50 protein-coding genes and 4 pseudogenes (2 of these 54 running past the window's edge) are annotated in these 56,184 nt (G+C 72.3%); 28 read left to right on the top strand and 26 right to left on the bottom strand.

Annotation, left to right across the window (positions count from 1 at the left end; translation table 11 throughout):
• From ACIQGV_RS09760 to ACIQGV_RS09715, 10 genes are all read right to left on the bottom strand, one after another.
• Positions 1-902: the 5' portion of a TrpB-like pyridoxal phosphate-dependent enzyme gene (locus ACIQGV_RS09760; protein WP_402492779.1), read on the bottom strand. The gene continues 403 nt to the left of window position 1, outside the view; the window shows 902 of its 1,305 coding nt (coding positions 1-902); the start codon lies at positions 900-902; its stop codon lies beyond the left edge, outside the window.
• 41 nt (positions 903-943) lie between these two features.
• The gene (locus tag ACIQGV_RS09755) at positions 944-2,167 is read right to left on the bottom strand and encodes an MFS transporter (protein WP_402492778.1); all 1,224 of its coding nucleotides are present in this window, start codon (positions 2,165-2,167) and stop codon (positions 944-946) included.
• A 2-nt stretch (positions 2,168-2,169) separates the two neighbouring features.
• The gene (locus ACIQGV_RS09750) at positions 2,170-3,429 is read right to left on the bottom strand and encodes an ATP-grasp domain-containing protein (protein WP_402492777.1); all 1,260 of its coding nucleotides are present in this window, start codon (positions 3,427-3,429) and stop codon (positions 2,170-2,172) included.
• Between the two features lie 34 nt (positions 3,430-3,463).
• On the bottom strand, positions 3,464-4,249 hold the full coding sequence (locus ACIQGV_RS09745; protein WP_402492776.1) for a B3/4 domain-containing protein: 786 nt from the start codon (positions 4,247-4,249) through the stop codon (positions 3,464-3,466).
• A 349-nt stretch (positions 4,250-4,598) separates the two neighbouring features.
• Positions 4,599-5,822, bottom strand: coding sequence for an MFS transporter (locus tag ACIQGV_RS09740; protein ID WP_402492774.1), 1,224 nt, complete (start codon positions 5,820-5,822; stop codon positions 4,599-4,601).
• The gene (locus ACIQGV_RS09735; protein WP_402492772.1) at positions 5,822-7,135 is read right to left on the bottom strand and encodes an amidohydrolase family protein; all 1,314 of its coding nucleotides are present in this window, start codon (positions 7,133-7,135) and stop codon (positions 5,822-5,824) included. The genes ACIQGV_RS09740 and ACIQGV_RS09735 overlap by 1 nt, the downstream gene beginning before the upstream one ends.
• Positions 7,136-7,153: 18 nt before the next feature.
• Entirely contained in the window at positions 7,154-7,837 is a 684-nt protein-coding gene (locus ACIQGV_RS09730) for a hypothetical protein (protein WP_402492770.1), read from the bottom strand.
• A complete protein-coding gene (locus ACIQGV_RS09725; protein ID WP_402492768.1) occupies positions 7,821-9,242 on the bottom strand; it encodes a phenylacetate--CoA ligase family protein in 1,422 nt (473 codons plus the stop codon). Before ACIQGV_RS09725 ends, ACIQGV_RS09730 begins: the two co-directional genes overlap by 17 nt.
• 151 nt (positions 9,243-9,393) lie before the next feature.
• Positions 9,394-9,969: an anthranilate synthase component II gene (locus tag ACIQGV_RS09720; RefSeq protein WP_402492766.1), complete on the bottom strand. Its 576-nt coding sequence runs from the start codon at positions 9,967-9,969 to the stop codon at positions 9,394-9,396.
• Complete coding sequence (locus ACIQGV_RS09715) at positions 9,966-11,441, bottom strand: anthranilate synthase component I family protein (RefSeq protein ID WP_402492764.1); 1,476 nt, start codon at positions 11,439-11,441, stop codon at positions 9,966-9,968. Before ACIQGV_RS09715 ends, ACIQGV_RS09720 begins: the two co-directional genes overlap by 4 nt.
• A gap of 426 nt (positions 11,442-11,867) precedes the next feature.
• Between ACIQGV_RS09715 and ACIQGV_RS09710 the strand changes: the two genes are divergently transcribed.
• A complete protein-coding gene (locus ACIQGV_RS09710) occupies positions 11,868-13,235 on the top strand; it encodes a PLP-dependent aminotransferase family protein (RefSeq protein ID WP_402492763.1) in 1,368 nt (455 codons plus the stop codon).
• A 121-nt stretch (positions 13,236-13,356) separates the two neighbouring features.
• On the opposite strand, the gene ACIQGV_RS09705 is transcribed toward ACIQGV_RS09710, so the two are convergent.
• On the bottom strand, positions 13,357-16,014 hold the full coding sequence (locus ACIQGV_RS09705) for a tyrosinase family protein (protein WP_402492761.1): 2,658 nt from the start codon (positions 16,012-16,014) through the stop codon (positions 13,357-13,359).
• 2 nt (positions 16,015-16,016) lie between these two features.
• Between ACIQGV_RS09705 and ACIQGV_RS09700 the strand changes: the two genes are divergently transcribed.
• From ACIQGV_RS09700 to ACIQGV_RS09690, 3 genes are all read left to right on the top strand, one after another.
• Positions 16,017-16,271 (top strand): hypothetical protein, encoded by a 255-nt coding sequence (locus ACIQGV_RS09700; RefSeq protein WP_402492759.1) that lies wholly within the window; start codon positions 16,017-16,019, stop codon positions 16,269-16,271.
• Between the two features lie 579 nt (positions 16,272-16,850).
• Complete coding sequence (locus tag ACIQGV_RS09695) at positions 16,851-17,189, top strand: hypothetical protein (RefSeq protein ID WP_402492758.1); 339 nt, start codon at positions 16,851-16,853, stop codon at positions 17,187-17,189.
• On the top strand, positions 17,186-18,766 hold the full coding sequence (locus ACIQGV_RS09690) for a transporter (protein WP_402492757.1): 1,581 nt from the start codon (positions 17,186-17,188) through the stop codon (positions 18,764-18,766). Before ACIQGV_RS09695 ends, ACIQGV_RS09690 begins: the two co-directional genes overlap by 4 nt.
• Before the next feature lie 309 nt (positions 18,767-19,075).
• Here ACIQGV_RS09690 and ACIQGV_RS09685 read toward each other — a convergent pair whose 3' ends face one another.
• Positions 19,076-20,122 (bottom strand): M4 family metallopeptidase, encoded by a 1,047-nt coding sequence (locus tag ACIQGV_RS09685; RefSeq protein ID WP_402492755.1) that lies wholly within the window; start codon positions 20,120-20,122, stop codon positions 19,076-19,078.
• A 200-nt stretch (positions 20,123-20,322) separates the two neighbouring features.
• On the opposite strand from ACIQGV_RS09685, the gene ACIQGV_RS09680 reads away from it, so the two are divergent.
• From ACIQGV_RS09680 to ACIQGV_RS09665, 4 genes and pseudogenes are all read left to right on the top strand, one after another.
• Entirely contained in the window at positions 20,323-20,898 is a 576-nt protein-coding gene (locus ACIQGV_RS09680; protein WP_402492753.1) for a hypothetical protein, read from the top strand.
• Positions 20,899-21,110: 212 nt separating this feature from the next.
• Positions 21,111-21,677, top strand: coding sequence for a hypothetical protein (locus ACIQGV_RS09675; protein WP_402492751.1), 567 nt, complete (start codon positions 21,111-21,113; stop codon positions 21,675-21,677).
• 67 nt (positions 21,678-21,744) lie between these two features.
• Positions 21,745-22,308 (top strand): CGNR zinc finger domain-containing protein, encoded by a 564-nt coding sequence (locus ACIQGV_RS09670; protein WP_402492750.1) that lies wholly within the window; start codon positions 21,745-21,747, stop codon positions 22,306-22,308.
• 713 nt (positions 22,309-23,021) lie between these two features.
• Positions 23,022-23,448, top strand: a pseudogene (locus ACIQGV_RS09665) (hypothetical protein).
• 16 nt (positions 23,449-23,464) lie between these two features.
• On the opposite strand, the pseudogene ACIQGV_RS09660 reads toward ACIQGV_RS09665, so the two are convergent.
• The 3 genes and pseudogenes from ACIQGV_RS09660 to ACIQGV_RS09650 all read right to left on the bottom strand — a co-directional run.
• Positions 23,465-23,632: pseudogene (locus tag ACIQGV_RS09660) on the bottom strand (phospholipid carrier-dependent glycosyltransferase); the annotation flags it as partial.
• 401 nt (positions 23,633-24,033) lie between these two features.
• A complete protein-coding gene (locus tag ACIQGV_RS09655) occupies positions 24,034-24,228 on the bottom strand; it encodes a hypothetical protein (RefSeq protein WP_402492748.1) in 195 nt (64 codons plus the stop codon).
• A 143-nt stretch (positions 24,229-24,371) separates the two neighbouring features.
• A pseudogene (locus ACIQGV_RS09650) lies at positions 24,372-24,700 on the bottom strand (aldehyde dehydrogenase family protein); the annotation flags it as partial.
• A gap of 143 nt (positions 24,701-24,843) precedes the next feature.
• On the opposite strand from ACIQGV_RS09650, the gene ACIQGV_RS09645 reads away from it, so the two are divergent.
• Entirely contained in the window at positions 24,844-25,332 is a 489-nt protein-coding gene (locus ACIQGV_RS09645) for a TetR/AcrR family transcriptional regulator (protein WP_402493187.1), read from the top strand.
• A 271-nt stretch (positions 25,333-25,603) separates the two neighbouring features.
• Here the strand turns inward: ACIQGV_RS09645 and ACIQGV_RS09640 are convergent, their stop codons facing one another.
• From ACIQGV_RS09640 to ACIQGV_RS09630, 3 genes are all read right to left on the bottom strand, one after another.
• Positions 25,604-26,350, bottom strand: coding sequence for an anti-sigma factor (locus ACIQGV_RS09640; protein WP_402492747.1), 747 nt, complete (start codon positions 26,348-26,350; stop codon positions 25,604-25,606).
• Between the two features lie 183 nt (positions 26,351-26,533).
• Positions 26,534-27,211, bottom strand: a complete 678-nt coding sequence (locus ACIQGV_RS09635; protein ID WP_402492745.1) for a class F sortase — start codon at positions 27,209-27,211, stop codon at positions 26,534-26,536.
• Positions 27,204-28,019, bottom strand: coding sequence for a DUF4397 domain-containing protein (locus ACIQGV_RS09630; RefSeq protein ID WP_402492743.1), 816 nt, complete (start codon positions 28,017-28,019; stop codon positions 27,204-27,206). The genes ACIQGV_RS09635 and ACIQGV_RS09630 overlap by 8 nt, the downstream gene beginning before the upstream one ends.
• A 282-nt stretch (positions 28,020-28,301) precedes the next feature.
• On the opposite strand from ACIQGV_RS09630, the gene ACIQGV_RS09625 reads away from it, so the two are divergent.
• From ACIQGV_RS09625 to ACIQGV_RS09610, 4 genes are all read left to right on the top strand, one after another.
• Complete coding sequence (locus tag ACIQGV_RS09625; RefSeq protein WP_402492741.1) at positions 28,302-28,886, top strand: RNA polymerase sigma factor; 585 nt, start codon at positions 28,302-28,304, stop codon at positions 28,884-28,886.
• 24 nt (positions 28,887-28,910) lie between these two features.
• The gene (locus ACIQGV_RS09620) at positions 28,911-29,318 is read left to right on the top strand and encodes a VOC family protein (RefSeq protein WP_402492739.1); all 408 of its coding nucleotides are present in this window, start codon (positions 28,911-28,913) and stop codon (positions 29,316-29,318) included.
• Between the two features lie 456 nt (positions 29,319-29,774).
• A complete protein-coding gene (locus tag ACIQGV_RS09615) occupies positions 29,775-30,035 on the top strand; it encodes a hypothetical protein (protein ID WP_402492737.1) in 261 nt (86 codons plus the stop codon).
• Complete coding sequence (locus tag ACIQGV_RS09610; protein ID WP_402492735.1) at positions 30,032-30,211, top strand: DUF6480 family protein; 180 nt, start codon at positions 30,032-30,034, stop codon at positions 30,209-30,211. The genes ACIQGV_RS09615 and ACIQGV_RS09610 overlap by 4 nt, the downstream gene beginning before the upstream one ends.
• A gap of 546 nt (positions 30,212-30,757) precedes the next feature.
• Here ACIQGV_RS09610 and ACIQGV_RS09605 read toward each other — a convergent pair.
• Both ACIQGV_RS09605 and ACIQGV_RS09600 read right to left on the bottom strand, forming a co-directional pair.
• A complete protein-coding gene (locus ACIQGV_RS09605; protein WP_402492734.1) occupies positions 30,758-32,191 on the bottom strand; it encodes a family 43 glycosylhydrolase in 1,434 nt (477 codons plus the stop codon).
• Positions 32,192-32,351: 160 nt separating this feature from the next.
• Positions 32,352-34,652 (bottom strand): SpoIIE family protein phosphatase, encoded by a 2,301-nt coding sequence (locus ACIQGV_RS09600; RefSeq protein WP_402492733.1) that lies wholly within the window; start codon positions 34,650-34,652, stop codon positions 32,352-32,354.
• A gap of 512 nt (positions 34,653-35,164) precedes the next feature.
• Between ACIQGV_RS09600 and ACIQGV_RS09595 the strand changes: the two genes are divergently transcribed.
• From ACIQGV_RS09595 to ACIQGV_RS09580, 4 genes are all read left to right on the top strand, one after another.
• Positions 35,165-35,734 (top strand): DUF6328 family protein, encoded by a 570-nt coding sequence (locus ACIQGV_RS09595; protein WP_402492731.1) that lies wholly within the window; start codon positions 35,165-35,167, stop codon positions 35,732-35,734.
• A 495-nt stretch (positions 35,735-36,229) separates the two neighbouring features.
• The gene (locus tag ACIQGV_RS09590) at positions 36,230-37,780 is read left to right on the top strand and encodes a M28 family metallopeptidase (protein ID WP_402492729.1); all 1,551 of its coding nucleotides are present in this window, start codon (positions 36,230-36,232) and stop codon (positions 37,778-37,780) included.
• Between the two features lie 398 nt (positions 37,781-38,178).
• Positions 38,179-39,102 carry an SGNH/GDSL hydrolase family protein gene (locus ACIQGV_RS09585; protein WP_402493185.1) on the top strand — a complete coding sequence of 308 codons (924 nt, stop codon included), beginning with the start codon at positions 38,179-38,181 and terminating at the stop codon, positions 39,100-39,102.
• Between the two features lie 133 nt (positions 39,103-39,235).
• Positions 39,236-39,982: a sortase domain-bontaining protein gene (locus ACIQGV_RS09580; RefSeq protein ID WP_402492728.1), complete on the top strand. Its 747-nt coding sequence runs from the start codon at positions 39,236-39,238 to the stop codon at positions 39,980-39,982.
• 31 nt (positions 39,983-40,013) lie between these two features.
• On the opposite strand, the pseudogene ACIQGV_RS09575 reads toward ACIQGV_RS09580, so the two are convergent.
• Together ACIQGV_RS09575 and ACIQGV_RS09570 are read right to left on the bottom strand one after the other, a co-directional pair.
• A pseudogene (locus tag ACIQGV_RS09575) lies at positions 40,014-40,193 on the bottom strand (GNAT family N-acetyltransferase); the annotation flags it as partial.
• 36 nt (positions 40,194-40,229) lie between these two features.
• A complete protein-coding gene (locus tag ACIQGV_RS09570) occupies positions 40,230-41,057 on the bottom strand; it encodes an oxidoreductase (RefSeq protein ID WP_402492727.1) in 828 nt (275 codons plus the stop codon).
• Positions 41,058-41,151: 94 nt separating this feature from the next.
• Between ACIQGV_RS09570 and ACIQGV_RS09565 the strand changes: the two genes are divergently transcribed.
• Both ACIQGV_RS09565 and ACIQGV_RS09560 read left to right on the top strand, forming a co-directional pair.
• Positions 41,152-41,604, top strand: a complete 453-nt coding sequence (locus ACIQGV_RS09565) for a MerR family transcriptional regulator (RefSeq protein ID WP_402492726.1) — start codon at positions 41,152-41,154, stop codon at positions 41,602-41,604.
• A gap of 296 nt (positions 41,605-41,900) precedes the next feature.
• Positions 41,901-42,308 (top strand): hypothetical protein, encoded by a 408-nt coding sequence (locus ACIQGV_RS09560; RefSeq protein ID WP_402492724.1) that lies wholly within the window; start codon positions 41,901-41,903, stop codon positions 42,306-42,308.
• A 45-nt stretch (positions 42,309-42,353) separates the two neighbouring features.
• Here the strand turns inward: ACIQGV_RS09560 and ACIQGV_RS09555 are convergent, their stop codons facing one another.
• Complete coding sequence (locus ACIQGV_RS09555) at positions 42,354-43,130, bottom strand: aminotransferase class IV family protein (RefSeq protein ID WP_402492722.1); 777 nt, start codon at positions 43,128-43,130, stop codon at positions 42,354-42,356.
• Between the two features lie 150 nt (positions 43,131-43,280).
• On the opposite strand from ACIQGV_RS09555, the gene ACIQGV_RS09550 reads away from it, so the two are divergent.
• The 6 genes from ACIQGV_RS09550 (at position 43,281) to ACIQGV_RS09525 (ending at position 50,484) form a co-directional block, all read left to right on the top strand.
• Positions 43,281-43,559: a GlsB/YeaQ/YmgE family stress response membrane protein gene (locus tag ACIQGV_RS09550; RefSeq protein ID WP_402492721.1), complete on the top strand. Its 279-nt coding sequence runs from the start codon at positions 43,281-43,283 to the stop codon at positions 43,557-43,559.
• Between the two features lie 325 nt (positions 43,560-43,884).
• A complete protein-coding gene (locus ACIQGV_RS09545; protein WP_402492720.1) occupies positions 43,885-45,261 on the top strand; it encodes a hypothetical protein in 1,377 nt (458 codons plus the stop codon).
• Positions 45,258-46,673 (top strand): radical SAM protein, encoded by a 1,416-nt coding sequence (locus ACIQGV_RS09540; protein WP_402492719.1) that lies wholly within the window; start codon positions 45,258-45,260, stop codon positions 46,671-46,673. Before ACIQGV_RS09545 ends, ACIQGV_RS09540 begins: the two co-directional genes overlap by 4 nt.
• Positions 46,674-46,683: 10 nt before the next feature.
• Positions 46,684-48,561: a LodA/GoxA family CTQ-dependent oxidase gene (locus ACIQGV_RS09535; RefSeq protein WP_402492718.1), complete on the top strand. Its 1,878-nt coding sequence runs from the start codon at positions 46,684-46,686 to the stop codon at positions 48,559-48,561.
• Positions 48,558-49,604 (top strand): hypothetical protein, encoded by a 1,047-nt coding sequence (locus ACIQGV_RS09530; protein WP_402492716.1) that lies wholly within the window; start codon positions 48,558-48,560, stop codon positions 49,602-49,604. Before ACIQGV_RS09535 ends, ACIQGV_RS09530 begins: the two co-directional genes overlap by 4 nt.
• A 49-nt stretch (positions 49,605-49,653) precedes the next feature.
• Entirely contained in the window at positions 49,654-50,484 is an 831-nt protein-coding gene (locus tag ACIQGV_RS09525) for a glycoside hydrolase domain-containing protein (protein ID WP_402492715.1), read from the top strand.
• Positions 50,485-50,628: 144 nt separating this feature from the next.
• Here ACIQGV_RS09525 and ACIQGV_RS09520 read toward each other — a convergent pair whose 3' ends face one another.
• Together ACIQGV_RS09520 and ACIQGV_RS09515 are read right to left on the bottom strand one after the other, a co-directional pair.
• The gene (locus ACIQGV_RS09520) at positions 50,629-50,850 is read right to left on the bottom strand and encodes a helix-turn-helix domain-containing protein (RefSeq protein ID WP_402483933.1); all 222 of its coding nucleotides are present in this window, start codon (positions 50,848-50,850) and stop codon (positions 50,629-50,631) included.
• Complete coding sequence (locus ACIQGV_RS09515) at positions 50,850-51,341, bottom strand: DUF2975 domain-containing protein (protein WP_402492713.1); 492 nt, start codon at positions 51,339-51,341, stop codon at positions 50,850-50,852. Before ACIQGV_RS09515 ends, ACIQGV_RS09520 begins: the two co-directional genes overlap by 1 nt.
• Before the next feature lie 234 nt (positions 51,342-51,575).
• Here ACIQGV_RS09515 and ACIQGV_RS09510 point away from each other — a divergent pair, with 234 nt between their 5' ends.
• Both ACIQGV_RS09510 and ACIQGV_RS09505 read left to right on the top strand, forming a co-directional pair.
• Positions 51,576-53,732, top strand: coding sequence for a nitrate- and nitrite sensing domain-containing protein (locus ACIQGV_RS09510; protein ID WP_402492712.1), 2,157 nt, complete (start codon positions 51,576-51,578; stop codon positions 53,730-53,732).
• Entirely contained in the window at positions 53,729-54,148 is a 420-nt protein-coding gene (locus ACIQGV_RS09505; protein ID WP_402492710.1) for a roadblock/LC7 domain-containing protein, read from the top strand. Before ACIQGV_RS09510 ends, ACIQGV_RS09505 begins: the two co-directional genes overlap by 4 nt.
• 366 nt (positions 54,149-54,514) lie before the next feature.
• On the opposite strand, the gene ACIQGV_RS09500 is transcribed toward ACIQGV_RS09505, so the two are convergent.
• Positions 54,515-55,252 (bottom strand): nuclear transport factor 2 family protein, encoded by a 738-nt coding sequence (locus tag ACIQGV_RS09500; RefSeq protein ID WP_402492708.1) that lies wholly within the window; start codon positions 55,250-55,252, stop codon positions 54,515-54,517.
• 388 nt (positions 55,253-55,640) lie between these two features.
• Here ACIQGV_RS09500 and ACIQGV_RS09495 point away from each other — a divergent pair, with 388 nt between their 5' ends.
• Positions 55,641-56,184, top strand: the 5' portion of a protein-coding gene (locus ACIQGV_RS09495; RefSeq protein WP_402492707.1) for a maleylacetate reductase. 527 nt of this gene lie beyond the right edge of the window; 544 of the gene's 1,071 nt are visible here — the first part of the coding sequence; it begins with the start codon at positions 55,641-55,643; its stop codon lies beyond the right edge, outside the window.

Genomic DNA, 56,184 nt, shown 5'->3' with positions numbered 1-56,184 from the left:
ATGGTCGGGCACGAGGCCGGCTCGACGGCGACGGCGCGCACCGAGCGCCCGCCGCGCAGCTGCTCGCCCAGGAAGGGCAGCGCCAGGCCGCCGAAGTTGGAGCCGCCGCCCGCGGCGCCGATCACGATGTCCGGGTAGTCCTCGGCCAGCTCCATCTGGAGCTGCGCCTCCTTGCCGATGATCGTCTGGTGCATCAGCACGTGGTTGAGCACCGAGCCGAGCGCGTACTTCGCGGTGCCGCCGCTGTTCACCGCGGCCTCCACCGCCTCGGAGATGGCGAGACCGAGGCTGCCCGGCGAGTCGGGGTCGGCGGCGAGGGCGGCGCGGCCGGCCTCGGTGAGCTCGCTCGGGCTGGCGGTGACGGTGGCGCCGTAGGTCTCCATCAGGCCACGGCGGTAGGGCTTCTGCTGGTAGCTCACCTTGACCATGTAGACCTCGCAGACGAGGCCGAAGTACCGGCAGGCGAGCGACAGGGAGCTGCCCCACTGTCCGGCGCCGGTCTCCGTGGTGAGGCGCTCCACGCCGGCCTGCTTGTTGTAGTACGCCTGCGGGATGGCCGTGTTGGGCTTGTGGCTGCCGGCCGGGCTGACGCCCTCGTTCTTGAAGTAGATGCGGGCCGGGGTGTCCAGGGCCTTCTCCAGGCGGTGTGCCCGCACCAGCGGGCTGGGCCGCCACTGCTTGTAGACGTCCAGCACGGCGCCGGGGATGTCGGTCTCGCGCTCGGTGGAGAACTCCTGGGCTATGAGTTCCGCCGGGAACAGCGGCTCCAGATCGGCCGCGGTGACGGGTTCGCGGGTGCCGGGGTGCAGCATCGGCTCCAGCGGCTTGGGAAGGTCCGCGACCACGTTGTACCAGGTGGTGGGAAGCTGGTCTTCGGACAGCAGGAACTTCGTCTGAGGCATGAGCACTTTCCTGTGATGGTTGGTCCGTCGGAACGGATGAATCAGGTGCCGACCGCAGCGTCGGCGGGTTTCGGCGGTGAGGCGGTGGCCGCGGCGGCAGGGGGCCTGATCCGCAGCACGGCGTAGACGGCCATGCCGACCAGTGGTGCCGCGAGCAGTGTGAGGAAGACGGGTCCGTGGCCGTGGGCCGTCCACAGCGCGCCGAGTCCCGCGGGCACGGCGAGCCGGGCGAGACCCAGGACGAAGCCGTTCAGCGCCATGAAGCTGCCGACCTTGCGCTCGTCCACGTGGTCGGCGATGTAGGTGGGCACGACCACCGAGACGATGATCTCGCCGAGTGTCCAGATCACCGTGGACAACAGGATCGCCGGCAGCGAGAAGGCCACGACGATGACGGCGAGCCCCAGGGACCACAGCAGTCCGCCGATCAGCAGCAGCGACTTCGTGCCGCGCCCCTGCATGCGCTTCTCCATGAGCAGCCCGAGACCGACCACGACGACGCTGTTGATGGTGTACACGGCGCCGACCAGTCCCGCCGAGTCGTGCAGGACCGTGGTGACGGCGAGCGGCAGCGCGTATTCGAGGCCGATCAGCGGCACCACGTAGAAGAAGGACGCGAGCACCAGGAGCAGGACGTGACGGTGGCCGAGCGGGCCCGAACGTGCCTTCTCCGCACGGTCCTTGGTCCCGCCGCGACGGTCGCGCGGCACCCACAGGGCGATCATCGCGGCGCACACCAGGCCCGCGACGATGTTCCCCGCGAACATGACGTGGTACGAGTACGCCGCCGCGAGGCCGCCGAGGAGCGGGCCGATGCCCATGCCGAGGTTGTTGCCGACGTAGCTCACCGTGTAGGCGAACGGCCGCTGCTCGGGCTCGGTCAGGTCGGCGACCAGGGTGTTGGACGCCGGTCCGAACATGCCCATGCCGACCAGGGCGACGAAGAGCAGTCCGGCGTACGTCCACGGGGGGCCGTCGAGCACGGCCAGGCCGAGGTAGCCCGCGGCGTTCAGGAGGAGCGCGGTGAGCAGGGCCGTGCGCCGGCCGCGCAGGTCGCACAGCGGTCCGCTCAGCAGGCTGCCCACGAGCAGGCCGGTGCTGCCGACGGAGATCAGCAGCCCCGCCTCACCGGGGCTGAGGTCCTTGCCGCGCACCAGGTAGACCGCGAGCAGCGGGAAGACGAACATGCCCGCGCGGTTGATGAAGGACGCGAGGAACAGCACCCGCAGCGCGAGCGGGAGTTGCCTGAAGCGTGTCAGCCACATGGCTACGACCGCCCGTCCGCCGCGGACTCCATGGCCCCGTCGGGCGCGTCCTGCACCGTCTCCACGCGGAAGGCGTCCCTCACGGTCTTGAAGCGGGCCCGTACGTCGTCGAAGTCGGTGCCCTCGCACACGTACCAGCCCAGCACGTCGTTGGAGGCGGTCGGCGGGGCCAGCACGTCACCGACCTGCTTCCACACGTCGGCGTCCAGGACCCCTTCCAGTGCGGTCAGTTCGGCCGGGGAGGTGATGGCGGTGATGCGCCCGTACCGCTCCGAGCTGAGGTACTCGGTGCCGATCTCGGGGCCGAGGCGTGCCTCGGTGCGGTAGTCGGGGTCGAGTTCGAGGCGGCACCATTCGCCCGCGAGGTTGATCCCCCGCCCGGCCTCGATCGCGGGGACGATGGAGCCGCCGCCGGCCCGCGCGCCCGCCTCGCCGAACACCACGTCACCGTCGTCGAGCAGGAAGAACTCGGCGTGCACCACACCGGTGGCGAGGCCGAAACCGCGCAGCACCACCGTGTTGAGGTCCAGGATGCGCTGTTCGCCGGACGAGAGGCCGTGCTTGCGGGAGACGGTGCCACCGGGCTCGTTGCGGTACTCGAGGATGGAGTAGGTGTACCGGGAGAGCTGGGCGAAGACGGGCTCTCCGTCCCGGAAGAGCGAGTCGACGTGGTACTCCGTGCCGCTGATGAACTCCTCGACCCGGTACTCGTGCCGGTCGTCGCCCATCTCGTCCCAGACGCGGACCAGGTCGTCGGGGCCGTCCACCCGGTAGGTGCTGCCGCAGGCCCACCCCGCGTACGGCTTGACGACGACCGGGTAACCGACCTCCGCGGCGAACTCCGAGACCGTGCCGAGCGTGTCCGGGCGGCAGGACCGGGCCACCCGCACCCCCAGTTCCTCGGCCCTGCGGTGCATCACGTTCTTGTCGCGGAAGTTGAGCGCCTGGTCCGGGGTGAGACCCGGGATGCCGTGGTCGCGCCGGGCCCGGCTGGCGGGCAGCACATCGCCCTCGAACAGCGGGAAGATGCGCTCGATGCGGTGCTCGGCGACGATCTCGCCGACGACGGCGCGTACGGCCGCCGGGTCGTCGAGGTCGGCGTGGTACTGCGCCAGGCCCTCGGCTTCCGCCGCCTGCCAGCCGGTGGGCAGCAGCACCACGGTGGCGACACCCAGATCGGCGGCGGCCGCGACGACACTGCGGAACTGGGCGGCGTAGCGTCCGGCGGCGGGTCGGTAGACCACCAGGATCGAACGGTTCATGGTCATGCTCCTCGTAGGAGAGTCGGGGGCCGGCTCAGGCGACCGGTGCGGCCGGGGACGTGGCCGGAAGTCCGGCGAACAGCTCCACCCGCGAGACGGCGCCGTCCAGGACCTGCGGCGGCCGGGGCGCCGCGCCGAGGCCGGTGAGCGCCTGCGCGAGCTGTCCGAGTGCCCGCTCCACCTCGGCCCGGCCGCCCTCGTGCACGGACTCGACGGTGAGCAGGAGCCGGTGCCGCCCGAGGCCGGTCTTGACCACGTCGCCCTGGCGCCAGTTCCAGCGCCGCGAGTGGGCGCGGTCCCGCGCGTCGGCGTAGACGACCTCGCCGGGCTCGGGGTGCTCGGGCGCCTCGGGGGCGCCGAGCGGCAGATGGACCTCGGTCCCGTGGGCGAACCGCACGGTCAGCTCGTCCTGGATGTCGCCCACGTCGCACGAGGCCACGGGAAGGCGGCTCTCCAGGGACACCGCGTTGCACAGGTCCACCAGGGCGTTGATGCGGGGCAGCCGGTCGCCCTTGGCGACCCTGCGCAGGACCGACTCGGCGGCGCAGGGGAACCGGTTGGGGTTCACGCCCACCTCGCGGTACGCGTCCCGCCAGGCGGCGATGGAGGGCAGGGCGGAGACGTCCGCCTTGGACAGTCCGGCTGCGTGCAGGGCGTCCTCGGCGGCGGCGAGCCGGTCCGCCACCTGCGGGGCGTCCGCGACGACGACGTCCGGTACGGCGATCAGGCCAAGGACGTAGCCGGGCACACGCTCCCGCAGCTGTGCGTCGACGCTGACGGCGAGGGGGCCGGCGCCCGGGAGGATGCGGTCGCTGTCCATGGGTGTGGTCCTTCGTTTCCGGGGGTCGAACTCGGCTCCGGGAGCCGGAGCCGTTGATGGCAGGGTCGACAGTAGGGAGCGGGCGGGTGCCCGGCGGTGGCCAATTCCGGGGGAATGCATGAGGCCAATTCCGGGCACCGCCCCAAGTGGTCACGTCCTGCCCCGTGCAGGGAGAACACCGGATCCTCCGTGCACGGGGCGCCGTGGGGTCACCCCCCTGTGGACATGCTGCGCCGGGGTCTCAGCCGGGTTCGGCCGCGGACACGGGAGCCGGGTCTCAGCCGGGCTCGGCCGCGGACACGGGAGCCGGGTCTCAGCCGGGCTCGGCCGCGGACACGGGAGCCGGGTCTCAGCCGGGTTCGGCCGCGGACACGGGAGCCGGTGCCGGCGTCCCGGCGTCCGGCGCGGCCGGCCGCAGGCGCGCGCCGATCACAGCCGTCAGAAGTGCGACCGCCACCAGTGCGGCGCCGAACTGCCCCAGCCGGTCGGCCCCCTGAGCGCCGCCCTGCTCCAGCACCCGGCCGCCGAGGAAGCCGCCCAGGGAGATCCCGGCGAAGGTGGCCGACGAGTTCAGGGACAGCAGCAGCGGCCCGGACGTCGGGGCGATCGCGAACAGGCGGTGCTGCTGCGGGGGCTGGGTGGCCATCGCCGTGAACCCCCACGCCGCCATGGCCGCGGCCGCGCCGCCCCAGGTGTCCCGGGTCAGCGGCAGGGTCACGAGGACGGCGGCGAGGCCGGTGAGAGACGCCAGCAGCACCGAAGTCGCCCCCCAGCGGTCGGTGGCACGCCCGCCGGCCGCCGTGCCGCACACGGCGAGCACACCGAAGACGAGGAGCAGCAGCGCGAGCGTGCCGCCGTCGCCGTCGGTCGCCGGGGCGAGGACCACCCCGATGTACGTCAGCGTGAGGTAACCGCCCGTCATGAACGCCACCGTGGTGAGCACCGTCCACAGCACGCGCGGGTCCCGTACCGGCTCCAGGCGGGCCACCAGGCCCGGCGCGGCAGGCAGCCGCACCGCGGGCAGCCCGCCGGCCACGGCGACGGCGCACACGGCGCCGAGCCCCGCGAGCAGCCAGAAGGTCGCGGCCCAGCCCAGGTCGGCGGCGAGCCAGGTCCCGAACGGCACCCCCGCGAGGGTCGCCGCCGAGAGCCCGCCGAGCACCACGGCCATGGCCCGCCCGCGGCGTTCGGGGGCGGCCAGCGCGGCGGCCGACGCGGAGGCGGCCGGCACGTAGAGCGCGGCTCCCGCCGCGGTCAGGATCCGGGCCGCGAGGAGGGTGCCGAGGCCGGGGGCGAGCGCGGAGGCCGCGTTGCCGAGGGCGAACACGGTCAGCGAGACGACCAGGACGGCGCGGCGCTCCAGGCGTCCGGTGAGCGCACCGAGCACGGGCGCGAGGACGGCGTAGGTGAGCGCGAAGACGGTGCTCACCCAACCGACGTCGGCCAGGCTCGACCCGAGGTCGCGGGCGACCTCGGGCAGGACCCCGGCGACCACGAAGGTGTCGGTGCCGATGGCGAAGGCTCCGACGGCGAGCAGCGGTGTCACGGGCAGAAGGGCCCGGTCCCCGGACATCACACGGCCCCCGCGGCCGCGGGAGTGCCACCGGGGTGTCCCGTGACGATGCGGAAGAGCTCGGTGCCGCCCGCGACAGGGACGCCGCCCAGCAGCACCAGCTCGATGCCGCCCGGCCGGCTCAGGACCGAGATGTCCTCGGCCGGGTCGCCGTCCGTCACGACGAGGTCGGCCAGGCGGCCGGCCTGTACCGTGCCCGCGTCGTCGCCGCGGCCCGCGAGCCGGGCCCCGTTGGCGGTGGCCCAGGAGAGCACCGTCCGCGCCGGGATGCCCGCCATCGTGACGTACAGTTCGAGCTCCTTGGCGTACGTGCCGTGCGGGGTCCAGGCGAAGCCGAAGTCGTCGCCCGCCACCACCGGGATGCCGAGCTCCACCATGAGCGGCAGGATGCGCAGGGTGTTGGCCACCTCGGCCTCGAACTCCAGCGTCTCCAGGTACTCCGGGGTCTTTCCGTGCCCGGTCCCCGTGGTCAGCAGCATGTGCGGCTGGTAGAGGCTCGGCACGACGAAGATCCCGCGTTCGGCGATCGCCTCCAGCGCCGCGTCGTCGGCGTAGGTGGCGTGGTCGATGACGTCGACCCCGGCCGCGATGGCGTTGCGGATGCCGTCGAGCCCCCGGGAGTGGGCGCGGATCCGGGCGCCGTGCTCGTGCGCGGTACGGGCCGCGATCACCAGCTCCTCGGCGGTGAACAGCAGTTCGTGGGAGCGCCCGTTGGGGAAGGTGTCGTCGCCCGAGGAGAAGACCTTGACGATCTCCGCGCCCTGTGCGATCTCCCCGGCGACGTACTCCGCCATCTCTTCCGGAGTGTCCGCCAGCCGCATCAGATCGCTCGGGATCCTCTTCCCGACCTCGGGATTGCGGCGCTCGGGCGGCCCGGAGACCATCAGGTCCCGGCTGCACGGGGTGATCCGCGGGCCGCGCAGCTGCCCCGCGTCGACGGCGCGGCGCAGCGCCATGTCGATCCCGGCGACCGATCCGGCACCCACGAAGGCGGTGTAGCCGAGGCCCAGGAGGTTCTCCGTGTTGCGTGCCGCCGCGAGGGTGAGTTCGGGGACCGAGTACTTGAAGAGCATCTCGCGCCCGTCGAGGACGTCCAGATACGCGATGTGGGTGTGCCCGAGGGTCATGCCGGGCATCACCGTGCGGCCGTCGAGGTCGAGCACGTCGATGCCGGGGGTGTGCAGCGGGGCGAGCCCCTCCGGGAGCACCGCCTCGATGCGGTCGCCGTCGAGCAGCACGCTGTGCCGCGGCAGGGAGGCCCGGCCCAGGCCCTCTTGGACCGTGGCGCGGTGGAGCAGGGTTTTGCGTGACACGTCGGATGTCTCCACTGATCAGGGGTTCAGGTCTGCGGCGAGCGGCTCGGCGGGCTCCTCCGAGCGGCCGAAGAGCGTCCAGAGGATCTCGGCGCCGGGGCGGGTCGCCACCCAGCGCAGTCCGTACGTCCGCACTCCGGGGGCGTTGGTGACCGCCAGCTGGGCTCCGCCGTCCGCGAGGATCTCGGCGGCGTGCTGGGTGGAGGACGCGTCCACCCAGTCGACGTCCCGGCCGTGCAGCGCCGCCGGCGCCACCTCGGCGTAGATCCGCCGGACCTCCCACATGGCGGCGACGGACACCGGCCCGTCGCCCGGCGGGAGCCCGCCTCCCGAGCCGGCGGCGATGCCGTACTCCGGTGTGGCCCGCGGGAAGAACGCCCGCAGCCGCAGGTCCCGGTGCCAGTGGAAGCGGGTGAGGCCCGCGTACGCGCTCGGCACCAGGGCCAGCTCCAGCCTGCGCGAGAGCAGTTGCTCCAGTACGTCGTCGAAGGTGTCGAACAGCTCGACGGACAGGCCGTGCTCGGCGGCGAGGAAGCGCGCGGCCAGGTCGCTGGAGGTCCCCGCGGGGCCCAGCGTCCCGAGCACCGCCCCCGGACGCGCCGCCCACCCTGCGACCAGCTCGCTCCAGCGCGCGGCGTACTCGCTCGCCAGGGTGCCGGGCAGTGCGGTGGGTTCGGCCTGGAGGTCAGTTCGCATAGCCACGGTTCGCCGCCATCCGCTGGGCCACCGCGGTCTCGTGGTCGGTCGCGGTGCGCCGGTCCACCACACGGGCTGCCTTCCAGCTCACGAACGCGCCGGTGCTGACGATCGGGTCGAGTCCGTCGCTGAGTTCGACGACGACGGGCACCCCGAGCGCGTTCCCGGTCCGCTCGCGCACCGCGGACGCGAGCCCGTCGGGGTCGGGGACCTGGCCGGAGAGGAGTTCCAGGCGCACCGTGATCCGGTCCTGCCCGGTGGTGTCCTGTTCGATGACCACCTGGTACCCGGCGGACCCGGTGACCCCTGTCATCACGGCCGTCTCGATCTGGCCGGCCGTGAACCGCCGCCCCGCGAGGTCGATGCGGTCCAGGGTGCGCCCGACGATCCGTACGAGGTCGCCCGGCATCTCGCAGTCGCAGTCGGACTCCGCCACGGCCACCACGTCGCCGGTGCGGTACCGGACCAGCGGCTTCACGCCGTCCATCAGCATGGTGACCGTCAGCTCGCCCGTGCCGCGCGGTCCGTGGCTGTGGCCGGTCTCCGGGTCGACGACCTCGACGATGTAGTTGGTCTGGGACAGGTGCATCCGCTTGTTGCGGCAGGCGGTCGCCATCACGAAGGCTTCCTGCGAGCCGTAGAGGATGTTGTAGACGTCGGCGCCCCAGACGGTCTCCAGGTTGTGCGCGAGGGCGGGGGTGCACATCTCGCCGGTGACGAAGAGCAGCCGGACCGCGAAGTCCCGCCGCAGGTCGTAGCCGTAGTGCTCGGCGGCCTTGGCGAGAGTGAGTGCGACGCCGGGCGTGCAGCAGATGACCTCCAGTTCGAGGTCCTTCATCAGCTGCAGGGCCTTCTGGAAGCCGATGACCGGGGAGTACGGCCAGATCTTGGCGTTCAGGGAACCGGTGTTGCGGGCGATGTCCCCGAGGGTGTCGCCGAACGAGTGCACCTCGGTGGGCCCCATCAGGCCGATGCGCGGAGCGCGCGCGCCGAAGTGGTGCCGGAAGATCGACGCCCAGGACTCGGTGACATGAGCGTTGCTCGCGACGATCTCCCGCCCGTCACGGGGGCAGGGCGTGGCGGGGCCGGTGGTGCCGGTCGTCTCGTAGAAGAACAGGGCTTCCTCGAGCGGCCTGCTGAGGACGTCCAGCATCTCCTCACGCAGATGGGCCTTGGTGGTGAAGGGCAGCGCGGTGAGGTCGTCGGGGGTGACGGCGGACAGGTCCGCCTGTTTCAGGTGGCGTGCGTAGAAAGGGGACCGGGTGGCGACCTGTTCCAGGACCGCCGCCAGCTGACGGCCGCGCCAGTCGTCCAGGTCGGCCTCGGTCAGGGTGCGGGCGTAGAAGGCGCGGTGGAGCGCAAGGTAGCGTGCGGCGAACTCGGCCGCGGGGCCGTGCGTGGGAAGCCACATGGGTGTCGGGTTCCTTGGGTTCGTGGTGATGCCGTGCGGCGGCCCGGGGCGCCGGCGGCCGAGAAGGGCACGGGCGGCCTCAGGGGCCGTGCGGGAGGAGGCGCCGTACCCCGGCGACCGGGGAGCGCGGCGGAGCGTGCGGGGCGGACCGTCAGCGCGGGGCGGCGGTCCTGGCCAGGAAGTTGTCGAAGAGCCGCATCCCGTCCTGGGTCATGATGCTCTCCGGGTGGAACTGCACGCCTTCGACCGCCAGGGTCTCGTGGCGTACGCCCATCACACAGCCGTCGTCCGTCGATGTCGCGGTGACCACGAGCGGCGCCGCCGGCTCGGTGACCACCAGCGAGTGGTAGCGGGTGACCGTCAACGGGTGTGCGGCATCGGCGAAGACGCCCTGTCCGTCGTGCTCGACCGGGCTGGTCTTGCCGTGCATCAGCCGCTTCGCGACGGCGATCCGCGCCCCGTAGGCCAGGCCGATGGCCTGGTGTCCCAGGCACACCCCGAGCAGCGGGACGCGCCCGGCGAAGGCGTGCACCAGCTCGACGTGGCCCGAGTCCGCCGGATGCCCGGGCCCCGGCCCGAGGACCACCGCGTCGGGCGCCGACGCCACGAGCTCCTCCACCGGGCGTGTGCGCGAGCGCACCACCTCGGTGTGCGCGCCGAGGCTGAGCAGGTACTGGTCGATGATGTGGCTGAAGCTGTCGTACGCGTCCACCAGCAGGACCCTCATGCAAGCAGCTCCTCACCGGTCAGCGCCCAGTACGTGGCGCTCATCTTGGCCAGCGTCTCGCGCCATTCGGCAGCCGGCTCGGAGTCCGCGACCACTCCCGCCGACGCCTGGGTGCTGTAGCGGGTCCCGTCGTGGACGGCGGTGCGGATGCACAGCGCGAGCACCGCGAAGCCGCGCACGTCGACGAGGCCGAGGGCACCCGCGTAGATGCCACGGGGGTGTTCCTCGATGTCGTTGATGATCTCCATGGCGCGCAGCTTGGGCGCGCCGGTCATGGTGCCCGCGGGGAACGTCGCGCAGATCGACGCCCAGACGTCGACACCGTCGCGGACCCGGCCGGAGACCGTCGACACCAGGTGGTGCACGTACGCGAAGGGTTCGACCTCCATCATCGTGTCGACACGCAACGTGTCGGGCAGGCACACCCGCCCGATGTCGTTGCGGCACAGGTCGACCAGCATGACGTGCTCGGCCTGCTCCTTGGCGCTCGCGCGCAGCTCCGCGACCCGGCGGGCGTCCTCGGCCGGGTCCGCGGCCCGGGGCGCGGTGCCCGCGATGGGCCGCATCGAGATGTCGCCGTCCTTGATGCGCACGAACAGCTCGGGGCTGGCCCCGATGACGGTACGGCCCGCCCAGGGCACGAGATACATGTACGGGGAGGGGTTGCGGTGCCGCAGCCGCTGGTAGACCTGGTGCGGCTCCAACGAGGTCTCCACATCGATACGGTGACCGATCTGGATCTGATAGCTGTCCCCGACCCCGATGTGTTCCAGGCACCGCTTCGCGCGGGTGACGAACGTCTCCTCGTCCACCGTGTCCCGCACCGAACGCGGCTGCGGTGCGTCCGGGACCACCGCTCGCCCGGTGCCGAGCGACCGCGCCCGGTCCACGGCCTTCCTCAGGTCGGAAGCCGGACCGTCGAACCCCGGCCCCCGGGCGGCGAGATGGCGGACCTCACCGCTGCGCAGGTCGTACCAGACGGTGTCGTTGAAGAGGGTGAGCGTGCACCGGGGCAGGTCCGACGCGGAGTGCCCGGCGGGGAGTTCCTCCATGGCCCAGGCCGCTTCGTACGAGAGGGTGGTGAGGAAGCCGAAGGCGAAGGTGCCGGTGGGCACGTCGGTGTCGACGTCGAACACCCCCTGCGCCGCGCGCAGCACCCGCCACACCGTGTCCGGGCCGGCCAGGGGCCAGCTGCGGGTGTCATCGGTGCGTCCGGGCGCACGGCCGGTCGCGGCCGAGACCGCGGCCGCGAGCGCCTCGCCGAGTTCCCCGGGTGCGATGAGGTCCACGCGGTCCGCGAACACCCTCAGTTCGGCCAGCCGTCCGCAGCCGACCGCGGCGTAGTGCCGGTCCTGGTCGGGGCCGTCGAGGCTCTCGAAGAGATAGACGTCGGCCTGGTCCCGGACGGCGGATAATTCCTGATAGAGCGTGAGGGCGTCGACGTGCGGAAGGTTCTCCGACGTCACCCGCACCGCGACGCTTCCCGCCCGTTCGTCTCCTTCGAGTGCTCCCCCGTGTGAATCGCCCGCTCCGGGCGAGGGTGGTTCCTGCCGACGTGACGCGTACTGCGAGGCCGCAGTCGACTCCACCGAAACCAAAGCCACAGCGCTTACCTTTCGATCTCCAGGACCGCAGGGGCGTCGAGGGACGGTCTCGCCATGCCCGTGGAGGCGGTGCCCCGTCACGGGGCACAACGCCTCACATTGCACGCCCCGGACTGCATCGGCCGGATCCCCCCTGCCGCACCGGCCGCCGAACCGGCTGCCGAATGCGCGTGCGAGACAAGTCCATCAAATGTTCCACTACCTTGGCCATACCACTTCACCCCTTGGAGAGAAGACCACTTGGCGCGGCATTTAGCACTCACGGTGGACGTGGAATCTCGAATTCCCTTAGGCATGCAGATACGCGATTCCCTTCGAGTTCTGGTTGAAAATGGAACCTTGAAGCCCGGAACTCGAATACCGTCCAGTCGGCAGCTCGCCCTCGACATCGGAGTTTCCCGCAGTGTCGTGGTCGAGGCGTACGGCCAGCTGGCGGCCGAGGGCTACCTGACGAGCCGTCACGGCTCGGGCACCACCGTCACCGACCACGCAGGCATCGGCACGGCCGCCTCGTCCCTGGCCCTCCCCGCCGAGGAGCCGGCCCACGACGCCCGGTGGGACCTGCGCACCGGCACCGCCAGCACCGTGGACTTCCCCCGCAAGGAATGGCTCCGCTGCATGACCTCCGTGATCACCGAGGCGGGGCGCAAGGAGCTCGGCTACGCCCCGCCGGCCGGAGTCCCCCTCACCCGGCACGTGCTGACCGGCTATCTGGGCCGGGTGCGCGGAGTACGCAACCGCCCCGAAGATCTCATGATCACCGCCGGCTTCGCCCAGGGCCTGGCGCTGGTCTGCAAGGTGCTGCTCGACCGGGGCCACACCACACTGGCGGTCGAGGACCCGGGCCATCCCGGCGAACGCGAGTTCATCAGCAGTTCGGGGCTGCGGCCCGTCGGTGTCCCCGTCGACGGGCACGGGATCGACATGGACCGCCTGGAGGCGAGCGGCACGCGGGCCGCGCTGGTCACTCCCGCCAACCAGTTCCCGACCGGCGTGCGCCTGAGCCGGGAGCGCCGCGAGCGGCTCATCGGCTGGGCCCGCGAGGTCGACGGATACATCCTGGAGGACGACTTCGACAGCGCCTTCCTGGACCCGGCCGACCGGCTGCCCGCGCTGCAGAGCCTCGCGCCGGAACGCGTCGTCTACGCCGGCAGCGCCAGCAAGATCCTCGCCCCGGCGCTGCGGCTCGGCTGGCTGGTGGGCCCACCGGAGCTCATGGCGTCGATCGAGCACGTCCGCGCGGGCTGGGACATCGGCTGCTCAGGTCTCGAACAGCTGGCCCTCGCGCGCCTCATCGACACCGGCGCGTTCGACCGCCACCAGCGCAGGCTCCGCTCCGAGTTCCGGCGCCGCCGTCAGACCGTCCGCACCCAGCTGGACATCCATCTGCCGGACGCGTGGCTGCTGGGCGGCACGAGCGGTCTCCAGGCGTACGTCCGGCTCCCGCCCCACATCGACGAACACTCCCTCGTCCGGGCCGCACGCCACCGCTCGGTGCTCCTGCGCGGCGGCCACCACTACTCCGTGTCCGGCACCGCGCACCCTCCGGCCCTCGTCATCAGCTACGCGACGGCGAACTGCGCGGCCCTGTCCCTGAGCCTCGCCCAGGTGGGCGAGGCGTACCGGGAACAGCCGGATCAGCACGGCACCGGGCGACGATGACCGCCGCGAACGTCCGCGGTCCGCTTCATCAGGCCGCCGGTGCACACGCCGGTGCCGGGCGACGCGCGCCGGACGAGCGCGGTGTTCGTCCGGGCGGTCGGAGGCCACCGGTTGCCGGGGTTCAGCGTCTCTCGGTCTCGTCGGAACCCGGCCTGGGCGCCGGCGGTCTGTCCCCGCCCACCAGGACGGCGGCGGTGAGCTGCTGTTCCCTGGTGAACCGTGTCTGCCCGTGGGTGTGCCCACGGGCCCGGATCCGGGCCCGCCAGACGCCCCCCATCGCCGCGGTGAGACCACCGGTGAAGGCGCCGGGCAGTTCCTCCTCCAGCGGTACGCGCATCAGGACCCCGTCGGGGCGCTGCACTTCCGCCACCACCTCGGCACGGCTTTCGACCGGCAGTCCGTACTCGGTCAGTACCGCGTCGAACCGGAGGGTGGCACCGGGTTCCATGCTCGACTGCGTCAGCCGAGCCCCGAAACGCAGGTTGCTCCAGGAGCTCACGGAAACGCTGTACCGCGGACCATGAGCCGTCAGCCGGTCCAGGTCGTTACGGCGTGCCGGGTCCTTTTCCACCGCTGCTCTGCGGATGTCGGTCTCCTCGCGGAGAACGCCCTCGTCGGCCCGCAGACGCACATGCCAGGTCCCGCCGTGCGCGCCGGCCCCCGCGGGCAGGGGCAGCCTGAACCGGCAGAAGACCATGTTGGTTCCGTGTCCGACCTCCGCCCCCAGTGCGGCGAGGCCGGATTCGGGGATCACCTCGCCCGTCGGTGTCTCCAGGGCGAGGTCCACTGCCGCCACGTCCGTCAGCACGGTGAGGGTCGCCTCGATGTCCGCTTCAGTGAGTTCGAAGGGGACCCGGACGACCTCCGAGGGGGGAAGGACTCCTGACGGGTCAGTCACCACGCCGTCGTCGGTGGCCGAGGCGAGGATCTGCTGGAAGTACTTGGACAGACGGAAGTAGCTGTCGGTGTCGGTGCCGAGCGTGTCGGTGAGAAGGAGGTAGCCGCCGGTCCCGTTGGTCAGTTTGGTCAGCGCGGAGGTGCTGACCTCCTGTGCGGCACCCAGTCCGACGGCGAAGGTGCGTGCGTCGATCAGTCCGCTGACCTCGTCCAGGAACCTGGGCTGGTTCTCGAGGCCGTCGGTGAGCACGACGATGGCGTGGTCGGTGAAGGCACTGCCGTTCGCCGCCAGCGTCTGGTAGGCGGTCTCCACTCCGTCTCCGATGGAGGTGTCGCCCCCTGGCACGAGGGCGTTGATCGCCGCCAGGAGATCGCCTCGCTGGGTCAGCCCGGGGCCGAAGGGCGCGAGCTTCACATCGGGGCGGGCGTCCTCGTCGAAACTCACCATCCCGGCCCCGCTGCCGTCACGGATGAGTTCCACACACCGTGAGGCTGCCTCGTGCAGCATATGGATCCGGGTGGTGCCAGTGCCTGCGGGCCGGCTCATGCTGCCGGACTTGTCCAGGCTGAAGACGACACCGGTGGTCTCCCGCTGGATCGTGTTGGCCGTGAGGACGAAGTCGAAGACCTCGCCGGTTTCCACGCAGCGGATCTTCACGGTGCCGCTGGCTGCAGGCCCTTCGGACCCCTCACCGGTGAAGGCGAACCAGACCCGCACGAGGTCGAAGGGGGCGCTGTTCACCTCCGGTGTGTGGGTCACGGACGCGCCCAGAGAGGTGAGCGAGTAGGGCGCGGCCAATCCGCTGCCCGGTACGACCTCAAGGGTGACCGGGGAGCCGGCCCTGACCCGGAAGGTGGCCGCCCGCCAGGTGGTTTCCAGCGTCGGAACGTTGTGGAAGTGCACTGTGGCCGAGGCTGCTTCGACCAGAGGCGGGTCGGTGTCGTAGATGAAGCCGAGGGTGCGCCGGTAGTTCAGAGAGCGTGCGGGCGTCGCGTCGGTCGTGACAAGGTGCTCCATCGTGTCACCGAGGTTGTGGCCGAGGGGGCCGCCGCTCGCCGGAAGGTAGGGGCTGGTCGGGTGTGTGTGCTGCCAGCGTGCCCACAGACGGTCGATGTTGCAGTGGTGCAGGAAGAAGACCGGATCGTTGGGGGAGGTGCCGGGGCCCATGTCCCCGCCGACCCAGATGTGCACCCGGTTGTGCAGCTGCGAGCCGGCGCCTTCGTCAGGGGGAAACGGCTCGGGGTTCCAGCCTTCCAGGCGGTTCCGGAAGCTGCCGGTACTGGCTCCTCGCCAAGGCTCCGTGTCGTAGACCGTCCAGTTCTGGATGAGGTCGTCCACCTGTGCCGCGGTCGGAAAGAGAACCAGGTCCATCTCCGGCACGCCGATCGTGCTGCCGAGTGCCCTGAGGATCCCGCCCGGCCGGGGGGCCAGGCCGCCCGTGGCCAGATCCTCGATCAGAGCGGTCCATCCCGCGAACGGCCCGGTGGTCACCTCGCCGTCGGGGCCGTCACCGTCGCCGCCCACGTACACCGGGCCGCCGGCCGGATCGGTGTTCCAGAGCGGAGCCGTGGCGGGGTCGGCCGCATCGGCGGACCAGTCCCAGTAGGGAAGGGTGACGTTCGGCTTCTTCTTCTGGAGCAGCAGCTCCAGTTCGCGGCAGAAGTACCGATGCCAGGGCAGGAACGCCGGCCCGCGGTGCGCGGCGTTGCGCCTGCTCGGGTGCGGAGTCTCTCCCGACGCGGGGGTCTCGGTCATCATCGCGTGGTGATGGCGGCGGATGAAGTCGTCGTAGCTGCCGTCGGCCTTGACCGCGTTGAGCGCGTCCTGGAAGTCCGCGAGTTCCTGCGGAGTCAGGCTGTAGATGTTCTTGCGGATGTTCACTGGTGGCCTCCGCCGTCGTGCCCGTGGTCATGGCCACCGTCGTGCGGGTGACCGCCACCGTCGTGCGGGTGACCGCCACCGTCGTGCGGGTGACCGCCGCCGTCGTGCGGGTGACCGCCACCGTCGTGCGGGTGACCGCCACCGTCGTGCGGGTGACCGCCACCGTCATGGGGATGACCGCCGCCGTCGTGCGGGTGACCGCCGCAGCAGCCTCCGCCACGGACGGTCCATGTCCGCCCCCGGGTCTGCAGCAGTGACTCCACCAGCGCGTCGACCGTGGGGAATCCGGTGAATTGGTTGGCCATTTGGCTGTGGTACTCGCCGTCGATATAGATGACGTCCACGAGCATGCCGTTCAGGCGGAGTTCGATCTCTTCCTTGTCCGCCGTGATCCGGACGTCCATCCCCCTGCTCACATAGTGGCGGCTTTCCGGGGTGTCTGGCACGTCAGCTCCTTCAGTCATGTGCACGCAGGGTGCACAACTTCCGTGGAGACGTTCGAGTTCCGTCACAGTGTGTGACCGCCTGATGGCTGCTTCAAGTGCCGCGCCGCCGCGAGGACCGACTTCACTCGATGGCGCCACTGCACTCCGTGACGACGGCCTGCCCCGCATCGGGATCGGATCGGATCGGCCCGTCATCACGCGGCCCGGCCGCCCGGCTCTCGATCACGCAGTGCCCGTTCACCGTCCTCACGACTCCGGATTGGGCGGAAGAACAGACCTGCGCCCGGAGCCTGCGGATCCACGCAGGTCTCTGATTGACTCCGCGCCCACCCCCACACCCGTACTCGCACCCTTCCGGGATGCGGGACCCACGTGAGCGGAGCCGCCCGTATGTCGTTCCCACCGCAGCCCTGGCACGGGCCACCACACCCTGACGAGCCGGCGGCAGGCGCGCGGCCTCCGGCGGAGCGCAGGCGACACGACCCCGAGGAGGCGGCCAGGCTGGCCGTCGGGCTGCGGCTCGGCCTCCGGATCGCCGCCGCCTGGCTGCTCTACGTGCTGCCCGCCGCCCTCGTGCCGTCCGTGTACGGCACGCGGACGGCCGGACCGGTGAGCCTCGGCATGATCCTGGCCGTGGTGCCCTTCGCCGTCGGTGTGCACGCCCTGGTGGTGTACGGGCGACGGGTCGACCGGGTCGAACCGCAACCGGACACCCGGAGGTGGTCATGAGCACACTGCTCGATCCCTCGTCCCGCTCCCTCGTCTTCGCCGTGTTCTCGGTGTTCGTCGTGATCTGCCTGATGCTGTGCATCATCACAGGCGCCGACGAGGACGACCGGGCTCTCGTACGGTCCGACAGCCGCCGGCTGCGCTCGTGGCAGCAGGGCATCGCCATGGGCGGCGACACCACCACGGTCGCGACCGTCACCGTACTGGTCGGCATGGTCGCCGCGTTCGGCTTCGACGGCCTCGGCATCATGCTGGGCAGCCTGATCGGGGTCATGCTGCTCGTCGTCCTGATCATCGAACCGCTGCGCCGGCACGCCTCGCTGACGGCCGCGGACATGCTGGACGCGCGCGGCAGCGGCGGACGCGCCGTACGCGTCTCCTGGGGCGTGGTGACGCTGCTCGTCTGCTTCCCCCTGCTGGTCGTGCAGCTGGTGGTGGTCGGCAACGTCGCCGCGGCCCTGATCGGGCAGCCCGGTGCACGCACCGGCTGCATCGTGGTGATCGGCTGCGTGATGACCGCGCTGGCCGTCAGCGGCGGGATCCGGGGCACGGGCGTGGTGATGCTCGCGAAGTCCGCGATCTGCCTGCCCGTGCTGGTGGTCGCCGCCGTTCTCGTCCTCGACCGCTTCGGCGGGGACCTGGGGCGGCTGCTCGACGCGGCCGCGCAGGGCTCGCAGATGGGTGAGGCGTATCTGCGTCCGGGCGGCTACACCGGTGAGGGGTGGGTGGGGGCCGTGAACCGGATCGGGCAGACCGTCGGCATGTCGATGGCGACGCTGGCGATGCCCGCCGTGCTGATCCGGGCGATCTCGACGAAGAGCCCGCGCGGCGCCCGGACCGTCGGCCGCTGGATGCTCGGCGAACTCACCCTCCTGTACGGCGCGCTCGCCCTCGTCGGCATCGGCGGCGCGGCCCTCCTCGGCGCGGCGCTGCGCGAGGGCGGTCCCGCGGCGCAGGTGTTCACGCCGCTGCTGCTCGCGCGGGCCCTCGACAGCGGCGGCATCCTGGTCGCGGCCATGGCCTGTGTCCTCTTCCTCACCGCCCTCGCGGCCGTGGTGGACGTGACCCTCGCCGCCGGCATCACCCTGGGCCGGGACGTGCTGGGCGCGGTCGGCAAGGCCGAGGACGGGCGCCCGGAGGGCAGGACGGACGGTGCCGCGTCACGGTGGTCGGCGGCGCTGACGGGAACGGTCGCCGCGGTCATGGCGGTCATCGCCGCCGACTGGAACCTGGTGGTCGTCTCGACGCTCTGGCTCGCCCTGTGCGGCGCCGCCCTCGCACCCGTCCTGCTGTACGCCCTGTACTGGCCCGGGTTCACCGCCCGCGGCGCGCTGTGGTGCCTGTGGGGGGCCACCGCCCTGAGCATCGCGGCGCTCGCGCTCTCGCCGTACGCGTCCGGCACACCCGAGTCGATCTTCCCGGAGCACGACTTCAGGGTCTGGGACGTGACGATCCCGGGCCTGGTGACGGTGCCGGCCGGGTTCCTGCTGGGCTGGCTGGGCAGTGTCACGGATCCGCGCCGGGCGACGGACGGCTCACCGCGTCCGGGGCTCCGCAGGGAGCTGGACACGGTCTGAACCGTCCGCGTGCCGCCCGCCGACGACTTCCGGTGGGCGGCACGGGCGTGTCCGGTACCCGCACCGGACACGAAGGACACCACGGGGGTCCCGCTCCTCGGCCGCAGGACGTACGGCGGTTTCGCCGGCGCCCGGCCCGAGCGGGAGGCCGTCGGTGGCCGGAACGTGAACGCCGCCGAGCAGCTCGGCGACCCGCGCAAGATCCTGTTCTCACGCCGTCGGCTCGACCTGCGACGGCGGGATCACGCAAGGGCGTGCGCCGGACGGGCTCCGGAGGCGGCGGACCTGCCGCCTCCGGGGTGTCGCACGTCAGGCGACGCCGGGGATGCCCCGGCTCCGGAACGCGGCGCGGACCGCGTCCGCCGCGCCCTTGCCGTACATCTTCCGCGCCGTCGCGACCGTCGTGTTCGCGGCCGCCGTGAAGCCGGTGTCGGGGGCGAAGCCGAACTGGGCGTCGACGATGATCCGGTCGGCCACGCGCGGGCCGAGGGCGGTACGGATGTCGAGCAGCGCGCGGGACCAGATCTCGCCGTCCGCGTGGACCTCGCCGACCCGGTCCGCGTACGTCTTGCCGGAGTCGATGCGGCGCAGACAGTGCGGGGCGTCGCTGTACATGACGGAGTCCCAGTCGGCGACGCAGGCGGCGTCGGCCTTCAGCGGCCATCCGTACCGTGCGGCGGCGTGCTCGCCGACTGCGACGGCCAGGTAGTCGCCGAACGCCTCGCCGATGGAGCCGGCCTCCACGGAGCTGCCGAAACCGGGCACCTGGGCATGGTGCACGGCATGGCCGTACTCGTGCACGACGACCTCGGCGTCCTCGGCGTCGTCCACGCCGCCCTTGCCGAAGCGGATCTCCGCCTTCTTGTCGGTGAAGAAGGAGTTGTCGGCGCCCCACTGGTTGATACGCACCGGCTGTACCCGGTCGTTGGCGCCGGGCAGCTCGCTGCCGAAGCCGAGGCTTTGCAGGTACTCCTGCGCCTCGTTGACCCAGAAGTACGCCATGACCTGCTCGAACTGGTCGTCGTGCCGGTCGTACGAGGCGGCGTCGGCGAGCCGCGCGGAGGCGCCGGTGTCGGAGCGGACCGAGACCCAGCGGCCGGAGAGCCCGCCGCTGCCGTCCAGATTGCGCAGCACTGCGGTGGCGTACGCGGTGGCGGGGACCGCCGCGGCGGCGTCCTTGCCGTCGGTGAGGGTCTGGTCGCCCGAGGACTGAACGGGGTTGACCATGAAGACGCGGGCCTGCGGACCGGGCACGGCGGGGGCGGTCCCCGTGGCGGAGGCCGCACCGGCCGTGACGATCAGGGCGACGGTGGCGGTGGCCCCGGCGAGCAGACCGCGGGGTGTGCGGTGAGCCATGTACATCCTCCCGTGGTGGATGGCGTGGATGCGGTGGTGCGGGCGCGATCTTCGCGCACCGGCCCCGTCCTGACCAGGCCCGTGGCGAGCCGCACAGCCCGGCGCGGCCGTCGGCGGCCCTGGAAAGGGAGGCAATGTCCGCTTCGGCCCGTACGCCCCGGCCCGGAGGTCATGACGCCCCCTCGCCGACCGACCGCCGCATGATCAGCGCTGGTGGCGTCCTGCGGGTGCTCGTGCCACCGCTCGCCGCGCAGGAGGCCGACGTCGGCACCGCGCACCACAGGTTCGCCGGCCGTGCGGGACGGGGTCACAGAAGGCGTGACACACCGTCGGGGCGACGGCAGGCGTCCGGTACGCCTGTCACGCGCCTCGGCGGGCAGTCGTACGAGGAGGACAGCAGATATGAGGACGACAGCAGAGAGGACATCGTGACCGAACACCGCATCCCTCACGTACCGACCGCGGGCCACACCCCGGACGACGACCTGACCGGCTACCAGGTGGACGCCACGGACGGCCGCGTCGGCTCGGTCAGCCCACACTCCAGGGACCTCGGCCGACGGTTCCTGGTGGTACACACCGGCCTGTGGTTCCTCGGCAAGGACGTGGTGATCCCGTCGGACGCGGTCATGGGCATCGACCACGTGGCCCGCATCGTGAACCTGGCCCGGACGAAGGCGCAGGCCAAGGCGGCTCCCGTCTTCGACGAGGACACGTACCTGGGCGATCCGCGCCACCGTGACCAGCTCGGCGGTCGGCACGGCTCCGGGCACTGACGGGAACGGCCGCGCCTCCGTCCTCGGATCCGCACCGAAGGATCCGCGACATCACCGGCGCCGCTCGGCCGCGGTGTCCGGCGAACCGCCGGGTCCCCGAGCGGAAGGGTGAGGGGGCTTCGAGGCCGGTTCCGCTGCCGCCAGGACCTGCACCGCGTGGAGACACAGGCGGACGGCACCCGTTCGGTCATGGACCGGCGCAGACATCTGCCGTGCAGGAGACAGTCACCGCCCCGTGGGAGCGGCTGCCCGCCCGTGACCGGGACGACCCCGCCTCCTGGCACCTTGGTGTTCTGCTGTGCGGCGGCCCCGAGCCTCACGGCCACCGCCTCGGCAGGGAAGCGGCTGCAGGGCGGACGCGCGCCATCGGCGCCGACGGGGGCAACTCGTGCCGGCAGGCCGGCCGCCCGTACCGGGGGCTCGCCGCCCGTACCGTCGGCGCCGCCCGAGGAGCGCACGCGCCCGCCCCCCTGTGGCCGTGCCACCTGGTGACCGACGCGCAGACACCTTGCCGGCGTCCGTCCACCGCACCCCCGCCGGACGGTGAGTCCACGTACGACGTGCAGGCCGCGGCTGCCGCTGTCCACGACGGACTGCCGTACGCGGTCGGCCGGCCTCTTGTCGCCGACGCCGGCGCGGAGCCCGGTCCTGCCGGTCGGGTTCATCGGGAGCCGGACGCCGTGGGCGGCTGGGACACCGGCCACAGCACGTGTTCGACACGCAGCGCGGCCGTCGGGCCCGGAGCCGTCACCGCACCCGAGCAGGACGCCGGCCTGTGACGGCGGTTGCGCATGCCCCACGGGCGCATCCTTGCACCCCCGTGAAGTCACCTGTTAAAATGGTGACGTGAATCTTGACCACGTCTTCGTCTGCGGACACCCGGCGCTCGACTTCGCGGCCACGCTCCGCGCCCGGCGCTCGACCCGGTTCGAGATGTTCGTGAGCCCGGAGCGGCTGAACGCCTGGTACCTGGAGTCCGGACTGGTCGACACGATCACCCCCGGCGAGGACGAGGACGTCCGGGACGCGGTCAAGGTGCGTGAAGCCCTGTACGGGTTGATCACCAACCGCCGCCTCGGCGAGGAGTTCCACCGCGAGGCGCTCGCCGTGCTCAACTCGGCCGCGCGCAAGGACCCCGCGACGCCACAGCTCACCCTGGCGGGACGGCACACCGAGGCGACCCCCGCACAGGCCCTGGCCACCGTCGCCCGGCGGGCCGTCGAGCTGCTCAGCGGCCCGGACGTCCCGCTGCTGAAGGAATGCGGCAACCCGGAGTGCACGCGCGTCTACATCGACCGCTCCCGAGGCATGCGACGCCAGTGGTGCGGCATGGAGTCCTGCGGCAACAGGATCAAGGCCGCCGCCTACCGCGCCCGCAAGAGGACCGTCCCCGCGGGGGCCACGGACTGACCGTCCGGGCCGGCACGTCCGCCCCCCCTCCCGCACGCGGGAACTTCCACGGCGTCACGTCCACCGGCCGATCCGCCCGCGACGCCGCCCACGGTTGCAGCGAGCGGGAGTTCGCCCACGTCCAGCCCTCGCGAGGCCCGGGCATCGCCCGCGCGGCCTCCGGGCCCCGCTCGCCCGAGCGCTCTCACCCGTCCGGGATCGCGCCGGTGCCGGACGGGGCCAGGCCGGCCGACTCGCTCCCGGCAGCCTCCAGACGAAGTCGGACACCGATGGACCGTATCCGGAGAGCGCCGCGCCGTCCGCCCAGATCCACACCTGCGCGCCGGCGGGCCAGGCAGGTTCCGTGACGTCCTGCGTGCGCGGCGCGCTTCCGGGCAGCCGCTCTTCCGCGGCCGCGGAGGATCCAGCGACCCCGCGCCGGGCGACACCGGCATGCCCACCGCGCCGGGATCCGGCGACCATGTCGACCGCCGAGCCCGCCCGGCAGTTCCGTCCGGGTGCCGGGCCGCGACTCCAGGTCGGGCCCGTTCCCGGCGGCGACCGCCCCGCGACGCCCGGGCTCCTCCCCGAGGGGCGCCGGGGCACTCGAACCGGGAGCCGAGCAGTTCGTCTGCGAGATTCCCTGAAAAGTAACCGTCTTGACAGGTGACGAATGCACATGAGAGCGTCTCGCCACCAGTCAGAACGGTTACTCGGAGAGTGAGGAAACTCCCGTGGCGGTCGTGCGGTTCCATCTCGTCTCCACGCTCGGCCCGAAGGACGTCCTGGGGGCTGACCGACTTCGGCCCGTCCCGCGCGGAGGCACGGCCCACCATCGACGCCGGGCACTTCGAGGTTCACCGCCTCGGTGACACCTGGGCCGAGGTCACCGAAGGCACCGCCGCCGCATGGGAGCGCGCACGCCACGAATGGGAGCCGGACGGCGACACCGTCACCGTCACGACCCTCGGCTCCAAACTCTTCGGAGCCGGCGGCGGCTGGGTCTTCCGGATGACTTCCGAGGGCGACCGCACGCGCGTCGACGTCGAGCTGACGCGGCACCCGAGCACGCTCAAGGGCAAGGTGTTCGCCTCACTGCCGCCTCTGGTCGCCCCCTCGTCCCCGCGGAAGTCCTTCGCGGGTCCCCTGCGGGCCCTGTGAGCGCGAAGAGCCCTGTTCAGATCCAGGCGCCGAGCCACATCCTGGCGCGCCACTCCCCGTACGGGATCGTCTGCCCGGTGCAGATCGGGAAGAAGTAGACGAAGTTCCAGGCGATGAGCAGGACGAGCACACCCGCGGTCACCACGCCTCGCGTGCGGCGCGCGCCGGTCGCTCCCGGCGGCCCCGTGCCGGCCCACTCACCGGTGGGCGCGTGCGGGCGTACCCGGCCGGCGGCGTCGGCCCTTCCGCCTCCCCGCCGAGTCCACCGACCTCCCGGCGGCCTTGCGAGGTCGCACACGTGTCGTCGAGTGCGTGTGCAGCCGTACGACCGGCGCCACGCCCTCGCACCCTTAGAAAGGCACTGAGGCACGGCCCGCTATGCACTCCCGCCGTGTGCCGTGGATCACATGGGCCACGGGGTCCACGCCCAGGGCGCGTTCGCGGCCTTCTCCGCCGCACTCGGCATTCACCCTGGAGAAGACGTACAGGTACGGCATCGGTGCCCGGCCGGACAGGGCGAAGGCGGCGGCGCCGGGTGCCGTCAGGGCCCCGTGGGCCCGGGCGAGCCCTCGCCGCCGGAGCGACTCACAGACCCAGGTCGAGGGCCAGGCACGAGTAGAACTTCCACGAGTTCTCCGGGTTGTGGGCCGCGCCGCCCGCGCCGGCCGGTGCGGTTTCCACCTCGGCGGCCATGTCCTCGGGACGGATCCGCCCGGGAAGCCTGCCGAATCGCGCGCGCCGTGCCGCCGCGTCGGCGTCCACGGAGAGTTTCTCGTTCATGCCCTGCTCCACTTCGTCGAACACGGATCACGCCCTGCCTGCCACCTCTCGGCGACCACTGTCAGCCTGCACCAGTCGGCGTCACCGGTCAAGGCGGTGACGCGAGAAGTGGCCGGGACGGTTTCCGTCGCGGGACCAGGACCTCAGCCGGTGACGGTCCGGTACTCGGTGCAGGTGCCGAGGCCCGCCGCCCCGTACTCGCGGCCGATCCCGCCGGCCTTGAAGCCGCCGAACGGACCGTCGAAGGCGACCGGCGCGCCGTCGACCGTGCCGGTGCCGGTGCCGGTGCCGGTGCGGATACGGCGGGCGACCTCCAGGGCGTGCCGCTCGTCGGCCGACCGGACGCCCAGACGCCGCCGGACAGGCCGTACTCGGAGTCGTCGGCGATGCGCACGGCCTCGTCCTCGTCGTCGTACGCGATGACGACCAGGACCGGCCCGAAGATCTCCTCTCGCGCGATGCGCATCGAGCTCCGCGTTCTCCTCGCGCAGCGCGTCGAACCGCCGCAGCAGCACGATCCGCAGCGCCGGCGACCTCACGCAGCCGCGCGTCCTCGACAGCGTGAGAGCCGACGCCGCGCGCAACCTGGAAAACGTCCTGACCACCGGAGCACGCATGCTCGCCGCCGATCCCGGCGCGAGCATCGCGGGCATCGCAGCCGAGGCGGGTGTGGACCGGCGCACCGTCTACCGGCGTTTCGCCTCCCGCGAGGAACTCCTCGCCGCCATCTGCGCGTCCCGCCTGGCGGCCGTCGAGCAGGCCGTCGAGGACGCGCGGCTGCGTGAGGCCCCCGTCGCCGTCGCGCTGCACCGCTATGTCGAGAACATCATCGCCGTCAACCGCACCTGGCCCGTCGACCTCAACCGCATGCTCGCCGACGACGACGCGCGCGCCCGCCGCGACGCGTCCGTCCGCGAGGTCGACGCCTTCCTCGAACGCGCCTCAGAGGAAGGGCTCCTGCGTTCCGGACTGCCCCGGGGACGGGCGGGCGCCCTGCTGCCCGAGCTCATGCACCTCGTGTCCCGGCAACTGCCCGACCTGAGCCCCGCCCGGGCGGCGGACGTCGTCGTCGACACCCTGCTGCACGGCATCGGAGCGGCCTGACCCCGGCGGACCCGTTCGCCTGACCGACCCGCTACGGCACCCGCCCCGGGCGCTCCGCCGGCGGCCACCTCGGTCCCGCCGAACACGGACAACCGTGTGAGGCGTCCGGCCCGCGCCCCCACGGGCCGGACGCCTCACGGGGCGAGTCCGCGGGGTCCGTCCGGCTTGCAGGGCACGGCTCGGCGGCGGTTCCGCCGAGCCCGCGAGCGCATCCGCGCCGGATCGGGAACCGGCACGTGAAGGCCGCGGAGTCCGCCGAGGGCCTGTGACATCAGCCGGGGAGACTGCCGCGCACGACGCTCTGCCCCGAATGGGCGGGGTTCCCGTCGTTCTCCTGCGCGGACACGTCGATGAGCGGGTAGCCGGACAGGTCGACCCCTGCGGGAAGCGGCAGCGTGGCACGGCCGTCCGGGCCGAGGACGCCCACCGCGATGAGTCTGGTGTGGGTCCGGTCCATGAGCCATACCTCGTAGTAGCCGTCCGTGCGCGGCAGGCCCGCCACGGTCACCGTGACCTCACGGCCGGCCGGGGAGCTGCGGACCAGACGTGCTGTGCCGACGGCCTGCGGGACGGCCAGCGGGGCCAGACGGCTGTCGCGGCTCGTGTACACGGGCGGTACGTCGTCGTCGAGCTGCCACCATGTGACGGCGCTGCCGAGTGCTGCCCCCGCGGCGAGACCTGCGGCGGCGAGCAGCATGGCGGGACGGCGCTGCCACGGGCGGCCGCGGGACGGGTGGGCGTGCCGGACGGATGCGTCGGTGTTGCTCCCCGTCCGCGCCGGAGAACGCGTCCCTCGCTCCAGTTCTGCCGTTATCGCGTCCCACACCCGCGGGGGCGGGGCGACGAGGAGGTCTTCGGTGGAGACGTCTCGTGCGGCTCGGACGACTCGGTGCAGTTGTCTCAGCTCTTCGCGGCACCGCCGGCAGCGCACGAGGTGGACGCGCTGCCGGGGGGTGGGGCGGGAGCCGGCTTGAAGTGCCAGCTCGGTCAGCTCGTCGGCGTCCAGGTGCGGGGCCATGGCCCACCTCCTCTCGTGCGGGGCGGAGCGGGGAGAGGCGGGGCAGGAGAGCGACGGGGAGGCACGGCACCCGCCCGCCTGTCGGTCCTCGCAGGAGCGGAGGCCGATGGCCGTTCGGTCGTCGTCTCCGGTGGGGACATAAACAGCAGCGTAGGCATCAGGGATCGGTTTCGGGCGACGGCATCACCTCGGGACCGCCGTCACGATCAGGTTGCGCTGGTAGCCGCCTCGGGTCTCGTCGAAGGGCGGCGCGCACGTGATGAGAGTGAGCACCGGTCTGCCGGTCCGGGCGAAGGCCGAAGCGGGCAGATGCTCCTTGTCGGCCAGGGTGCGAGCGACGACCTGGTAGGTGACCGGGGGGCCACCGGTCCGCCGCACGGTCACGACGTCGTCCGCGCGGACGCTGTAGAGGCTTGCGAACGCGCCGAGGTCACCGGTGGCGGAGTCCACGTGTCCCACGATCACGGCGGAACCGGATGCCTCTCCCGGAGCGGGTCCGTACCGGTACCAGCCGACTCGGTCCGGGTCCTCGGGAATCTCGGCGCTGCCGTCGGCAGCGACCCCGACCGGCTCGATCTCGGCGCTCACACCGAGGCGCCGGAGATCGAGGCGGCGGGGGTCGAGGCGGCGGGGGTCGCCGCCTGTGGGGTGCCGGGCGGACGGTGCCGTCGCGGCGCCGGTGTCCTGCGTGCGGACGGGCGGGGCTGATGCGGGGGGCTGCCTCGCGTCGAACTGCGCCGCCCGAGGGAGGCTTCCGCCGGAGGGCACCGACGCCAGCACCGCGGTCCCGGAGACAGCCAGCAGGGCGATCACCACCGCCTGGAGCCGCCGGAACCGCAGGGCCGGTCCGGTGTCAGGCACGGCTGCGGGTCACGACGCGGCGGGCGGTGAGCGCGCCGGCAAGGCCGAGCAGACCGATCCCCGCGGCGTAGGTCATCCATGTGCCGGCATCGTTGGTCCTTCCGGCATGCACGCCCGAGGGCGCCGATTCCATGCCGGTCAGGGTCTGCGTCTTCAGGGCGAGGTTCTTGTCGTCGGCGCTCCCCCAGGCGTAGACGATGTTGGTGGTGCCTTCTTCGAGGTCGAGGTCGGCGGGGCCGACGACGACGTCGTCGGTACCGGCCACGACGACGTCGGCCGAGACCGTCCCGGCGTCCACGTCGGCGGTGTCCTCCTCGGGGTTCTCCAGCCCCTTGAAGACCGGCTGGCCGCCCGCCCTGACATCGACGGCGGGAGCGGCCGCGACGTGGCGGACCGTCAGGCGGGCCTGTCCGGCCGGGACCTCGGCGGTGTCGTTCACGTAGGCGTCCAGTCGCGGATTGCCGTCGGCGTCCAGGTGGGCGACGACGGTCGCGTCGGCCCCGGCCGGCACCTCGACCGTTTTCTGGATGGCGGGCTTCCCGTTCGGATCCGCTCCGGCCTTGAAGACCTTCAGGTCGTAGGAGCCGGCGGGGAGAGGCTGCGGCTCGGTGAGCGTGCCGGGCTTGAAGTCGGGGAGCAGTTCGTCACCGTTGGCGTACACGTCGACCGTCAGACCGGGGACGGCGTGGAAGACGGAGACCATGGCCTGGTCGTCGTCCGCCGCGCTCGCGTTTCCCGCCGCGCCCAGCGCGAGAGCACACACGCCGAGGGAAGCCGCTGCGGCAACAGAGGTCAGAGGGATGTTCATCGTCGCTGTCCCTTCGCATTCGTTCACTCCCGGGCGAGTGAGTACACAGCGTCTTCCCCGGGTGCCTCTTCCAGGGATGCAGATCTTTTACGGCCGGCGTACAACGCGTCGACGGACGTCCGGCCTTTCGATGCGCGAACGATGCGGATTGCGATCGTGTGCCGTTCCGCAGGACGGTCGTATGCACGCCGTTCGAGGATCTGGGAGCTGATGATGCCTACTGCTCGGCCGGATATGCATCCGAGCGCCGACGCCGGGCACGCGCGTCCGTGCGATGCCGGTGTGCACGGCGCGTACGGTCCGCCGCCGTCGGACGAGGAGGCCGGTGACGACACCGACCTCGCCAGGCGGTTCTGCGCCGGGGAGGAACAGGCGCTCGTCCTGGCGTACCGGCGGTGGAGCCCGCTCGTCCACACCCTCGCCCGGCGCTCGCTCGGCGACACCCATGACGCCGAGGACGTCACCCAGCAGGTCTTCCTGGCTGCCTGGCGCGGCCGGACCGGGTACCGTCCGGAACGCGGGGCGCTGGCGGGATGGCTCGTCGGCATCACCCGTCACGCGATCGCGGACGCGCATGCGGCGCGGGCCCGCCGTGCCGACCTCGCGAACGTGTCCGCGGCGCAGCAGGAGGAAGCCGTCCGCCACCGGGGTGTCGACGAGAGCGAGGCCGCCGTCGACCGCGTCCTCGTTCTGCAGAAGCTCGGGTGCCTGACTCCGGTGCAGCGGCGTCTGCTGGGGATGGCCGTCTACGGCGACATGACCCAGGTGCAGATCGCCGAGCGCACGGGGCTGCCTCTGGGCACGGTGAAGAGCCACATCCGTAGGGCGCTGCACTCGTTGCGGCGCGTGATGGACGCCCGGGCCTGACCGGGTCGTCCGCAAGGAGTCCCCATGCAACCCGACGAGACGTCCTTGCATGTGTATCTGAGCTGTTCGGACGCTCCTGGCGCCATCGGATGGCTTCAGGAGCTGGGTTTCGCCACGACGGCGCGTCAGGACGGTGAGGACGGCCGTGTCGTCCACGCCGAACTCCGCCTCGGGCACGCGGTGGTGATGCTCGCGAGTTCGGACGCCGCCTACGACGTCCCGCCCCTTAAGGGCGTCTCCACGGGAGCCGGGGCGTATCTCGCGACGCCGGACGTCGACGGACTCTACGACCGGGCCCTGCGGGCGGGGGGCCGGTCCGTCTTCCCGCCCGAGGACACCGGGTGGGGGACCCGGCGTGCCCGGGTCCTGGACCCGGAGGGCCGCGAGTGGAGTTTCGGAAGTCACCGGCCGGGCCAGGGGCGGACCGGCTGAGCACAGGCCGGATCCCCGGCCCGTCGTCAGGGCCCGGGCGGGGGCGACGCCGTTCGGTTCCGGTCACTCACGCTTTCCGGTGCTCCGAGTCCACGTCGGGCTTGGCTTTCGGCAGCGTCAGGGGGCGGGCCGGGCAGACGGCAGATCCCGGGCCGGTCGAGGCCGCAGGAGCGGAAGAGGAGGACGACGACGCGCTGTCGCCCGGAGACCGTGAGCAGATCCGAGGTCGTGCCGAGGCGATCGAGTCCGCCCGGTTCCGATGCGGAGTGCCCGGGTCACGATGCGCCAGAGCCACCGCAGGGGTGGCCGATGCGTGCCGCTCCGTCCCGGCAGCCCCGCCTGTCAACGGCTCCGAACGCATCCGAACAGCGCTCCGACGCGGAACCAGCAGTAACTCATGTACCCGTATGAGGCTTTTGAGCCTCTCGACGGCATTTCACCGCCCGAGGAGTCTTCATGATCGTCAAGAAGCTGCACGAGGTCGGCGTCACGAGCGAGCACGCCTACCTGGCCGCCACCGCCTCGATCGGCCTTTCCCTCGTCTCCTGGCTCACCTCCAGCAGGAACGAGAGCCTGGAACGTGCCGACCGGTGGGGCATTTTCGTCGGCGAATGGGCACCCACCTTCTTCACCCTGGGACTCGCCCTGGCGAACTACGAGGAACAGGACACGGCCCGTGCAGGCGCACCCGCCGCCGCCCACGAGGCGTGGTCATGAGCGAGCCGCTGCCTCCTCCCGGCGAAACCCCTCCCGCGGAAGGGTCGATCGCCGAGGCCCACCGTGAACGCCCGGACGGCGGCATCTGGGAGCACCCCCGCATCTGGCTGCTTCTGATCATGATCGGCTGTCTGCTCGTCGCCGCGTTCTTCCTGGTACGCGTGATCACCCTGTGAGCCGGCTCGCCGCCCCGGCGGCCCGCCCGCTCGCCCAGCGGTCGGACCTCCGGGGTGTCCGGCTCCACGTGACCGGGCCCTGGCAGATCGCCGTGCCGTTGCCCGTACCGCGCGACCGAGGCGTCGGCCGTGTCCGCCACCGGGCAGCGGGCCGTCGTCGTGGTCCGTGCGGCGCGTGCGTGCCGGTCTCCCGGGCGCGGGCGGGCGCGGCAGGCACCGGGTGGGCCGCGCGCCGACAACCGGTGCGAGGCGGACGTGGCGCGAACCCGTCCTCGCGGGCAGTCGTGGCCTGTGGGCGGATCACCGTCCGGCGAGCGAGGGGGCGGCCCGGTCGCTCGCCGGAGTTGTCGCACCGTCGATCGTGCTGCTCGCCCAGCCGGTCGTGCCGCGGCGCACGCGGGTGCGGGGAGGGCGCGGGCCGTACGGGCGGCCCCGGATCAGTGGGCCGACCCGGACGTCGAGGTCCGGCACTCTGTCGGTGGGCGGCGGGTTTCGCGGCGACGCGGTCCAGGACGGTGTCGAGTTCGGCGCGGGACCACGATGAGATCAGCCGGTGTACGCCTCCGCACGATCCACGCTCACGAAGGCTGCCGACGAGGCGGGGTTGCGCTCTCCTGTCACCCGGATCCGCAGGGTGTGCGAGCCGTTCGGCAGTCGTGGACTGAGGTACTGGAGCGTTTCCCCCGTCCTGGTCGCCCCGTGGAAGTCGACGCGTCGCTCGGGGCCGCCGTCGACACTGACCGCCGCGATGCCGTTGCCGATGTCCCGGACGGAGAGCAGAGCGACCCGGGTGCCGGTGAAGCGGAACGTCGCGGTGCTCCCCGCCACGTCGCTCCAGTGGTCGTCGCTCCAGAAACACTGCGCCGCGCAGCCTGTGCCGTAGTTCCACGAACCCTGGCAGGAGACGGTGCCGTTGCCGCTGGACCGGCCGTCGTCGTTGATCCAGTGGTTGCCGGATCCCGGGTCGCCCGAGGGCAGGTCCTGCGTGGCCCCCAGGGCGAGGGGTGCGCCGAGGTCCGGGCTGCCGTCGGGACGCCGGCCGATCCTCTGGGCTCGCGTCGTACGGTCGGAGCAGGTGAACACCGCAGTGGTCTTCGCGTGGTAGAGGATCCGGTCCTCCCGGCCGTCGGGGGAGCGGAAGAAGGCGTGATGGCCGGGGCCGAGGACGCCTCTCGCGTCATTGCGGGAGAACTGGGGCCCGGGGTGCCGGGTCCAGTTGCCCGGCACGAGCGGGTCGGCCCCCTCGGGGAGGGACATCATCCACACCTGGTAGTCGGGCTTCCCGGTGTCGCAGGCCGAATACGTCATCCAGGTACGGCCGTTGCGGTTCAGGAACTCCGGCCCTTCCCGGACCTCGGGGCAGCCGCCGTGTGCGTCCAGCGCCACCGCGTCGCCCGCGACGGTGCAGGGGTCCGGCATGGGAGCGATGTTCAGGCCGTTGTGCTGGTAGGCGTTGACGCCGCTGCAGGCCAGACAGAGACGGCCGTTGTGCTGAAGGACGCCGGGGTCGATCGCGAACTTGTCGGCATGGTTCGGCGGGGTGAGCCTGGCCTTGAAGTGGTAGGGACCCGTCGGATCGTCCCCGGCCGATTCCAGGACGTACAGCCGGTGATGCTCGTCGATGCCGTCGTCCGCCGTGCAGTACATGTACCAGCGGCCGCCGAAGCGGTAGAACTCCGCTGCCCAGATGTGCTGGTTGCGGGTGGGATCGGAATCCCTCCACACGGTGATCGGTTCGGTGGCGAGCAGAGTGCCCAGTGACGGAGAGCGCCACATCTTGATGCTGTCGCCCTGCGTGGTGGTGAGGTGGTAGGCACCGTCGGCGTAGGCAATGAAGGGATCTGGCCCTGTGTTGAGGGGGTCGCGGAAGGTCCTGGGGGCTGCGGACGTCGCACCGGCGGCGGTGGGCGGGCTCTGGAACAGGCCGAGGAACAGGGCGACCAGCGCGGAGAACGCCATGACTGCGGAGCGAGTGCGCATCAGCGGCTCCTCATGCGGGCACGGCTGTCTCGGTGAGGGCCCTTCATGACACCACGGTCGTTACATCGATATAAAGACGAAGGCCGGGCCGGCCTGGACCAAGAGCCCGATCGGCCTGCTGTCGCGTCGGCTTCCACCCTGCGGGCGTCGCCCTGCGGCGTCACCTCGCGACCGACGCCCAGACCACCTTGCCGGTGTCCGTCCACCGCACCCCCCACCGGACGGTGAGTCCGTGCACGACGTGCAGGCCACGACCGCCGTCGGCGAGGAGCTCGCCGCGGCCCAGCCGCGGCCTGCCGTTGCCGGTGTCGCCCACCTCGCACAGCAGCCCCTGGCCGGTCCTGATCAGCCGTACCGTGAGAGGTCCGTCGGCGAAGCGGACCGCGTTGGCCACCAGTTCGCTCACCACGAGCAGCACACTGTCCCGGGTCGCGTCTCTCGTGCCCCATCGCCCGAGCAGCGCGGAGACCAGCGTGCGGGCCCGGGCGGCCGCGTCGCCGCGGGCGGGCAGGCGCCAGGTCGCGGTGTCCCCCTTGCGGTAGCCGATCATGCGCGCGAGCAGCAGGGTCACGTCGTCGCGCTGCCGCGCCGGCGCCAGCGCGGACACCACGTGCCGCGCGGCCTGCTGCAAGGCGTCCCAGGGGTGAACCGCGGACACGGCGTCCGCCACCCGGCCGATGCCCTCGTCGATCGAGAGGGCGGGGTCCTCCACCAAGCCGTCGGTGTAGAGGGCGAGCAGCGAGCCGGGAGGCGCGGCGAACGTGTGCACGCCGAACGGCTCCCGCAGCGCGAACTCGGCGCCCAGCCCGGGATGGGGGCGTACCGCGACCGGGCCGCCGGACCCGTCCGGGGGCACCAGGACCGGCGGAAGGTGGCCGGCGCTGGACAGCGCCACCTGGTGGCCGACCGGGTCGTAGACGACGATGCAGCAGGTCGACCCGAGGGCGCTGTAACCGGCCGCCAGCCCGGATTCCGCGTCGTCCAGCAGCGACACGGTCTCGTCCAGGTGCTCCAGCACCTCGTCGGGTGCCAGCCCCGCGGACAGCAGCGCGCGGGCCTCCATGCTCAGCTGCCCCATGGTCGCCGCGGCTCCCAGGCCGTGTCCGACCACGTCACCGACCATGAGCGCCGTACGGCCGTCCGGCAGCGGAAAGCTGTTCACCCAGTCACCGCCGACGCCGGCGCTGTCGGGGGTGGCGGGCTGGTAGACGCTGGCGGTCTCGATGGTGTCGCCGCCGGACCGTGGCAGGAGCCGGCGCTGCAGCGCCAGCACCTGTGTGTGCTCGCGCTGGTGCCGGCGGGCCAGGTCCACGTGATGAGAGGTCCTTCCCACCAGTTCCTGCAGGTCGAACAGCTCGCCGTCGTCGAAAGGGCGGCCCGCCCGCCGCCAGACCTCCGCCACGCCCAGAACGACGGGCGGCGTGCCGTCCAGGACCAGCGGCAGGCACGCCACACCGGCTGCCTGGTCACCGGGCACCAGGGCCCGTACCAGCCGCGCGCTGCCGAGCACCCTCTCGATCGCCGCCCGGTCGGGTATGACGACGGCCTGCGCGGCGTCGTCACGCCGTGTCGCCTGTGCGAGCAGGCGACTCGCGTCGGCGGGAAGATCGTCGCCCGGAGTCACGTAGCCGTCGGGCCACACCCTGTCCGGCACCAGAGCCGCCCGCCGCAGCCGGATGCGCCCCTGCGGCTGCCCGGTGACCACCTCGCCGGTCCACACGGCGAAGTCGAGGTCGATGGCGGCCACGTCTCCCCAGGCCAGCAGGGAATCCGCCAGCGACTGCGCGGTCTCGCCGATGTCCAACGAGGTGCCGATCGCGGTCTCGGCGGCATACAGGTGCAGCCTCCTGGCCATGGCGATCAGCGAGACGGTCAGGCCCTCCTGGTGCGCCGCGGCCAGGATGCTCATCGAAACCACCAGTTCCGACCCGTCGCTGCGCCGCAGGCGCTGGACCCGGGCGACGTGCGGCTCACCGCTCTCGAGGACCTGCCGCAACCGCCGGGTGACCGTGGGTACGTCCCAGGGCGGCAGAAGATCGACGAAAGGACTCCCGGTCACGGCACTCACCCCCGCGAAAACGGGAGGGTCCAGATTGCAGCGGGCGATCCTCAGATCCCGGTCCAGGTCGACCACGCCGAGTATCTGTTCCCCACGTCCGGAGGGCGGACCGGCGGATGCGCGTCGGCGGGCGGCGCTGTCCGTCCGCTCCTCCTGCTCCTCCTGCTCGCCCTGCTCCTCCTGCTCGCCCTGCTCCTCCTGCTCGCCCTGCTCCTCCTGCTCCTCCTGCTCGCCCTGCTCCTCCTGCTCCTCCTGCTCCTCCTGCTCCTCCTGCTCGTCCTGCTCGTCGGCGGAACCGGCGGCCGCCGCCGCGGGGCCGTGCGGGATGTACCGGCCCAGAGCGCTGCTGAGCATGTCGAACGGCGATCCGGACGACGGGGAAGGGGTGGAGTCGGAGTCCATGCGGCTCTCTCAGCTCGCTCGTCACCCCCGGCACAGCACCGGGGCCTGCCAGAACCCGGACGACAGGGCCCCGAGATCCCTGACCGCACAGCTCATTCAATAACACCCGGCTCTGTTTCGCCTATGCCGACGGATCACCCGGCGAGCACGCATCGTGACGAACCATGCGCGCAGTGACACGTGAGAGTCGACGGCGTCACGGCCGCTGTGTCACAGGCAGCGTCACGCCCGGACCTCCGCACGCATCGGCACGGATGTGCCGATCGGCAGGAGCCACGTCCTGGCCCGCGGTCGCTTCCTGGGGCCGAGCCATGCCGCGCCGTGGGACCGACTTCATTCGCCTCGGCTCCTGTTGCGCACCTCGTGTTCCGGACGACCGTTCCGCCGGGCGCCGCACACGCCGGGGACGGTTCCGGCACGTACCGCCACGACGACGTCCGTGACCGCCGGGAGGACCGGCATGCCGCTGCCCCGGGCGGGGCAAACGGCCATCCGAGCAGAGGGAGGACGCCATGACCATGACGGAGCAGTCGGGCAAGCCGGCAGGAGAGGACAACGGCCGGGACACGGAGCACCCCGGTCACCGCCCGGCACCCGGCGCCGACGAGCCGGAATCAGCGCACGAGCGGGTCAACCGCCGCTGGAACGAGATCCTGCAGGAGACACGGGTCACTCAGACGGGTGTGCAGATCCTCTTCGGATTCCTGCTGAGCGTGGCCTTCACTCCCGTGTTCAAGGAGCTGGGGACGCTGGACCGGGTCGTCTACGTCGCCACGGTGGTGCTCGGGGCGTCGGCCACGGGATCGCTCATAGCGCCTGTCTCCATCCACCGCTTGCTGTCCGGTCATCGCATGAAGGACGAAGTGGTGGAGACCGCAGGCCGCCTGATGATGTGCGGCATGGTCCTGCTCGCGCTGACCATCGGTTGCACGCTCCTGCTGATCCTGCGTTTCGTGGTTCCCGGTGTCCTCGCCGAAGTGCTCGCCGGCGCCGTCATGCTGTGGTTCGGCCTGTGCTGGTACGTGCTGCCGCTGCGTCTGCGCCGCCGCGCCGCCCGCCCCTCCCCCACCGACCGCGCGTGAGCGGTGTCGTCGAGTGCGACACAGGGACACAGCAGCTCCGCAGGGCGCATGCCGGGTCCCGCGGCGAGACTGCACCTGGTACGGCGCCGAGCCGTCCGGCAGGGGCGGGCGAGGCGCGCGGTGCTTCTTCGGCCGTCCTCGCCCCGCCCCTGCTGCGGCCGCTCCCCCACGGGTCGTCCGTGACCACCGGGCAGACGTCTCCCGCTCGACGCCCGGCGCCCGGCCCCGTACGACCTCGTGGCCGAACGGGGCGACCCGTTCGGCTGCACGGTCGAGCGGACCGGTTCGCCGGGCCGGACACCTCGGAACAGAGCAGTCGACCGGCCGCCGACCGGCTCTTGACGAGCCCTCAGTCATGCGTTCGAGCACTCGAAACGGTTCGGGCCCCCTCCTTGGCAGCGGGCCCTCACGGGGTTAACGTGCCTCAACCTCATCCCGTCGAGCGTGTTCTTCCGACTGTCGATCGATCCATCGACCTGCAGTGAGAGGACCTCCATGCCCGCACGTCGTAGCGCGGCGGCGACCGCCACCCTGGCTGCCGCCGCACTCGTCTCCCCCCTGCTTCTCGCCGGGCCCGCCACCGCGGAAGCCGACAACCCGAGCTGGGCCAACCGGGGCAACGCACTGGCCAGGAAACTCGTCAAGGAGTCCACGGCCAAGGACGCCTTCCGCCACCTGAAAGTCTTCCAGGCGATAGCCGATCACAACGGAAGAACCCGGGTGGCCGGTTCGAAGGGCCACCAGCTGTCGGCCGCCTACGTGGAGCTGGTGCTCAAGGCCGCCGGTTACAAGCTCTCTCGCCATGAGTTCGACTTCGTCTACACCGACGAGATCGCCGAGACCCTCGCCGTGGTCTCGCCCGTTCCGCGTGACATCCCGGTCCAGCTGATGACGTACACCGCCAGCGGCCCCGAGGGCGGGGTGACCGCGGACGTGGCCGTCGTCCCCGTGGACGCCGACAACACGCACGGCTGCGAGCCCGCCGACTTCGCCGCCGGCGCCTTCACCGGCAGGATCGCCCTGATCAAGCGCGGTGGCTGCACCTTCGCCGTCAAGCAGGCCAACGCCCACGCGGCGGGCGCGGTCGGTGCCGTCGTCTACAACAACACCGAGGGCCCGCTCAACGGCACCATCGGCGACGCCACCGCCGGCAAGATCCCCACCGGCGGCATCACCCAGGCGGACGGCGAGGCCCTGGCCGCCGAGGCCGCCAAGGGCCCGGTGAAGGTCACCCTCGACATCCGTGAACTGCGCGAGAACCGCAAGACCTTCAACGTCGTGGCGGAGACCCGAGGCGGCGACGCGGCGAACACCGTCTTCCTCGGAGCGCACCTGGACTCGGTCTCCGAGGGCCCGGGCATCAACGACAACGGATCCGGCTCGGCCGGCATCCTCCAGGTCGCTCTGAAGCTGGCCAAGTCCCAGTACAAGGTGAAGAACAAGGTGAAGTTCGCCTGGTGGTCGGCCGAGGAGTTCGGTCTGCTGGGCTCGGAGGCGTACGTCGCCTCGCTGACGGAAGAGCAGAAGAAGCAGATCAAGCTCTACCTGAACTTCGACATGATCGCCTCGCCGAACGCCGCCTACTTCGTCTACGACGGCGACGACTCGGACGCCACCGGTGCCGGCCCCGGACCCGAGGGCTCGGCCCAGCTGGAGAAGGGCATCAACGACTTCCTCGACTCGAGGAACATCCCGCACGAGGGCACCGACTTCACCGGCCGCTCCGACTACGGCCCGTTCATCGAGGTCGGCATCCCCTCCGGCGGCACCTTCACCGGCGCGGAGGGCATCAAGACCGAGGCGCAGGCCGCGAAGTTCGGCGGCCAGGCAGGTGTGGCGTACGACGTGAACTACCACGCCCCCGGTGACGACATCCGCAACATCGACATGCGGGCGTTCGACGTGAACGTCGACGTCATCGCCGACGCCGTCGGCCACTACGCGTACGACCTCGCCCCGCTCACCGAGCCGGTGGTCTCCGCCCCGACGGACGGTGGCTCCGGCAGCGGCGGCCTGCACGACGGCCACGCGCACGTGACCGAGTGACAGTCCGCCGGCCCGTGCTGTGCGGTCTCCCGGCCGGGGGGTCGCACAGCGGGCCGGGCGGCAGCGGGCCGGCCCGGCTGCGTGAGCCGGGCCGGGCCACCCGGACAACGCCGCTCCGGTCCCCGTGCCGTCCGCCCGACGCCCCTTGTGCACAGCCGTCGGCGGTCCTGCCGTGACGGAGCCGGCGGGCGGTCGCCCCGGCCGTCCGGCCCGGTGAACCAGAATTGAACAAGCCGGCGTCGCCCAGCCCCTGTTCCCCGGGCCTACCGGCCGGTATACAAGCGGCATCGGGCCTGTGGGGCAGGAGTGCGTCCGGTTGCCGCGGTGCCGCGATCCTCCGTGTGCCACGACGGCCGGTCCGATGCCGCGGGCTGTCCGGGCTTCAGGGGAGGGGCATGATGAACCATCACATACGTCCGGGCCACGACGTCCCGCGACGGCGCCGTGCCATGACGCTGGGTGCGGCGCTGAGCAGTTGTGCGCTCGTCGCCGGTGTCGGCGCCTCGGCTCCCGCCTCGGCCGGGGAGAGGCATTCCCCTCGCCCCGTGGACTACGTGGCGCTCGGCGACTCGTACACGTCCGGCCCGCTGATTCCGCGCCAGGTCGACGCCGGCTGCGCCCGCTCGGACCACAACTATCCCTCTCTGGTGGCGGCCCGGTACAAGGTCGCCTCGTTCACGGACGTCAGCTGCGGCGGCGCCAAGACCGACGAGATGTGGAAGGCCCAGGGGACCAACGGGCCCCAGCTGGACGCCCTGAAGCGGGACACCGACCTGGTGACACTGCAGATCGGCGGCAACGACATGGGCTTCGGACCCATCATCAGCACCTGCGCCGCGCTCAGCTCCAAGGACCTGTCCGGCGACCCGTGCCGGCAGCACTACGCGTCCTCCGGGGTCGACGGGCTCACACTGAACATCCTCAAGACCGCGCCGAAGGTCGCCCGTGTGCTGCGTGCGGTGCACGAGCGGGCACCGCACGCGCGCGTGGTGGTCGTCGGCTATCCCGCGCTCCTGCCCGACGACGGCAGCGGCTGCTACCCCTCGGTTCCCTTCGCCGCGAAGGACTTCCCCTACCTCCGGGACACGGGCAAGCGCCTGAACCAGATGCTGCGCCTGGTGGCGTGGCTGAACCGGGCCGAGTTCGTCGACACCTACGGTCCGTCCGTCGGGCACGACATGTGCAAGGCGCCCGCCGACCGCTGGATCGAGCCGCTCCGGCCCGCCGCCCCTGCCGCCCCCGCCCACCCCAACGCCACAGGCATGGAGGCCATGGCGAGCGTGCTCCTGGAGCACCTGGGCAAGAGGGCCGGACACCGCTGACCGACCGGTTCCCCGCTCTGCCCGGCAGAGGCTTTGGCGGGCGGGGAACTCGGGGCACGGCCGGTGCGTTCTCCTCAAAAGGCGACCTGTTCCCTGCGCCCCGTTCCGGATCCGGCCGCCGGTCGGGAGTGCCATGATCACCACCCGCGCCGCCGGTGCGGCCCTGGCCGCCGGGCTGCTCGGCCTCGTCGCGGGATGCGCGACGGGGGACCCGGGTGCCGCCGCCCCCACGCCCCGCCCGGAACCGGCCCGGACGTCCCCGTCGGCGGCCCCGGCCGACGACGGGGCTCCGCGGCAGAGCGCGCAGGCCACCTCGTCCGTCCCCTCGCCCGCTCCGAGGCCCGCGGTCGACCCGCGCACCACACCCGCCTTTCTCAGCATCCCCGCCATCGGCGTGCGGGACCTGCAGGTCGTTCCGTACGAGGGGACGACCGACGACCGGACCGGAACCCGGATCCAGGACCGCGGTGTGGCCGCGAGTCCGTACGGGGAGCGGGGCGGCGTCGGTCCCGGCGAGAAGGGCAACCACCTCGTCACCGCCCACCGGCTGAGCGCGGGCGGGCCCCTGCGTCACCTGCCCGACCTGGACAAGGGCGACACCGTACAGGTCCGCCTCGGCGACACGCTCTACACCTACGAGATCACCGCATCGCGGTGGACGTCGTTCCGGTCCGAGCGCTCTCTCGAGGAGCAGCGTGCCGCGGTGCCCGGCAAGCCCGGGGAGACACCCACCCGAGCCATGATCACGATTTCGACCTGTGCCACCCTCGAGGACGACGCAGCGGGGAACCACTGGCGGGACGACCTGCACAATCCCGAGCACCGCATCGACAAGGTGGGAACCCTCGTCTCGGCGGAGAGGACCGGCGAGCCCTCCTGACGGGAGAAGGCCCGGAGCAGCGGGCCCCGACGCCGGTCCTGCGCAGGTCCGGAGCGACCGTCGTGCCGAGAACGAAGGCATGGGCACCGCCGTCCCGGGCGACGCCGACGAATCCGGCCGGTCTGTCGCCCCCTCGCGCGCAGACCCGGCGGAGGCGGTGACGATGCGCTTGTGCGGGCCGGCCGACGGGGCTCCGGCTGCGGCCGAACACCTCCACCCGGGCAACCGGGAGCCGCGGAACAGCCGCTCAGACGGCGGTGGAGAGCGCCACGTGGCGCCATCGGTCGAGTTCACGCCGCACCAGGTCCAGTTTCGCCTCGACGCGCTCGACCGCGTCCGCTCCCAGCTGCAGGCGCAACGGCGGTTCGTCGGCCTCGGTGACGTCGACGACGGCCTTGGCCGCCTTCGCCGGATCGCCCGGCTGGATGCCGTCGTTCGCGGCCAGCGCCTCGCGCACCGGTCCCGCGCCGGCGGCGTAGTCGGCGATGGCGGCCGGTTCGACCCGGAGACTGGAGCTGTTGAGGAAGTCGGTGCGAAAGCCGCCCGGCTCGATGATCGTGACGCGGATGCCGAGCGGGGCGAGCTCGCCGTGCAGCGCCTCGGAGATGCCCTCCAGGGCGAATTTCGACGCGCCGTACAAACCCGCCGCCGGAGCGGTGGCGAAGCCGCCCACGGAGCCGATGTTCAGGACGTGCCCGGATCGCTGGGCACGCAAGGCCGGCAGGGTCGCCCGCAACGTGTTGAGCACGCCGAACACGTTGACGTCGAACAGATCACGGGCGGCCTTGTCGGAGGTCTCCTCGATCGCGCCCACGAGGCCGTAACCGGCGTTGTTGGCCACGACGTCGATCCGGCCGAACTCCGCCAGACCGGCCTCCACCGCAGCCGCCAGCTGTTCCGGTTCGGTCACGTCCGCGTTCACCGCCAGCAACCCGTCCGGCTTTTCCGGGTACGCCTTGAGGACCGCCGACGCGTCCCTCGCCGTGGCGATCACGCCGTGCCCCCGTTCCAGCGCCTCACGGGTGATCTCCGCGCCGAGCCCACGCGATGCACCGGTGACGAACCAAACGCTCATGCTCTCTCCCCTTCCGATCGTCCGACTGGCCGACGGCTCAACGCTAGAAGCTAGAGTCGGGTCTAGATCAACAACTGTGTGACGGGAGCCGCTCATGGACCTGAGCATCGGTGAGGTGGCGCGGCGCAGCGGGCTGAGCGTCCACGCACTGCGGTTCTACGAGCGGGAGGGACTGTTCGCGAACCCGGTGCGCCGCCTGTCCAACGGCCGGCGGATCTATCACGAGGAAGATGTGGAGTGGCTGGCGATCTGCACCAGGCTGCGCTCCTCCGGAATGTCACTGGCGACGATCCGGCAGTACATCGAACTGGTCCGTCAGGGCCCGGGCAACGAACATGACCGGCTGGAGCTGCTGCGTCGGCACGCAACCCATGTGGAGGGGCAGATCCGGGAGCTGCAGGAAGCCCTGGACGTGATGCGGCACAAGGTGCGGATCTACGAGGAGCATGTCGTCCGCGGCGAGGCCGACCGGCTCTGGAACCCCTCCCGCACGAATCCCGTCTCCTCCGGCGCCCGCCAGGAGTGCCGTCCGCCGGAGGAGGCGTGACCGCCCGGTCGTGATCCGCGTGGATGCGGCCCGCGCCGTCGGACTGTCACGGGGCGCCGGCCGCGGCTGCTGCCTGAAGGCGACGGCGTCCACCACCTGCACCCGATGTCACTCTGTGCGACACGGACGACACCCGGGGTGCCGAAGTGGCGTGCGCCGGACAGGGACCGGAGAATTTTTGTTGGTCCCGGACCATGCCGTTCACCTCGTGCGCAGCCAGCGGATCCCTGTCGGCCCGGGTTTCCCGGCCCTTCGGTGACGCTCGCCGGGCGCGGACACACAGAACGGGAGGTGGCATGACGAATCCCCGATCCGTCCTGATACAGGCGAGCCAAGGTCCTGTACCGGAGAACTGGCGGGTCTTCACCAAGAAGCGGGGGAAACTGTCCGGCTTCCTGCGCGGCACGTCGAACGATCCGGATCCGCTGCTGGTCATCACCCTCGACGAGGTCGTCGAGTACAAGGACGAACGCAAGCCGCTGACCGTCGTCGACTTCCACGACCTGGCCGGAGTGACGCTGAAAGCGACCGCAAGCACCACCTCCGACAGCATGATGGCGAGTCTCGCCGTGTGGGTGGATCTCGTCTACCGCGACGGCCGGAAGGAGAAGTGGCGGTCCAGATCCTTCTCGGACGATCTGCGGACGATCCAGGGGTTCATCGAGGCGTACGGCGCCCACAAGGCGCTCCAAGGGCGCCACTGACCCCTGGCCCGAAGCTTCCGCGAGGCCGTTCCACGCGGCCGCGCCCTACAGACGCTCGCCCGGAACGGCGAGGTAGGCGTCCCGCAGTTCCTCCAGCAGCGGGTGCTCGCCGGCCATCGGGACGCCGTCGATCCCGGCCAGCGCCCGGACGCCGATGGCCGTGCTGGTGGCGAAGGCGGCTTGCATGCCCTTCGCCTCGGTGAGGGTGACCGGCGTGGTGCGGTGTGGTGCGATCTGCCGCAGAAGCGCCATCGTCACACCCGGCAGGACATCGGCCTTCGGCCACACGATGCCGTCCTCGCCGATGAAGCCGACGTTCCAGGTGGCGCCCTCGCTCACCCGGTCGCCCGGGCCGGTGAACAGGGCGTCGTCGTAACCGTCCAGCAGGGCCGCGCGTCGCGCGTGCAGGGTCCCGAAGAGCCCGAGGTGCTTCACGGCCGGCAGATCGCGTTCGTGGCGGACCGCTTTCACGCGCAGCGGCGGCATCGTCGGCCGGTCGGCCGGCCGTGTGGTGACCAGGACGCTCGGGGTCTGCGCCTTGTCGGGCCGGCCGAGGTCGACGGCCGGGTCGAAGACGGTGACGCGGACGACGAAGGACCCCGTCGTCTCCCCCGTGGTCCGGCGGACGTGATCCAGCACCTTCTCCGGGTCCAGGTCCGCGCCGAACACGGTCCGGCAGTCCCGGACCAGGCGCTCCATGTGAAGGCTCAGGCCGCGCACGCGCCGGTCGTCCACCCGCATGGAGGTGAAGTGACCGTAGCCGGTGAGCGCGAGGACCTGCAGAGCGTCGAGGGTGACGGGCCGTCCGTCCAGAGTCGCCATGTTCATCAGCATGGCAGCACAGAGGCGGCCACAGCCGCCGACGGGGCGTCCGACGGCCATCGGCCGCGGCCCCGGGGACGTTTGCACGAGCGCGGACGGTGCACACGATGAGCTGACACAGTCCTTGTACGACGAGACGGAGAGCGCACCATGGGCATCATCGCGTGGATCATCATCGGTCTGCTGGCCGGCGCCATCGCCAAGGCCATCATGCCCGGCAAGGACCCCGGCGGCATCATCGTCACCATGCTCATCGGCGTCGCCGGCGGTCTGCTCGGCGGCTGGCTCGGCAAGGTGGTCCTCGGGGTCGACTCCCTCGACGGGTTCTTCGAACTCTCCACCTGGATCGCCGCGATCGCCGGCTCCCTCGTCCTGCTCGCCCTCCACCGTCTCGTCACCGGCGGCCGGCACTCGCACCGTCACGCCTGACCCGCCGACGCCGGACACGTCCGGGCACCTCCGAACGGCTCCCACCTCGCGTCGCGGGGAGGGAGCCGTCGGTGTTTCCCGGCCCACCGCGCAGGCCGACGGAGCGCGCCGCCGGGACGGCGGTGCCAGTCCCTCGGCAGGGTGATGCTCCGGACCCCGGTGTACGGCGAGCATGCACCGGCCCCGGTGGACGCGCGTGCCCGGCACTCGTGGGCGCGGTCGTCGAAGGGAGGCGGACCCGCCGTGTCGAGCATGACACAACGTAACCAGATCGGTACTTTCGATGACGCCCCGTCATCTTGTCGCCGACCGCTAGGAGATGCCGGTGATCGACCAGCTCTGGCTCCAGCCTCCGCTCGCCTTCGCCCGTCTGGGCCCCTCCCCCACCCCGTGCGACAACTACCGCTGGGGCCCGAGCGACCTCACCCCACGCGGTACGGGCAAGACCACGGTGGTCCCGCAGCCCACCCTCGACCTGGCCGCCGACGGCACCCTCACCGAGCGGATGCCGCAACGGGTGCGGTTCAAGGACGCGAAGGGCTGGCGGCCGGTCTGCCCGTACTTCGAGGTGCACGGCAGCTGGACGGCCGACGGACAGCGCCGTACCGGCCCGGTGACCCTGGAGGTGCTCCAGGAGTTCGGGCTGGGGCTCGCGGACGTGCAGTGGACCGTGGCGGTGGCCAACCTCAAGGCCCATCACATGACCCAGCGGGAGGGCGACCGGATCGCGGCGCGGACCGAGGTCCGGGGGGACGACCACCAGCGCCACCGGCTCGACGGCGTCTCGCCCCAGGACGCGCCCGAGCCGCTGGTCCCGGACGGCCGGAGCGTGCCGCTCGGCTCGGTGCAGGTTCCGGTCCCGAACGCCGTCCTGCCGGAGCTGCGTCTGCGGTTCACCCCGGCAGCGGGTGCGGTGTACGGGCCGGTGGGTCTGCCGCAGCCGCCCGCCCCGCAGGGACAGCCCCCGCGCTACCGGGTGCCGCAGGACCGGCTGTTCCTCAACCCGGACGCGGAGTGGTGCCGGTTCGAGCTCCCCGGCGACGACCCCCGGACCGTGCCCGGCGGCCTGTTCGCCGGCGCGGAGGCCGAGCAGTCCGTGGGGCTGGTCGACGACGTGTGCGACGGGCTGGTCACCGTCACCCTGACCGGCGGGCTCACGGCCACCGCCCGGGTCGTGGCCTGCCCGCCCGTCTTCTCCCCGGACCGCAGGCCCTTCACCTCCCTCGCGGACGGCCTGGCGGACCGGGTCGGGCGGGGCGACGTGCGCGAGCCCGGGTATCTCGCCGACAAGCAGCAGACGGCACTGGAGATCCGCGACCTGTTCGAGCGGATCCTGGAGACGGCGGGCAACGTCAATCTCGACGCGCAGAACGACATCTTCGGCGCACTGCCCCGCCCGGAGCAGCTGAACGGAGTCCTGCTCGGGCTCACCGAGTCGGGCAAGCGCCGGCACCGCCGGCTCGTCGCCCTGGAGATGCTCGAGGACCTCCTGCGCGAACGGCCGGCCCTCGTCACGGAAAGGGTCCGCCGGCCCTCCGGGGAGCCCGAGTACAGCGACCGGTGGGACAGCACCTTCACCGAGCAGATGCCCGTGGACATGCGTGCCGCGGACGGCGCCGCGCTGCACCTGACGCATCGCCAGTACGACCTGCTGGTGGAGTGGGCCCGCTCCCTGCGCGAGGACACGGAGGCCGGCACATGACGGTGCTGCTGCAGATCGGGCGCCGACCGCCGCAGGAGCCCCGCCCCGGCACCCCTCCCCCGGGTCCGCCCGGAGCCCGTGCCGAGGTGAAGGTCTTCCGCAGCGCGCACGGCGCCCACCTCTTCGTCGCCGACGGCAGCCGGGTGTACGACCTGCCCGAGCCGCTGGCCGGCCGGCTGGAGCGGTGGGCGGCCGCGCCGGACGGCTCGCTGGAGGAACTGGCCCGCGGGCTGGACCTGCCCCTGTGGGGCGAGCGCCGGATCGACGGCACCCCCGCCGAGCCCCCGCCGCTCGCCTCGCTCTCCCTGAACGTGATGCAGGCATGCAACCTCAGCTGCGGGCACTGCTACGCCGACGAGGGCCGGTTCGGCGGCGGTGCCCGCGCCATGCCCCGCGAGACGGCCTTCGCCGCGGTGGACCGGCTGCTCGCGGAAGCCGCGCCCGGCGCGGACGTGGTGGTCGGCTTCATGGGCGGCGAACCGCTGCTGGCGCGGGACCTGGTGCACGAGGTGGTCGCGTACGCCACCGGGGCCGGAGCGGCAGCCGGGAACCCGGTCCGTTTCGCGCTGACCACCAACCTGACGACCGTCCGTCCCGAGGACGCCCGGCTCTTCGCCGAGCACCCCTTCACCGTCACCGTCAGCCTCGACGGGGACCGGGCCGGCCACGACGCGCTGCGCAGGGCCCCCGGCGGAGCGAGCGCGTACGACCGGCTGCGCGCCGGGCTGGACGTCCTGGCCCGGCACGGCCGCCCGCGCCATCTGGGCGCGCGGGTCAGCGTCACCCCGTACACCGGCCGGCTGCTCGACGTCCTGGAGCACGGCATCGGGCTCGGTTTCGACGAAGTGGGTTTCGCCGCCGTGGTGAGCGCGCCCGATCCCGCGTACGAGATCACCGCGCAGGCGTTCACCGGCTTCCTGGAACGGATGACGGAGTGCGGCGAGACGGCGCTGCGCGAGCTGTCGGCCGGGCGCTCCTACCCCTTCGGGAACTTCCTGACCGCCCTGCGGGAGATCCACCGGGGCACCCACCGGCCCTACCCCTGCGGGGCGGGCGCCGGATACCTCAGCGCCTCGGCCGAGGGCGGACTCTACGCCTGCCACCGGCTCGTGGACGACCCCGCCTTCGCCATGGGGACGGTCGCCGGAGGCAGCGACAGAGCCCTGAGACAGCAGCACCTGACGGAGCGGCACGTGGATCGCGCCGAGCCCTGCCGGCGCTGCTGGGCCCGTTACCTGTGCGGTGGCGGCTGCTACCACGAGGTGAGCCGCCGGGGCCGGCCCGGCTGCGACTACATCCGCGGCTGGCTCGCCTTCTGTCTGCGGGCGTACGTCGAACTCACGCAAGCCGCGCCCGAGTTCTTCCGGCAGCCCGCCCCGAACCCCGCCATCAGCACCGTCAGCACCGTCTGAAGGAGCAGTCATGCCCGATCTGCCGACCCCCGACGGGAAGATCTTCCCACGCAACCTCACCGCCCGCGCCGACCACGTCGTGCGCGGCAATCCGTCCGGCACCCGCCCGGAGAGCGGGGTCGACAACTGCTTCCCCGGGCTGGAGTTCGACCAGCGCAACATCGACAAGCGGTTCTTCCCCGGGCTCGTGGTCGACTTCCACCGGAGCCGGCCGGGCACACCGGGGGTCGGGGCCGCCGGGGGCTCGCGGGTGCTGGAGGTCACCGGCGGGGTCGCCGCCGCGCAGGGCCTCACCGACGCCGACCTGAAGGTGCCGGGCAGGCCCCTGCGTGTCCTCGCCGTGTGCGGGCGGACCGCGGTGGACCAGACCGAGGACCAGGCTCCCGTGAGGGACTGCCGCCGGACCGGCGGCACGGGCGTCTGGCGTGCCGTGCACGATCTGCTGCCCGGCCGGATCGCCGTGCTGCTGGGCTCGGGCAACATCGGCGCCGAGGCCGTCGGCGATCTCAACCGGCAGCGGACGACCGACAGCAGCTTCGTCCGGCGGGGGGCCAACGGCCGGGTCCAGATCGCGGTCCTGGTGGCCGACCGGGCCCGCTACCTCACCCCCGACGGGGTCATCGAACCCGACGCCTACGAGCCGGGCGAACTGACCCGCAGCATGTGCGCGCCCTGGCAGTACGACTTCCGCGACTGCGCGTGCTACTACTGGGCCTCCTCCAAGCCGGACGTGTCCGGCAGTCCGGACGGCTCCGTCCCGCAGATGAACTTCCTCCGCAAGGACCGCGCCCACGCGCCCGACCTGGACACCGCGGCCGGCCGCAGGGGCCTGGAGCTCGACCACGCGGACGTCATCGCGGACTGGAACGTCCTGCCCGTCGTGCTCAACGACCGGGAGGACGACGGCATCGGTCTGGTGGAGCCGGCGGCGGTACCCGCGCTCACCAAGGAGAAGGTGATCGCGGAGCTCAGACGGCTGGCCACGGTCGAGCACGCGCTGTGCGTGGAGTACCTGTACGCGCACTACTCGCTCAACGCCCCCCGGTCCCTGCCCGAGAACCCGGCGCCGAGCGAGCTCACCCGGGCCGCGCACCGGGCCGGCCTGGAGGTGTTCGAGGTCGCGGTCGACGAGATGCGGCATCTGCGCTGGGTCAACGAGGCGCTGGGCACACTGGGCCAGCCACCCGTCGTGGGCCGGGCCGCCGAGATCGAGCGCGACGGGGTGCACCCCTTCGCGCTGCGCCCGCTCACGGCCGAGCAGCTGCAGTGGTTCATCGACGTCGAGGCGCCGAGCCAGTCGGTGGGCACCGGCATCGACGGCATGTACGTGCAGCTGCACCAGACGCTGGTGAAGCAGCCGGAACTGTTCCCCGAGGCCGATCGGCTCGCCCACCTGATCAAGCTCATCATCGACGAGGGCGGCGACCACTTCCGGCGGTTCACCGCTGTCCGGCGGCACCTGGCGCCGTTCTCGCCGGCCCAGTACCTGCGCCCCCTCGGGGCGGGCGACGGCAGCCCGCTGCAGACCCAGCTGCTGACCCTCGGCGACCAGTACTACGCGCTGCTGCTCGGTCTCCTGAACAGCACGTTCTCCCTCAAGGACCGGGCGGGCGGGGTGCTGATGGAGCAGTCCCGCACCACGATGGAGTATCTCCACCAGATCAACCACATGCTCGCCGCACGCGGGGTGGCCCCCCGGTTCACCCTGCCCCCGGCGTTCGCCCCGGGAGCCCCCGCCCTGGTGGACGGGCAGGTCACGCGCGCCGCCGCGGTGGCCGCGATCGAAGCCCAGCGGCAGATCCTGACCCTGGCCGACCGGCCGACGCTCCGGATCATCGAGGAACAGCTGGGCGACACCGAGGCGCTCCTCGCCCTGCTCGACGCATGAGCCCGGCCGCGGGCACGCCGGTGACGACGGGCGCGTCCTCGGCCACCGTCACCGTCGCCGGGTCCGGCCTCGCCGAACTCACCTGCGCCCGGCTGCTCACCGGGCGCGGGCACCACGTACGGCTCGGCGGCCCGAAGGCCGGGACCGCTCCGGCGACCGGGCCCCGGCCGCTGCTGCTGACCGGGCCGGCGCTGGAGCTGCTGGACTCCCTCTGGGGCGAGGGACTGCTGGACGGCACCTGGGAACTGGACGGACGGGAGGTGGCCTGGGGCGACACGGCACCGGCCCGCTTCCCGCAGCCCGCCCGGGTGGTGGACGGTGCACTGCTGGCCGCCCGGATACGGGAGCGGCTGGGAGACCTCGGTCCCGGGCACGGGGGCCCGGGGTGGACCGTGACCGCCGAGGCACCCGGCACGGCCCAACGGCACCACGGACGGCGGATGCTGCTGGCCGGTACGGCTCCGCTGGCCGCCGGTGGTGACGAGCGGACGGCCCGGCTGGCCACCGCGGGGCTGGGCTGGGTGCACCTGACGCCGCTCGGAGCGGGCCGGTGCCTGGCACAGGCCATGGTGCCGGGACCGGCCTCCGCACCGGCCTCGCTGCTGGCGCGGCTGCTCGACGAGAGCGGGCTGGGCTCCGTGCTGGACCGTCCGCCCCGTACCGCCGTCTCCCTCCCCGCGGCCCCGCGCCTGCACGCCGCCCCCGCGCTGCCGCCCTCCGACGGGGCGGGCGGGGTACTGACCGTGGGGGCCGGCGCGCTGCGCTGCGATCCGCTCAGCGGCACCGGCACCGCCCAGGCACTGCGCACCGGCATCCTCGCCGCCGCCGTGATCGACGCCGCGGCCACGGGCACCCCGGCGGACGCCCTGTGCGCGCACTACACCGGCCGGCTGCGGCACGCCTTCCTCGACCACCTGCGCAGCTGCGCCCGGCTGTACGAAGCGGCCTTCCCGGCAGCCGCCTGGCAGGACGAACTCGCCGCCGCGGTGAGCCGCGGAACCGTGCCGCCACCGGGCCGCTGCGGGCCCGCCGCCCCCGGATAGAGTGGATCGGCTCCGAAGGCCCGGGGCCGGATATCGGATGGGGTGGGGAATGCCGAAGCATCGGCTGTCCAAAAGAGGCCGCTACACAGCCCTGGCGACGACGGGTGCCGCCGTCCTCGCCGGCGCCGGGATCGCCGCGCAGACCTCGACGGCCGCCACGGCGTGGCCTGCGCAGCGGACCTATACGGGCCGGGCGTTCGACGCCTGCACGGCACCCTCGCTCACCGCGATGAAGGCGTGGAAGAGGGACGGCTTCTACGGCGGTGTGGCGGTCTACGTCGGCGGCAGGAACCGCGGCTGCGCCCAGCCCAACCTGACCAGGTCCTGGGTGAAGTCGGTGGACTCGCTCGGCTGGCGGGTCATTCCCCTCTACGTCGGCGCTCAGCCGCCGTGCCAGAGGAGCGGGAACAAGGAGCGGTTCACCGCGGCCACCGCGGTCTCGGTCGGAGCGAGCAACGCCGCCGACGCGATCGCCAAGGCGTCGGCGCTCGGCATGAAGGCCGGCAGCCCGGTCTACCTCAACATGGAGTCGTACGACGTCGGCGACAAGGCGTGCAACGACGCCACCCTGGCCTACGTCAGGTCCTTCACCAGGACCCTGCGCGCCAAGACCTACCGCGCCGGTCTCTACGGCTTCAGCAGCTCCGGCGCCAAGGCCGTCGCCACCGCCGAGGACCGCACGGACCTGCCGGGCAACCTCTGGTACGCCCTGTGGGACAACCAGGAGACCACCACGAGGGACTGGCCCTGGAACCCCGGGCTGTACACCGGCCACAGCCGCGCCCACCAGTACAAGGCCAACAGCAGGGAGACCCGCGGCGGCCACACCATCACCGTCGACCGCAACGCCTGGGACGCCCCGGTCGCCGTCGTCGGCTGACGGGCGGCCGCGGGACGGCACGGTCCGGCTCCGTCCGCCGGGCCGTCCCGTCCTGTGGCCCCGCCGGGGCAGGACGTGCGATGTCGCACCCCCATGACACTCGCGGTGAGTCCGCTCGGGCGGTGCGACATCGGCGGGCACGGCTCATGCGCCCGCGGCGTCCTCGGCCTCCCAGCGCAGCAGGTCGCCCGGCTGGCAGTCGAGCACCTCGCAGAGCGCGGCGAGCGTCGTGAAGCGCACCGCCTTGGCGCGGCCGTTCTTGAGCACCGCCAGGTTGGCGGGCGTGATCCCCACGCGGTCCGCGAGCTCGCCCACGGACATCTTGCGTCGGGCCAGCATCACGTCGATGTCGACGGCGATCGGCATCAGATCACCTCGTCCAGTTCGGCCTGCATCTGTGCCGCTTCGGCGTCGCGTGCGACGGCCTGGGCGAGCAGCATCCGCAGCACGAGCACGATGAGTGCGACCCCCAGGACGGCCACGCCGACCCCGGCCATGATGACGGTGACGCCCGGGTCGTCCCGCTGACCCGGCGCGTTGAGGGCCGTGACCGCGAACCATACGAGGGCAGCCGCCACGATCGCGCCGATCATCCCGTCCACGTACCGGAAGGCCGCGTGGGAGAACACGGTGCCGCGTCGCACCATCGTCACCAGCCGCCCTACGCAGACCAGGGCGACCTGCGCCGACACCATGCCCAGGATCGTCATCACGCGCAGCGGGGTCAGCGGGAGCGACCCGTCCTCCGGGTCGTTGCCGCTCACCAACGTCCACGCCATCAATGCCTGGACGAACACGGTGCCGGCGAACACCACCACGAGCACGGCGCGCAGCGCACCCACTGTCAGCTTTCCCATGACCCACCCTTCCCACGACTTACGATGGAAATCTATCGAAATTCGATAGGTGGAGCAAGGCCGGAACAGAGGGCCGGGGACGGTTGCGCACGGCCTCCCGGCCGCCGGGCGCCCTCCTGTCCCGCGTCGTCACACTCTCCCGGCCTGTCGTGTGAGGGCGGCGCAACTGAAGCTCCGACGGGGTCTAACAGGTCGGAAACCGGCTGCCGCGGCCGTCGGGCTAACGTCGGGAACATGAGGGTATGGACGCCATGTCGGCCGCTGCCCGGCAGGCTCGGCGAGATCGGCAAGGGCATGTTCGGCAGGGGTGGTTCGGGGCGCCGTCGCGACGGCCGGACGAGACCCGGCCGCCGGCCCCTGCCCGGCTGGCGCAGCGTCAAAGGCCGTGTGGCGGTGGTCATCACGGTCCCGGTCTGCTTACTGCTGGTGGTGGCGGGTCTGGCCGTGCACGAGCGCGCCGAGGCCCTCGGCGACGCGCGGACGACCCGTGCCGAGGTCGGCCTCAGTCTGCGGATCCAGGCACTGGTGCATCAGCTGCAACGCGAACGCGGCCTGACGAACGGTCTGCTGGGCGGTGAGGAGGGGTTCCGCCCGTCGCTCGCCGCCACGCGTGAACGCGTCGACACCGCGCTGCGCGGAATGCGTTCCGAGCCGGCCGTCGAGAGCGTCGTCCGACGGCATCTGCGGCGCCTCGCCGACGTCCGCGCCACCGCCGACGAGGGCATCGCCCACGCGGGCGGCGTCGGCTCGGACACCGCCGGCCGCACCGCCGCTCTCGCCTTCTACACCGCCGCGGTCGACGCCCTGAACGCCGTCGACCCGGTGGCGGAGACCGCGACGCGCGCCGACCGCCGTCTGCGCGACGGTCTGGTGGCGTTGCGGGAACTGGCCCTGGCCAAGGAGTCGGTCGCTCTGGAACGCGGCCTCCTCAACGGCGTGTTCGCCGAAGGCGCCTTCCGCGGCCGCGAGTACATCGCCTTCACCGAGGTGCGCGCCGCGCGCGTCGCCGCCCTCACCCGCTTCCGGCAGGTCGCCACCGCGTCCGAGCGCGCGGCCCTGAAGAATGCCTTCGGCACCGTGGACGCCCGACGCGCCACCGCCCACGAGAATCGAGCGGAAGGCGCCGCCGACGGCTCCGCGCTCCGCACCGACGCCGGCACCTGGTGGGACGCGATGACCGTGCTCGTCGACGATCTGTACGCGGTCCAGCAGTCGGTCGGTGACGGCGTACGGGACCGGGCCGACCGGCTCAGCCACGACGCGGAGCTGGGTCTCGCCGCCTTCCTCGTCGCGGGAGCGCTCGTGGCCGCCCTGGTCGCGGGCCTCGCCGCCTTCGCCTCGCGTTCCCTCACCCGCCCGCTCGGCGCACTCGCCGAGGCCGCCCACGAAGTGGCGCGGCACCGGCTGCCCGCGGCCGTCGCCCGCATCCAGCAGTCCCCGCAGGAGCACGGGGAGGACCTCCCAGGGACGGACGCCCCGGACACCGCCGAGGCACAGCTGCTGGGTGGCGTGGCGGAGATCGCCGAGGTCGCGGCATCCCTGCGCCAGGTGGAACACACCGCCCTCCACCTGGCGGCCCAGCAGGCCGGCCTGCGCCGCAACACCACCGCATCGCTGGCCGACCTCGGCCGCCGCAACCAGAACCTCGTGCGTCGCCAGCTCGGCCTCATCACCCGCCTCGAACGGCAGGAACTCGACCCGGACGCCCTCGCCGGGCTCTTCGAGCTCGATCACCTCGCCACCCGCATGCGGCGCAACGCCGAGAGCCTGCTGGTCCTGGCGGGGCAGAATCCGCCGCGGCCCACGGCGGCGTCCGCCGACGGCCTGGAGGTCGTCCAGTCCGCCGTGGCCGAGGTGGAGCAGTACCAGCGCGTTCTGATCGCGGCCGTGGAGCCGGTGCGGGTGCGCGGGCACGCAGTCGCCGACGTCGCCCATCTCCTCGCCGAACTCATCGAGAACGGGCTGAACTTCTCGCCCCCGGCCGAACCGGTCGAGGTGCACGGCTGGTACGACACCGAGGACGGCACGTACTCCTTCGCCGTCGTCGACCACGGCATCGGCATGTCCCGGGCCGACAAGGAACGTGCGGGCGCCCGCTTCTCCGGCTCCGGCGAGGAAGCCCTGCTCGCCGCGCCCACCCGGTTCCTCGGCCACCTCGTCGTCGGCCGGCTCGCCCACCGCCTCGGTGAAGGAGCTCAGGTCGAGCTCTTCGACACCCCCGGCGGCGGCCTGTCCGCGCTCCTCGTCCTGCCCGGGCGCCTGCTCGCTCCCGCGCAGGACAGCCCCGCCGCACCCCCGTCCGCCGGCCCCTCCGTCTCCTCCCTGCTCGACGGCTTCCGAGCAGGTGTCGCCCGTGCCGAGGCCAGAAACACCCAAGGAGTGTCATCGTGACCACCGCCGTCCAGAGTTTCGGCTGGCTCATCTCGGAATTCGCACGCACCACCGACGGTGTCACGGACGCCGTCGCCGTCTCGGCCGACGGCCTGCTCATGGCCGCCTCGGACGACCTCGGCCGAGATCGCGCCGACCACCTCGCCGCGATCGTCTCCGGTATCACCAGCCTCGCCCAGAACGCGGCCGCGGCGCACGGCTTCCGCGGCATGAAGCTCGTCATGATCGAAATGCTCGGCGGCTTCCTCATGGTCGGCCGGATCCGCGACGGCAGCTGCCTCGGCGTCCTCGCCGCCGAGGGATGCGACGTCGGCCTGATCGGCTACGAGATGGCCGTCCTCGTCGACCGCGCCGGCGAACTGCTCACCCCGCAGCTGATACGGGCGCTCAACTCCACGCACCCGGCAGCGGGATAGCCACGGCACGCGAGGCACCGGCCGGCCCCGGTGGTCACACAGAGGGGCCGGGACCCGAGGCATCGCCTCGGTCTTCGGGCACTCCCCCGCCCGGCGTCTCCACGGACCTCTGCGCCCATGTCGTCCAGGACACCCGGCGTACGGTCATGAGCCGTGCGGACCGCCTGCCGGGGGCGCCCCGGTGGCCGGTGACCGCCGCCGTCGCTGCCGAAGACGGACAAGGCGGATGCCGAGGGCCCCGGACCGGGACCGGTCCGGGGCCCTCGTGTCGGCGCTCTCCCGGCAGGGCCGGCGCTGCCGGGCGCAGAGCACCCGGTCCCGGGCACGTCATCGCCCCCGCGCCGCCCCTCGGCGGCAGTGGTGCCGTCAGCGGCCCCGGGCGAGCCAGGCGTCGTTCGCGGCGTAGAGGTTCTCGATCGTCTCGGGCCGGTCGACTCCGGGCAGGTCGTCGCGCACGGCGGCAGCTCCCCGCGTCTCCTCGACCCAGTAGGACAGCGCCGAGTAGGACGGCCGGTAGCGGGCCAGCCGGCCGGGGTCGAGGGCAACGGTCTCACCGGGGTTCTCCGGTGTCAGGCAGTCGAACTGATAGATGCACTTCAGCTCGCTGATGCGCCAGTCGGACCCCCGCTTCTCCAGTCGCTCCACGATACGGCTGCAGGCCGTGAGGAACACGCCCGCGCCGCCCACCCTGATGCGCCCGGCTATGACCACTCCGGTGTCCGCGGTGGCGCGGTTGCCCTCGACCTGGATCAGTACGGGGCTGAGCACGTGACAACTGCGTCCGCCGGCCTCGAAGCTCTGCCGCGAGAGGCGGACGAACTCGGGTCCGCTCGTCCGGATCCAGGAGATGTCGACGAGCGAGTCGGGATGGAACTGTTCGGCCATGACGTCCCACCGGGCCATGTCGCGGGCCCACCGTTCGGCGAGCACGACGGTCTCGATCTCCTTCTGGACGGCCAGGTCCTTCGGACGCGGTGCCGGGCCGGGAAAGTGCGCCGCGGCGGCAGGGCCCGCCGTCACCCCCGCACCAGCCAGCCCGACACCGCCGGCGAGGACCGCGCGGCGCACAAGGGCGGACGTGGGCTTTTCGTGCTGGTCCGACATGATCTTCTCCTGTGTGTGGCCTGCCCGACGGCAGCGGTCGAGTGCGACTCACCGCGGTCCGCAATCCCCGCACCGCCGGGTCGTACGTGTCAGTGGGCCAGTGATTTCATGATTGCCGGGCCCTGCCACTGGGCCGGGAGGCCAATCCGGGCGGGCGATGCCGGGCGCCGGCCCCAAACCGCCGCCGAACCGGCCCGGCGGCCACCGCGGACGTGATCGACGCCCCGGTCCCGGGAAGCGTGCCGTCGGCCGGGGCCAGGACAATCGGCACCATGGGTACGAGTCCGGAGCAGTGGGAGCGAACCTTCCCGGTCCTCCACGAAACGACGCCGGCCCCGGTTCCGGGCCGGCGCCGCCGGCCCGCAGTCCTTCCCGAGGAGGAGGCCCGATGAGCACCTTCGTCCACGACGCCCTGCCCGGCCGCGTGGTCTTCGGGCCCGGCGCCGCGCGCAACGCTCTGGCCGCCGAGGTCGGCGCCTTCGGGGCCACCCGCGTCCTGCTCGTCACGTCCGCCGCCGGAGCCGGCCCGGCCCGGGAGCTGTGCGCCCCGTTCGCCGACCGGGTCGCGGCCACGTTCTCCGGGGTCCGCCCGCACGTCCCGGTCGAGGTCGCCGAGCGCGCCCGCGCAGCGGCGGCCGGAGCCGACCTGGTGCTGTCCGTGGGCGGCGGGTCGACCACGGGCACCGCCAAGGCGGTCGCGCTGACCACCGGGCTGCCGATCGTGGCCGTACCCACCACCTACGCCGGGTCCGAGGTGACACCGGTGTGGGGCCTGACGGAGGGAAGCCGCAAGACCACCGGCACGGACCCGCGGGTGCTCCCGCGCACCGTCGTCTACGATCCCGACCTGACCCTGACCCTGCCTCCGCGCCTGTCGGTGGCCAGCGGCCTCAACGCCATGGCCCACTGCGTCGAGGCGTTCTGGGCCCCCC

It is taken from the genome of Streptomyces sp. NPDC093094, from assembly GCF_044754345.1.
In the GTDB taxonomy this organism is placed as follows: domain Bacteria; phylum Actinomycetota; class Actinomycetes; order Streptomycetales; family Streptomycetaceae; genus Streptomyces.
The sequence above is the reverse complement of the archived record's forward strand: the minus strand, read 5'-3'. Positions and strand labels throughout refer to the sequence as shown.

Bases quoted from the DNA above. Each gene is read 5' to 3' on its own strand.
- ACIQGV_RS09560 (WP_402492724.1), top strand. From the start codon at position 41,901: ATGACGAATCCCCGATCCGTCCTGATACAGGCGAGCCAAGGTCCTGTA.
- ACIQGV_RS09630 (WP_402492743.1), bottom strand. From the start codon at position 28,019: ATGAACATCCCTCTGACCTCTGTTGCCGCAGCGGCTTCCCTCGGCGTG.
- ACIQGV_RS09655 (WP_402492748.1), bottom strand. From the start codon at position 24,228: ATGAACGAGAAACTCTCCGTGGACGCCGACGCGGCGGCACGGCGCGCG.
- ACIQGV_RS09565 (WP_402492726.1), top strand. From the start codon at position 41,152: ATGGACCTGAGCATCGGTGAGGTGGCGCGGCGCAGCGGGCTGAGCGTC.
- ACIQGV_RS09510 (WP_402492712.1), top strand. From the start codon at position 51,576: ATGAGGGTATGGACGCCATGTCGGCCGCTGCCCGGCAGGCTCGGCGAG.
- ACIQGV_RS09615 (WP_402492737.1), top strand. From the start codon at position 29,775: ATGATCGTCAAGAAGCTGCACGAGGTCGGCGTCACGAGCGAGCACGCC.
- ACIQGV_RS09515 (WP_402492713.1), bottom strand. From the start codon at position 51,341: ATGGGAAAGCTGACAGTGGGTGCGCTGCGCGCCGTGCTCGTGGTGGTG.
- ACIQGV_RS09620 (WP_402492739.1), top strand. From the start codon at position 28,911: ATGCAACCCGACGAGACGTCCTTGCATGTGTATCTGAGCTGTTCGGAC.
- ACIQGV_RS09590 (WP_402492729.1), top strand. From the start codon at position 36,230: ATGCCCGCACGTCGTAGCGCGGCGGCGACCGCCACCCTGGCTGCCGCC.
- ACIQGV_RS09595 (WP_402492731.1), top strand. From the start codon at position 35,165: ATGACCATGACGGAGCAGTCGGGCAAGCCGGCAGGAGAGGACAACGGC.
- ACIQGV_RS09585 (WP_402493185.1), top strand. From the start codon at position 38,179: ATGAACCATCACATACGTCCGGGCCACGACGTCCCGCGACGGCGCCGT.
- ACIQGV_RS09610 (WP_402492735.1), top strand. From the start codon at position 30,032: ATGAGCGAGCCGCTGCCTCCTCCCGGCGAAACCCCTCCCGCGGAAGGG.
- ACIQGV_RS09525 (WP_402492715.1), top strand. From the start codon at position 49,654: ATGCCGAAGCATCGGCTGTCCAAAAGAGGCCGCTACACAGCCCTGGCG.
- ACIQGV_RS09725 (WP_402492768.1), bottom strand. From the start codon at position 9,242: ATGTGGCTTCCCACGCACGGCCCCGCGGCCGAGTTCGCCGCACGCTAC.
- ACIQGV_RS09695 (WP_402492758.1), top strand. From the start codon at position 16,851: ATGTCGTTCCCACCGCAGCCCTGGCACGGGCCACCACACCCTGACGAG.
- ACIQGV_RS09520 (WP_402483933.1), bottom strand. From the start codon at position 50,850: ATGCCGATCGCCGTCGACATCGACGTGATGCTGGCCCGACGCAAGATG.
- ACIQGV_RS09500 (WP_402492708.1), bottom strand. From the start codon at position 55,252: ATGTCGGACCAGCACGAAAAGCCCACGTCCGCCCTTGTGCGCCGCGCG.
- ACIQGV_RS09570 (WP_402492727.1), bottom strand. From the start codon at position 41,057: ATGAGCGTTTGGTTCGTCACCGGTGCATCGCGTGGGCTCGGCGCGGAG.
- ACIQGV_RS09600 (WP_402492733.1), bottom strand. From the start codon at position 34,652: ATGGACTCCGACTCCACCCCTTCCCCGTCGTCCGGATCGCCGTTCGAC.
- ACIQGV_RS09605 (WP_402492734.1), bottom strand. From the start codon at position 32,191: ATGCGCACTCGCTCCGCAGTCATGGCGTTCTCCGCGCTGGTCGCCCTG.
- ACIQGV_RS09535 (WP_402492718.1), top strand. From the start codon at position 46,684: ATGCCCGATCTGCCGACCCCCGACGGGAAGATCTTCCCACGCAACCTC.
- ACIQGV_RS09580 (WP_402492728.1), top strand. From the start codon at position 39,236: ATGATCACCACCCGCGCCGCCGGTGCGGCCCTGGCCGCCGGGCTGCTC.
- ACIQGV_RS09555 (WP_402492722.1), bottom strand. From the start codon at position 43,130: ATGGCGACTCTGGACGGACGGCCCGTCACCCTCGACGCTCTGCAGGTC.
- ACIQGV_RS09550 (WP_402492721.1), top strand. From the start codon at position 43,281: ATGGGCATCATCGCGTGGATCATCATCGGTCTGCTGGCCGGCGCCATC.
- ACIQGV_RS09530 (WP_402492716.1), top strand. From the start codon at position 48,558: ATGAGCCCGGCCGCGGGCACGCCGGTGACGACGGGCGCGTCCTCGGCC.
- ACIQGV_RS09645 (WP_402493187.1), top strand. From the start codon at position 24,844: ATGCTCGCCGCCGATCCCGGCGCGAGCATCGCGGGCATCGCAGCCGAG.
- ACIQGV_RS09540 (WP_402492719.1), top strand. From the start codon at position 45,258: ATGACGGTGCTGCTGCAGATCGGGCGCCGACCGCCGCAGGAGCCCCGC.
- ACIQGV_RS09740 (WP_402492774.1), bottom strand. From the start codon at position 5,822: ATGTCCGGGGACCGGGCCCTTCTGCCCGTGACACCGCTGCTCGCCGTC.
- ACIQGV_RS09755 (WP_402492778.1), bottom strand. From the start codon at position 2,167: ATGTGGCTGACACGCTTCAGGCAACTCCCGCTCGCGCTGCGGGTGCTG.
- ACIQGV_RS09710 (WP_402492763.1), top strand. From the start codon at position 11,868: ATGCAGATACGCGATTCCCTTCGAGTTCTGGTTGAAAATGGAACCTTG.
- ACIQGV_RS09685 (WP_402492755.1), bottom strand. From the start codon at position 20,122: ATGGCTCACCGCACACCCCGCGGTCTGCTCGCCGGGGCCACCGCCACC.
- ACIQGV_RS09745 (WP_402492776.1), bottom strand. From the start codon at position 4,249: ATGGACAGCGACCGCATCCTCCCGGGCGCCGGCCCCCTCGCCGTCAGC.
- ACIQGV_RS09750 (WP_402492777.1), bottom strand. From the start codon at position 3,429: ATGAACCGTTCGATCCTGGTGGTCTACCGACCCGCCGCCGGACGCTAC.
- ACIQGV_RS09640 (WP_402492747.1), bottom strand. From the start codon at position 26,350: ATGGCCCCGCACCTGGACGCCGACGAGCTGACCGAGCTGGCACTTCAA.
- ACIQGV_RS09720 (WP_402492766.1), bottom strand. From the start codon at position 9,969: ATGAGGGTCCTGCTGGTGGACGCGTACGACAGCTTCAGCCACATCATC.
- ACIQGV_RS09680 (WP_402492753.1), top strand. From the start codon at position 20,323: ATGATCAGCGCTGGTGGCGTCCTGCGGGTGCTCGTGCCACCGCTCGCC.
- ACIQGV_RS09690 (WP_402492757.1), top strand. From the start codon at position 17,186: ATGAGCACACTGCTCGATCCCTCGTCCCGCTCCCTCGTCTTCGCCGTG.